The organism is Dietzia sp. WMMA184, from assembly GCF_002441635.1.
Classification (GTDB): domain Bacteria; phylum Actinomycetota; class Actinomycetes; order Mycobacteriales; family Mycobacteriaceae; genus Dietzia; species Dietzia kunjamensis.
On record NZ_NXEI01000001.1, the window covers coordinates 3,374,241 to 3,429,384 of the forward strand.

55 protein-coding genes, 2 pseudogenes and 1 riboswitch (2 of these 58 only partly in view) are annotated in these 55,144 nt (G+C 71.3%); of the genes and pseudogenes, 35 read left to right on the forward strand and 22 right to left on the reverse strand.

The features are described from left to right. On the reverse strand, positions 1 to 160 hold the beginning of the coding sequence (locus CK206_RS15560; RefSeq protein WP_096906959.1) for a hypothetical protein. It extends 296 nt beyond the left edge of the window; the window shows 160 of its 456 coding nt (coding positions 1–160); its start codon is at positions 158 to 160; its stop codon lies off the left edge, out of view. Between the two features lie 110 nt (positions 161 to 270). After that, positions 271 to 368: riboswitch (TPP riboswitch) on the forward strand. Positions 369 to 453: 85 nt separating this feature from the next. Between CK206_RS15560 and CK206_RS15565 the strand changes: the two genes are divergently transcribed. From CK206_RS15565 to CK206_RS15595, 7 genes are all read left to right on the forward strand, one after another. Next, positions 454 to 1,218 (forward strand): 3-oxoacyl-ACP reductase, encoded by a 765-nt coding sequence (locus tag CK206_RS15565; RefSeq protein ID WP_096906960.1) that lies wholly within the window; start codon positions 454 to 456, stop codon positions 1,216 to 1,218. A gap of 130 nt (positions 1,219 to 1,348) precedes the next feature. Then, entirely contained in the window at positions 1,349 to 1,708 is a 360-nt protein-coding gene (locus tag CK206_RS15570; RefSeq protein ID WP_096906961.1) for a hypothetical protein, read from the forward strand. Between the two features lie 64 nt (positions 1,709 to 1,772). Next, positions 1,773 to 2,270, forward strand: a complete 498-nt coding sequence (locus CK206_RS15575) for a hypothetical protein (protein ID WP_096906962.1) — start codon at positions 1,773 to 1,775, stop codon at positions 2,268 to 2,270. A gap of 126 nt (positions 2,271 to 2,396) precedes the next feature. Beyond that, positions 2,397 to 3,428 carry an ABC transporter ATP-binding protein gene (locus CK206_RS15580; RefSeq protein WP_096906963.1) on the forward strand — a complete coding sequence of 344 codons (1,032 nt, stop codon included), beginning with the start codon at positions 2,397 to 2,399 and terminating at the stop codon, positions 3,426 to 3,428. Next, complete coding sequence (locus CK206_RS15585; protein ID WP_067716973.1) at positions 3,425 to 4,171, forward strand: ABC transporter; 747 nt, start codon at positions 3,425 to 3,427, stop codon at positions 4,169 to 4,171. The genes CK206_RS15580 and CK206_RS15585 overlap by 4 nt, the downstream gene beginning before the upstream one ends. A gap of 23 nt (positions 4,172 to 4,194) precedes the next feature. Next, on the forward strand, positions 4,195 to 5,505 hold the full coding sequence (locus CK206_RS15590; protein ID WP_096906964.1) for a sensor histidine kinase: 1,311 nt from the start codon (positions 4,195 to 4,197) through the stop codon (positions 5,503 to 5,505). Next, entirely contained in the window at positions 5,502 to 6,146 is a 645-nt protein-coding gene (locus CK206_RS15595) for a response regulator transcription factor (protein ID WP_096907512.1), read from the forward strand. The genes CK206_RS15590 and CK206_RS15595 overlap by 4 nt, the downstream gene beginning before the upstream one ends. 105 nt (positions 6,147 to 6,251) lie before the next feature. Here the strand turns inward: CK206_RS15595 and CK206_RS15600 are convergent, their stop codons facing one another. Continuing rightward, positions 6,252 to 6,476 carry a hypothetical protein gene (locus CK206_RS15600; RefSeq protein WP_096906965.1) on the reverse strand — a complete coding sequence of 75 codons (225 nt, stop codon included), beginning with the start codon at positions 6,474 to 6,476 and terminating at the stop codon, positions 6,252 to 6,254. Between the two features lie 147 nt (positions 6,477 to 6,623). Beyond that, on the reverse strand, positions 6,624 to 8,231 hold the full coding sequence (locus CK206_RS15605; RefSeq protein WP_187701599.1) for an alpha/beta hydrolase: 1,608 nt from the start codon (positions 8,229 to 8,231) through the stop codon (positions 6,624 to 6,626). 108 nt (positions 8,232 to 8,339) lie between these two features. On the opposite strand from CK206_RS15605, the gene CK206_RS15610 reads away from it, so the two are divergent. Both CK206_RS15610 and CK206_RS15615 read left to right on the forward strand, forming a co-directional pair. Further along, positions 8,340 to 8,939, forward strand: coding sequence for a hypothetical protein (locus tag CK206_RS15610; protein WP_069389415.1), 600 nt, complete (start codon positions 8,340 to 8,342; stop codon positions 8,937 to 8,939). Then, complete coding sequence (locus CK206_RS15615) at positions 8,929 to 9,828, forward strand: SDR family oxidoreductase (protein ID WP_069389416.1); 900 nt, start codon at positions 8,929 to 8,931, stop codon at positions 9,826 to 9,828. Before CK206_RS15610 ends, CK206_RS15615 begins: the two co-directional genes overlap by 11 nt. Positions 9,829 to 10,203: 375 nt before the next feature. Here CK206_RS15615 and CK206_RS20485 read toward each other — a convergent pair. Then, positions 10,204 to 10,374: pseudogene (locus tag CK206_RS20485) on the reverse strand (alcohol dehydrogenase); the annotation flags it as partial. A gap of 53 nt (positions 10,375 to 10,427) precedes the next feature. On the opposite strand from CK206_RS20485, the gene CK206_RS15625 reads away from it, so the two are divergent. Next, the gene (locus tag CK206_RS15625; protein WP_069388925.1) at positions 10,428 to 11,783 is read left to right on the forward strand and encodes an IS256 family transposase; all 1,356 of its coding nucleotides are present in this window, start codon (positions 10,428 to 10,430) and stop codon (positions 11,781 to 11,783) included. A gap of 46 nt (positions 11,784 to 11,829) precedes the next feature. Here CK206_RS15625 and CK206_RS15630 read toward each other — a convergent pair. The 4 genes and pseudogenes from CK206_RS15630 to CK206_RS15645 form a co-directional block, all read right to left on the reverse strand. Further along, a pseudogene (locus CK206_RS15630) lies at positions 11,830 to 12,777 on the reverse strand (NDMA-dependent alcohol dehydrogenase); the annotation flags it as partial. 148 nt (positions 12,778 to 12,925) lie between these two features. After that, complete coding sequence (locus CK206_RS15635; RefSeq protein WP_253695621.1) at positions 12,926 to 14,467, reverse strand: aldehyde dehydrogenase family protein; 1,542 nt, start codon at positions 14,465 to 14,467, stop codon at positions 12,926 to 12,928. A gap of 121 nt (positions 14,468 to 14,588) precedes the next feature. Next, a complete protein-coding gene (locus tag CK206_RS15640; RefSeq protein WP_096906967.1) occupies positions 14,589 to 16,295 on the reverse strand; it encodes a helix-turn-helix domain-containing protein in 1,707 nt (568 codons plus the stop codon). A gap of 161 nt (positions 16,296 to 16,456) precedes the next feature. Continuing rightward, entirely contained in the window at positions 16,457 to 17,395 is a 939-nt protein-coding gene (locus CK206_RS15645) for an IclR family transcriptional regulator (protein ID WP_067716965.1), read from the reverse strand. 166 nt (positions 17,396 to 17,561) lie between these two features. Between CK206_RS15645 and cysD the strand changes: the two genes are divergently transcribed. From cysD to CK206_RS15665, 4 genes are read left to right on the forward strand one after another with little or no spacing between them, the layout of a single operon-like run. Continuing rightward, the gene (gene cysD, locus CK206_RS15650; protein ID WP_067716962.1) at positions 17,562 to 18,479 is read left to right on the forward strand and encodes a sulfate adenylyltransferase subunit CysD; all 918 of its coding nucleotides are present in this window, start codon (positions 17,562 to 17,564) and stop codon (positions 18,477 to 18,479) included. Further along, positions 18,479 to 20,419, forward strand: coding sequence for an adenylyl-sulfate kinase (gene cysC / locus CK206_RS15655; RefSeq protein WP_082923948.1), 1,941 nt, complete (start codon positions 18,479 to 18,481; stop codon positions 20,417 to 20,419). Before cysD ends, cysC begins: the two co-directional genes overlap by 1 nt. Positions 20,420 to 20,423: 4 nt before the next feature. Further along, positions 20,424 to 21,332 (forward strand): sulfite exporter TauE/SafE family protein, encoded by a 909-nt coding sequence (locus CK206_RS15660; RefSeq protein ID WP_096906968.1) that lies wholly within the window; start codon positions 20,424 to 20,426, stop codon positions 21,330 to 21,332. Positions 21,333 to 21,389: 57 nt separating this feature from the next. Then, positions 21,390 to 22,664, forward strand: a complete 1,275-nt coding sequence (locus CK206_RS15665) for a sodium:proton antiporter (RefSeq protein WP_096906969.1) — start codon at positions 21,390 to 21,392, stop codon at positions 22,662 to 22,664. Between the two features lie 40 nt (positions 22,665 to 22,704). Here CK206_RS15665 and CK206_RS15670 read toward each other — a convergent pair whose 3' ends face one another. Together CK206_RS15670 and CK206_RS15675 are read right to left on the reverse strand one after the other, a co-directional pair. Next, the gene (locus tag CK206_RS15670) at positions 22,705 to 23,187 is read right to left on the reverse strand and encodes an Rrf2 family transcriptional regulator (RefSeq protein WP_096907514.1); all 483 of its coding nucleotides are present in this window, start codon (positions 23,185 to 23,187) and stop codon (positions 22,705 to 22,707) included. Positions 23,188 to 23,233: 46 nt separating this feature from the next. Then, a complete protein-coding gene (locus CK206_RS15675; protein WP_096907515.1) occupies positions 23,234 to 24,175 on the reverse strand; it encodes a sulfite exporter TauE/SafE family protein in 942 nt (313 codons plus the stop codon). Between the two features lie 250 nt (positions 24,176 to 24,425). Between CK206_RS15675 and CK206_RS15680 the strand changes: the two genes are divergently transcribed. Both CK206_RS15680 and CK206_RS15685 read left to right on the forward strand, forming a co-directional pair. Further along, a complete protein-coding gene (locus CK206_RS15680) occupies positions 24,426 to 24,641 on the forward strand; it encodes a hypothetical protein (RefSeq protein ID WP_067716955.1) in 216 nt (71 codons plus the stop codon). 43 nt (positions 24,642 to 24,684) lie between these two features. After that, positions 24,685 to 25,512 carry a 3'(2'),5'-bisphosphate nucleotidase CysQ gene (locus CK206_RS15685; RefSeq protein ID WP_096906970.1) on the forward strand — a complete coding sequence of 276 codons (828 nt, stop codon included), beginning with the start codon at positions 24,685 to 24,687 and terminating at the stop codon, positions 25,510 to 25,512. A 52-nt stretch (positions 25,513 to 25,564) separates the two neighbouring features. Here the strand turns inward: CK206_RS15685 and CK206_RS15690 are convergent, their stop codons facing one another. Both CK206_RS15690 and CK206_RS15695 read right to left on the reverse strand, forming a co-directional pair. After that, positions 25,565 to 26,689, reverse strand: coding sequence for an NAD-dependent epimerase/dehydratase family protein (locus CK206_RS15690; protein ID WP_254050628.1), 1,125 nt, complete (start codon positions 26,687 to 26,689; stop codon positions 25,565 to 25,567). 211 nt (positions 26,690 to 26,900) lie between these two features. Further along, complete coding sequence (locus tag CK206_RS15695; protein WP_067716950.1) at positions 26,901 to 27,296, reverse strand: hypothetical protein; 396 nt, start codon at positions 27,294 to 27,296, stop codon at positions 26,901 to 26,903. A gap of 168 nt (positions 27,297 to 27,464) precedes the next feature. On the opposite strand from CK206_RS15695, the gene CK206_RS15700 reads away from it, so the two are divergent. The 7 genes from CK206_RS15700 to CK206_RS15730 all read left to right on the forward strand — a co-directional run bounded on the left by CK206_RS15700 (position 27,465) and on the right by CK206_RS15730 (position 34,126). Continuing rightward, a complete protein-coding gene (locus tag CK206_RS15700) occupies positions 27,465 to 28,538 on the forward strand; it encodes a YihY/virulence factor BrkB family protein (protein WP_067716947.1) in 1,074 nt (357 codons plus the stop codon). 78 nt (positions 28,539 to 28,616) lie between these two features. Then, entirely contained in the window at positions 28,617 to 29,690 is a 1,074-nt protein-coding gene (locus tag CK206_RS15705; protein WP_096906971.1) for a YihY/virulence factor BrkB family protein, read from the forward strand. A 28-nt stretch (positions 29,691 to 29,718) separates the two neighbouring features. Continuing rightward, positions 29,719 to 30,630 carry a hypothetical protein gene (locus CK206_RS15710; RefSeq protein WP_132063085.1) on the forward strand — a complete coding sequence of 304 codons (912 nt, stop codon included), beginning with the start codon at positions 29,719 to 29,721 and terminating at the stop codon, positions 30,628 to 30,630. Positions 30,631 to 30,652: 22 nt separating this feature from the next. Beyond that, positions 30,653 to 31,705: a dTDP-glucose 4,6-dehydratase gene (rfbB, locus tag CK206_RS15715; protein ID WP_067716939.1), complete on the forward strand. Its 1,053-nt coding sequence runs from the start codon at positions 30,653 to 30,655 to the stop codon at positions 31,703 to 31,705. Beyond that, a complete protein-coding gene (gene rfbA, locus CK206_RS15720) occupies positions 31,702 to 32,583 on the forward strand; it encodes a glucose-1-phosphate thymidylyltransferase RfbA (RefSeq protein ID WP_096906973.1) in 882 nt (293 codons plus the stop codon). Before rfbB ends, rfbA begins: the two co-directional genes overlap by 4 nt. Then, positions 32,580 to 33,566 carry a dTDP-4-dehydrorhamnose reductase gene (gene rfbD / locus CK206_RS15725; protein WP_096906974.1) on the forward strand — a complete coding sequence of 329 codons (987 nt, stop codon included), beginning with the start codon at positions 32,580 to 32,582 and terminating at the stop codon, positions 33,564 to 33,566. Before rfbA ends, rfbD begins: the two co-directional genes overlap by 4 nt. Then, entirely contained in the window at positions 33,563 to 34,126 is a 564-nt protein-coding gene (locus CK206_RS15730; RefSeq protein WP_067716934.1) for a YdcF family protein, read from the forward strand. The genes rfbD and CK206_RS15730 overlap by 4 nt, the downstream gene beginning before the upstream one ends. Positions 34,127 to 34,162: 36 nt before the next feature. On the opposite strand, the gene CK206_RS15735 is transcribed toward CK206_RS15730, so the two are convergent. Next, the gene (locus CK206_RS15735; protein ID WP_254050629.1) at positions 34,163 to 35,029 is read right to left on the reverse strand and encodes an oxygenase MpaB family protein; all 867 of its coding nucleotides are present in this window, start codon (positions 35,027 to 35,029) and stop codon (positions 34,163 to 34,165) included. A 210-nt stretch (positions 35,030 to 35,239) separates the two neighbouring features. Between CK206_RS15735 and CK206_RS15740 the strand changes: the two genes are divergently transcribed. The 6 genes from CK206_RS15740 (at position 35,240) to CK206_RS15760 (ending at position 39,035) form a co-directional block, all read left to right on the forward strand. Next, positions 35,240 to 36,046, forward strand: coding sequence for an SDR family oxidoreductase (locus tag CK206_RS15740; RefSeq protein ID WP_096906976.1), 807 nt, complete (start codon positions 35,240 to 35,242; stop codon positions 36,044 to 36,046). A gap of 20 nt (positions 36,047 to 36,066) precedes the next feature. Further along, positions 36,067 to 36,618: an LpqN/LpqT family lipoprotein gene (locus CK206_RS15745; RefSeq protein ID WP_067716929.1), complete on the forward strand. Its 552-nt coding sequence runs from the start codon at positions 36,067 to 36,069 to the stop codon at positions 36,616 to 36,618. A 64-nt stretch (positions 36,619 to 36,682) separates the two neighbouring features. Then, positions 36,683 to 37,342, forward strand: a complete 660-nt coding sequence (gene rfbC, locus CK206_RS15750) for a dTDP-4-dehydrorhamnose 3,5-epimerase (protein WP_096906977.1) — start codon at positions 36,683 to 36,685, stop codon at positions 37,340 to 37,342. A 55-nt stretch (positions 37,343 to 37,397) separates the two neighbouring features. Then, on the forward strand, positions 37,398 to 37,532 hold the full coding sequence (locus CK206_RS20620) for a hypothetical protein (RefSeq protein WP_256385633.1): 135 nt from the start codon (positions 37,398 to 37,400) through the stop codon (positions 37,530 to 37,532). A 174-nt stretch (positions 37,533 to 37,706) separates the two neighbouring features. Beyond that, complete coding sequence (locus CK206_RS15755; RefSeq protein ID WP_069390183.1) at positions 37,707 to 38,483, forward strand: enoyl-CoA hydratase; 777 nt, start codon at positions 37,707 to 37,709, stop codon at positions 38,481 to 38,483. Between the two features lie 27 nt (positions 38,484 to 38,510). Beyond that, positions 38,511 to 39,035, forward strand: a complete 525-nt coding sequence (locus tag CK206_RS15760) for a protein-tyrosine-phosphatase (RefSeq protein WP_069390182.1) — start codon at positions 38,511 to 38,513, stop codon at positions 39,033 to 39,035. A 72-nt stretch (positions 39,036 to 39,107) separates the two neighbouring features. On the opposite strand, the gene CK206_RS20060 is transcribed toward CK206_RS15760, so the two are convergent. Then, the gene (locus tag CK206_RS20060) at positions 39,108 to 39,269 is read right to left on the reverse strand and encodes a hypothetical protein (protein WP_167457827.1); all 162 of its coding nucleotides are present in this window, start codon (positions 39,267 to 39,269) and stop codon (positions 39,108 to 39,110) included. Positions 39,270 to 39,308: 39 nt separating this feature from the next. Between CK206_RS20060 and CK206_RS15765 the strand changes: the two genes are divergently transcribed. Beyond that, a complete protein-coding gene (locus tag CK206_RS15765) occupies positions 39,309 to 39,659 on the forward strand; it encodes a DUF4229 domain-containing protein (RefSeq protein ID WP_083249822.1) in 351 nt (116 codons plus the stop codon). Between the two features lie 74 nt (positions 39,660 to 39,733). Here CK206_RS15765 and CK206_RS15770 read toward each other — a convergent pair whose 3' ends face one another. The 3 genes from CK206_RS15770 to CK206_RS15780 form a co-directional block, all read right to left on the reverse strand. Beyond that, positions 39,734 to 40,597 (reverse strand): hypothetical protein, encoded by an 864-nt coding sequence (locus tag CK206_RS15770; protein ID WP_254050630.1) that lies wholly within the window; start codon positions 40,595 to 40,597, stop codon positions 39,734 to 39,736. A 93-nt stretch (positions 40,598 to 40,690) separates the two neighbouring features. Further along, positions 40,691 to 43,291: an ABC transporter permease gene (locus CK206_RS15775; protein WP_096906979.1), complete on the reverse strand. Its 2,601-nt coding sequence runs from the start codon at positions 43,289 to 43,291 to the stop codon at positions 40,691 to 40,693. Further along, entirely contained in the window at positions 43,288 to 44,043 is a 756-nt protein-coding gene (locus CK206_RS15780; protein WP_096906980.1) for an ABC transporter ATP-binding protein, read from the reverse strand. Before CK206_RS15780 ends, CK206_RS15775 begins: the two co-directional genes overlap by 4 nt. 174 nt (positions 44,044 to 44,217) lie before the next feature. On the opposite strand from CK206_RS15780, the gene CK206_RS19915 reads away from it, so the two are divergent. The 4 genes from CK206_RS19915 (at position 44,218) to CK206_RS20180 (ending at position 48,677) form a co-directional block, all read left to right on the forward strand. After that, a complete protein-coding gene (locus CK206_RS19915; RefSeq protein WP_159981180.1) occupies positions 44,218 to 45,279 on the forward strand; it encodes a hypothetical protein in 1,062 nt (353 codons plus the stop codon). Between the two features lie 135 nt (positions 45,280 to 45,414). Further along, a complete protein-coding gene (locus tag CK206_RS19920) occupies positions 45,415 to 46,257 on the forward strand; it encodes a hypothetical protein (protein ID WP_096906981.1) in 843 nt (280 codons plus the stop codon). Positions 46,258 to 46,544: 287 nt separating this feature from the next. After that, a complete protein-coding gene (locus CK206_RS15795) occupies positions 46,545 to 47,897 on the forward strand; it encodes a hypothetical protein (protein ID WP_173674806.1) in 1,353 nt (450 codons plus the stop codon). A 150-nt stretch (positions 47,898 to 48,047) separates the two neighbouring features. Continuing rightward, positions 48,048 to 48,677: a hypothetical protein gene (locus tag CK206_RS20180; RefSeq protein ID WP_096906983.1), complete on the forward strand. Its 630-nt coding sequence runs from the start codon at positions 48,048 to 48,050 to the stop codon at positions 48,675 to 48,677. Between the two features lie 175 nt (positions 48,678 to 48,852). On the opposite strand, the gene CK206_RS15805 is transcribed toward CK206_RS20180, so the two are convergent. Together CK206_RS15805 and CK206_RS15810 are read right to left on the reverse strand one after the other, a co-directional pair. After that, on the reverse strand, positions 48,853 to 49,812 hold the full coding sequence (locus tag CK206_RS15805) for a 1,4-dihydroxy-2-naphthoate polyprenyltransferase (RefSeq protein WP_253702082.1): 960 nt from the start codon (positions 49,810 to 49,812) through the stop codon (positions 48,853 to 48,855). After that, complete coding sequence (locus tag CK206_RS15810) at positions 49,809 to 51,077, reverse strand: AMP-binding protein (protein ID WP_067716896.1); 1,269 nt, start codon at positions 51,075 to 51,077, stop codon at positions 49,809 to 49,811. Before CK206_RS15810 ends, CK206_RS15805 begins: the two co-directional genes overlap by 4 nt. 452 nt (positions 51,078 to 51,529) lie before the next feature. On the opposite strand from CK206_RS15810, the gene CK206_RS15815 reads away from it, so the two are divergent. Further along, entirely contained in the window at positions 51,530 to 52,198 is a 669-nt protein-coding gene (locus tag CK206_RS15815) for a RadC family protein (protein WP_067716893.1), read from the forward strand. Here CK206_RS15815 and CK206_RS15820 read toward each other — a convergent pair. The 3 genes in view from CK206_RS15820 to CK206_RS15830 are tightly spaced (each overlapping or abutting the next) and all read right to left on the reverse strand, a layout consistent with a single transcriptional unit that may run on beyond the window. Next, complete coding sequence (locus tag CK206_RS15820; protein ID WP_082923941.1) at positions 52,182 to 53,336, reverse strand: restriction endonuclease subunit S; 1,155 nt, start codon at positions 53,334 to 53,336, stop codon at positions 52,182 to 52,184. The genes CK206_RS15815 and CK206_RS15820 overlap by 17 nt on opposite strands. Further along, positions 53,333 to 54,823 (reverse strand): N-6 DNA methylase, encoded by a 1,491-nt coding sequence (locus CK206_RS15825; RefSeq protein WP_067716891.1) that lies wholly within the window; start codon positions 54,821 to 54,823, stop codon positions 53,333 to 53,335. The genes CK206_RS15820 and CK206_RS15825 overlap by 4 nt, the downstream gene beginning before the upstream one ends. Beyond that, positions 54,820 to 55,144, reverse strand: partial view of a nucleotidyl transferase AbiEii/AbiGii toxin family protein gene (locus tag CK206_RS15830; protein WP_067716888.1) — the end only. 536 nt of this gene lie beyond the right edge of the window; the window shows 325 of its 861 coding nt (coding positions 537–861); its start codon lies off the right edge, out of view — the gene reads right to left on this strand; its stop codon occupies positions 54,820 to 54,822. The genes CK206_RS15825 and CK206_RS15830 overlap by 4 nt, the downstream gene beginning before the upstream one ends.

Below are 55,144 nucleotides of genomic sequence, written 5' to 3' on the forward strand. Positions count from 1 at the left end.
TCCCGCCGAGGGCGATCGCGCGCGGGGCCACCACCTTCAGCGGTGCCGGGCCGACGAACGTGACGAGGTAGTCGCCCGGGGCGGGCAGATCGGTCGGCGGCGTGGCCCGCGAGAACAGGGCGCGCAATCGGCCGAGCGACGTCGGAAGGGTGGCGGTCACGGGGCTCCGATCGTCGGGGGCGTTCGCCGATCCTAGGACGGTTGTCCAGCACGCGGGACAGATCAGGCAGTGTGGCTTCGTGTTCAGCCGGCCGCGGGTGGCCTAGGCTCGCACTCGACACGGGGTGCCGCCCATCCGGGCGGCTGAGAACACACCCGTCGAACCTGAACTGGGTAGTTCCAGCGGAGGAATGTCGTGCGCGTCGCCGGGCGTCGTCGCCTCTCGTGCGGTCATCGTGCGGCGGGCAGGTGGGCATCGCGCTCCCCGTGAGGAACCACCGGGAAGCGAGTGGAATGCGTATCAACGAGCAGGTCGTCCTGGTCACCGGCGGAGCCCGCGGACTCGGCGTGGAGATCATCCGCGCCTTCTCCCGCGAGGGCGCCCTCGTCGTCGTCAACTACCGGCGCAGCGAGGCCGCCGCCGCCGACCTCGTCCGTGAGCTCGGCGAGGACCGCGCCGTCGCACTACGCGCTGACGTGACCGACGACGACGAGGTACGCGCCCTCGTCGACGCGGCCCGCACCCACTTCGGTCGGCCGATCAGCACGGTGGTCAACAACGCCCTGGTCGACTTCCAGTTCAACGGCGACGCCAGGCCGCGGCCGGAGACCCTCACCTGGGAGGACTTCGACTCGCAACTGCGTGGCGCGGTCAAGGGCACCCTCGCCACCACCCAGGCCGCGCTCCCGGGGATGCGGGAAGCCGGTTTCGGGCGGATCGTCACCATCGGCACCAACCTGTTCCAGCACCCGGTGGTGCCGTACCACGACTACACCGCCGCCAAGGCCGCCGCGCTCTCGCTGACCCGCACCCTGGCCACCGACCTCGGGCCGGACGGCATCACGGTCAACATGGTCTCCGGTGGCCTGCTGCGCACCACCGACGCCAGCGCCGCTACACCTGAAGAGGTGTTCGACGTCATCGCCTCCGGGACGCCGCTACGGCGCGCGATCACCCCCGCCGAACTCGCCGACGCGGTGCTGTTCTTCGCCTCCCCGTGGGCACGGGCCGTGACCGGGCAGAACCTCATCCTCGACGGCGGCCTGGTCAAGGGCTGAGTCGGCCGGGCCCGCTCGCGGGGGTTCTGCGTGTCGTGGTGCTGGACTAGGTTCGACGTAGGGCCCGGGTTCGGGTCCCGACGACAGGACCGGGCGCGGCCCGGACGGTGACACGCAGGAGGGATTCCGTATGGGAACGGTGCCCACGGGCCTCGCGCGAACGGCCGAGGGGCGGCGCACAGCCCTCGCCGAGCAGTCCGTCGCCCGCTTCACCCGGCAGCTCTCCGAGTGGGACGCCCAGCGGGCCGCCCTCGTCGCCGACGACCTCGGGACGAACCCGCGGCGCCGTGTGCCCGGGACCTGGCCGGCGGTGGCCGTCGCCGACGCCACCGCGCTCGGGCAGCAGGCGGCGCCGCTGTCCGCCAACGCCCTCGCCGCGGAGTGCTCCACCCTGTGGTGGTCCGGTATCGGCAAGGTGATCGGCGGTGCAGTCTCGGCTGTGGTGCTGTTGTCGTTGCCGATCTCGCTCGTCCTGGCGGCGGTGGGATGAGAAGCAGGATGCCGGGTCTGCGGCCCGGGTGGGCCGGCGTTCGGACCGGAAAGGAGGTGACGTCGTGCCGCTGATCTTCGCCATCGTGGTGGTGGCGCTCATCGCCGGAGCGGTCGTGTGGATCGGCTCCACCGGATGGCTCATCCGCTCCGGGCTCGAGGATCTCGCACGCCGCCGGCGGCTCCTGCGCGGCACCGACCCGCTGCAACTGACCGCCCAGCAGGCGCTCGGCTCCGCCCGCCGGTCGTATGCACTGGCGTTCGAGGCGCTCGGCGCGACCGTCGACGCGTGGTACGACCTGCGGGAGACGCAGGGGATCGGCACCGCCCTCGAGGTGGTCTACCCGGAGATACAGAGCAAGGTCGACCCCGACCCGCGGTTCCGCGCCGTCCTCGAGCAGGCCAACGAGACCACAATGGCGGGACCCGCGCAGCAGCCGGACTCGGTGGCGGACCTGCTCGAGGAGGCCGCCCGCATCGACGCCATGACGCTCGAGATCCGCACCCGGATCCACCGTGCGCGGCCCCCGCGGCGTCGGGGCCCGGGCGCGCTCTTCCGCTGAACCGGCCCCGCCTCGTCCCGACCGCTCGTGAGGGGCCCCATGCGGCGGACCCGTGACAGTTGTCACCGGTGAGGTCGTGACAGGCGATCCTTCCGAACGTCATCGCAGGTAAGCGAGGGTGGAGGCATGGTTACCCACCGCTCTACCCGCCCCCGGGAAGCAGACCGCGTCGGCGCGGTGATCGACACCGACGCGCCCGCGCCCGCCCTCGAATTCCATGACCTGACGCAGACGTTCACGCCGCCGCGCGCCGAGACTGTCCACGCCCTCCGCGGCATCGACCTGCGCATCGAGGCCGGCGAGGTAGTGGCGCTGCTCGGCCCCAACGGTGCCGGAAAGACCACCGCCCTCGACATCGCACTCGGCCTCACCGAACCGACCGGCGGCCGGGCCCGCGCGTTCGGCGCCGCCCCCAGGCAGGCCGTCGCCGACGGGCGGGTCGCCGCCGTCCTCCAGACCGGCGGACTGCTCTCCGACCTCACGGTCGAGGAGACCGTCCGGGCCATCGCGGCCCTGTACCGGGACCCGGTCTCCGTGGGCGAGGTACTCGACCGGGCGGGGATCGCCACGATCGCCCGCCGCAAGGTCTCCCGCTGCTCGGGCGGCGAGCAGCAACGACTCCGCTTCGCCCTGGCGCTGCTGCCGGATCCCGACCTGCTCATCCTCGACGAGCCGACCGCCGCGATGGACGTGGGCACGCGCCGCGAGTTCTGGTCCACCATGCACGCCGAGGCCACGTCCGGGTCGACCGTCTTATTCGCCACCCACCACCTGGAGGAGGCCGAGGCGTTCGCCGACCGCATCGTGCTCATGGCCCGCGGCCGGATCGTGGCCGATGGCCCGGTCGAGGCGATCCGTGCGATGGCCACGGGCACCCGCGTCACCGCGGTCTGGACCCCCGGGCCCGGTGAACCCGCACCCCACGACCTGCCCGGGGTCACCGCGGTGGAACGCACACCCACCCTGGTCATCCTCACCAGCACCGACAGCGACGCCACCGCGGGCGCGCTGCTGCGCGGGACCGCCGCCCGTGACCTCACCATCAGCCCGCGGTCGCTGGACGACGCCTTCGTCGCCCTCACCGCCGCACCCGACACCACAGCCCCCGACACCACCGACCCCGACACGACCGACCCCGACCAGGAGGCCGCCCGATGAACGCCACCTACTGGGCCATCGACCTGCGCCGCACTCTGCGCGACATCACCAACATCTTCTTCATCGCCGGACTGCCGCTCATCATGTACCTGGTGTTCGGCAGCGCCCAGTCCTACCGGGACGAGCCCGTCGCACACGGCAACGTGGGCTCGGTCGTCATGATCTCCATGGCCGTCTACGGCGCCGTCACCGCCACCACCTCGATCAGCGGCGGGGCCGCTCTCGAACGCTTCCAGGGCTGGGGACGTCAACTCGGGTTGACCCCGTGGAGCAGCACCGGCTTCGTGATCACCAAGTCCGCCGTGGCCATGACGGTGGCGGCTGTGCCCGTCCTCTCCGTGGGGCTCGTCGGCGCGCTCACGGGGGCTGAAGCCACGCCGCTCGCGTGGGTGCTGGCCCTGGCCGCGGCGTGGATCGGGTCGGCGGTGTTCGCCGGGTACGGACTGACCGCCGGGATGGCGTTCCGCTCCGAATCCGCGTTGGGCGTGGCCGGTGGGAGCCTGGTCCTGTTCGCCCTGGCCGGCAACCTGTTCATCCCGCTGTCGGGGACCGCGCTGGAGCTCGCCCGGTTCACGCCGCTGTACGGGATCAACGCGCTGGCCCGCTTCCCGCTCACCGGCGGGGTGGTGACCGAGTCCGTGACCGACCCGTTGTGGCTTCCGCTGCTCAATGTGACCGCGTGGGCCCTCATACTGGGGACGACGGCAACAGTTCTGGTGCGTCGCCGTCGGGGCCGGGACTAGAGACGGCAGGGGAGGTCGGGTCGATGACGACGGGCAGCAGAACCACCTGGCGCCGGGTCCGGGACGCCCTCACCAGCCCGAATGTCCTGTTCTCCCTGATCTGGCAGGTCTTTCTGATCTACCCGGTCCTCGCCGTCGTCTATTCCGGCGCGCCCACCGCACCCACGGTGCTGGGCCTGGCCTCCGTCGCCGTCTTTTCCGCCGTCTACCTCGCCGGCTTCGCCTCGCCCGCCGTCACCCGCGACTACCCGCTACACCTGCGCAGGACGGCGCGCCCCACCCGAGATGCGTCGACGCTCGCGGCCCGTGGTGAGTCGCCGCTCGCGGCGGATGAGAACTGGCTCGACCCCCCGGCGGAGCCTCCGGCGCCGCTCGGCCTCGGCTACCTGGCCGGGCTCGTGGTGTGCGCGTTCGGCACCCTGCCCGCCGCGGGGATCAACGGCCCGACCAACTTCCTGCCGTTCATCGCCTGCTTCATCGCCGCCGCCTGGCCGCTCCGACGCAGCGTGCCCGCCGCGGTGGCGCTGATCCTCATCGGGTGTGGCGCGGCGCTGTTCGAGAGCAACGTCGCCATGCTCATCCCGTGTTTCCTGGTGATCCCGGTGGTCCTGTCGATGATCGGCACCCGCATCTCCGTGGGCATCAGCGACCGCGAAGGCCACTACCGGCGCGCGCTGGGGGTGGTGGAGGAGCGCGAGCGGATGGCCCGGGACCTCCACGACGTGCTCGGCCATACCCTCACCGCCCTGACCATCCGCGCACAGCTCGCCCGCGCCCGACTCGACTCCGACCCGGACATCACCCGCGCCGAGTTGGAGAACATCGAGATGCTCACCCGCACCGCTCTGGCGGAGATGCGGCAGACCGTGTCCGGGATGCGCGTCGCCGATCCCGCGCGCGAGCTCGCGGACCTCACCGCATCCCTCCGCGCCGCCGGGATGGACGTGCGCGTGGACGGCACCCCGGATCTCGTTCCCGCGGAGTACGCGGTGCTCGTCGCGTGGACGCTACGGGAAGCGGGCACCAACATCGCCCGACACTCCGGGGCCCGCCGCGTCACCGTCGAGTTCACCGCCGGCGGCGTGCGCGTCACCGACGACGGCCGGGGGATCGGCGCCCGCCGGGAGGCCGGCTCCGGCACTGCGGGCTCCGACACGGCGGGACGGGGGCTCGAGGGGCTCGCGGCGCGGGCCGCCGACGCCGGCGCGCGGTTCGAGGTGTGTGACCGCAGCACCGCCGTGGCCGGGGTCGGGTCGGCTGGACCCGGGGCGGGCGGGCCCGGGTCCGACACACGCGAGACCGGGACCATCGTGGCAGTGGGGTGGGCGCGATGAGCGAGACCGTGTCCGGCTCCGCCCCCGCGGCGGCGCCGATCCGACTCGTCCTGGCCGACGACCAGGCGCTCGTCCGAGGTGGTCTCGCGGCGCTGCTCGCCCTGGAACGGGACATCGACGTGGTCGCCGAGGTGGGCCGCGGGGACGAACTCCTGGCGGCGGTCGAGCGCCTGCGGCCCGACGTCTGCGTGGTGGACATCGAGATGCCCGGCGGGGACGGCATCACCACCACCCGCCGGATCCGCGACGAGCACCCGGGCGTTCGCGTCCTGATCGTCACCACCTTCGGCCGCCCCGGCTACGTCAGCCGCGCGCTCGAGTCGGGGGCCGGCGGCTTCGTGGTCAAGGACACGCCCGCCGGCGAGCTGGCGGACGCGGTGCGGAGGGTGAACGCGGGTGAGACCGTCGTGGACCCGGTGCTCGCCCGCGACTCGATGGTCGCCGGCCCCGACCCCCTCACGCCCAGGGAGAAGGACGTCCTGCGTCACGCGTTGTCCGGGGCCCGCGTCGCCGACATCGCCGCCGAGCTGGTCCTGTCGCAGGGCACCGTGCGCAACCATCTGTCCTCGGCGATCGCCAAGACCCATACGTCCACGCGGGGCGAGGCGGCGCGGGAGGCCCAGGCGCGCGGCTGGCTCTGACGGCCCGGCCCCGGAGGCGCGGGCCCCGGCCCCGGACACGCGAGAGCCGACCGACCCGCGGTGGAGCGGGGTGCGGCCGGCCGCGTCAGATCGTGTCGTGAACGATCAGGGGGTACCGGTGCCCTCGTCGGCGGCGGGGGAGGTGTTGGTGCCGCCGTCGTTGATCTCGAACCGGGTCCACTTGCCGTCCATGTTGACCTCCATGGCGTACCCGAGCGCGTCGTCGGGCACCTCGACCGTCTTGAACCAGTCGTAAGCCTTGGTGTCGTCAGCGAACTCCTTCTCCTCGATCACGTTCTGGTCGGGGTCCACTACGCGGTAACGGGGCATGCGTGCTCCTTCGAATCGATGGAATCCGGTCGTCTCCGCAGTCTGGGTGATCCGGCGCCGTCTCGCATCCGGTCGAGGCCTGTCGACCGCGCGGCCCGGCCGCCTCGCAACGGTCGCCCCGCCACCGCGGGCGGGCACGGCGGGCTGTCACCGCGCGACGGGTGCCGGCGGCGCGGGCGCCGAGGTGGTCTCGGTGTGCCCGGTGCGCAGGTACTCGACCACGGCGTCGTCGACGACGTCGTTGCCCTTGGCGACCTGCCCGTGATCGCCGCCGTCGACGGTGATCATGTGTGCGCCCATCCGGTCCCCCAGCGCGCGGGCGCCGTGCAGCGGGGTCTGGGGGTCCGCCACCGAGTTGATCAGCAGCGGCGGCACCTCGAGCGCGTCACCGCTCACCTCGACGGGCGTGGTGACGGCGGGAGCTCCCGCGCACGCCGCGCCCGAGCTGAACATCAGGCCGGTGGCGTCGAAGATGTCGCCGGTGACGAACTGGGTCCACAGGAAGGCCGGGTAGTCCAGTGGTCGCGGGGCCACGCGGTTCTCGTTGCAGAGGATCGCCGACTGCATGTTCACCGCGATCAGCGCCTCCGCGGGGACGGCCGGCATCTCCGGATCGACCATGCCCAAGGGCGTGCCGTCGCGCAGGGCCGCCGCCAGTATCGGCCAGCCCTGCGACTGTGGCGCGAGGCTCCGGGTCGCGGCGAGCGTGATCGACTGCGACTGCATCGCGCCGGGGTTGAGCAGCTGCCGCGCGAGGCCCTCCAGCTGCGCCCGCGCCGGGCCGGTTAGCGTCGTACCGTCGATCCACGCCTGCGCCAGGGCCTGCCACTCCGCCGGCACATCGCCCACGCGCGCGGGCGGTGGAGCCAGTGTCGGGGTGGTGCCGGCCTCGGCGAGCACCCGCTCCGTCCAGCGCTGATACACCTTGAGCGGGGTGTCGCCCAGGCCGTACGTGGCGTCGTTGGCCGCGATCCAGTCGAACATGTCGTGAACCCGCCGCTTGTGCGGTTCGTTCTGCTCGAGCAGGACCTGGTTCCACATCCAGTCCGGGTGAGCGCCCGAGTCCAGCACGACCTTGTCCGTGTGCTGGGGGAACAGCGTCGCATAGGTGGATCCGAGCAGGGTGCCGTAGGACAGGCCGTGGATCGAGATCCGCTCCTCGCCGAGCGCCAGTCGCACCTGCTCCCAGTCGCGGGCGGTGTTCTCGGTGGTCAGGTGTCGCCAGTCGTCGCCGCTGACCGATTCGCACGCCGCCCGGTGCGCTCCGCCGACGTTGGTCGCCAACATCAGGACGTCCGCCGGGTTCAGCGGAGCGCACTGCAGGGGCCCGGCGTGGGCGAGTCCCCGGGGCTGCACGCCGATCAGATCCCACTCATCGCGCAGGGCATCGGGCCAGGTGAAGAGTTCGTTGTCGTCGAAGTAGGTCAGGGAGTCCCCGCCCGGTCCTCCCGCGTTGCCGAACAGCACCCCGCGCCGGGCGCCCGGGTCGCGGGCCGGGAGCTTGGACACCGTGACGTCGATGGTCTCGCCATCCGGCCGCGAGTAGTCCTGCGGGACGGTCACCGTCGTGCAGACCGCGCCGGGAGTGGACACGGTGTCGGGGCACGCGCCCCAGGTGGGCGCGGCGTGCGCGGCCGGTGCGGTGGTGGCGGCGCCCTGGACGACGACGAGTCCCGCCGCCACGAGCACCGACGCCACTGCCGAGGCGACGTGACGAGCGGCGGACGGGAGGAGTGCTGAACGGCGGCTGTGCATGTCGCCCAGTCTTTCAGGATGGCGCCCCCGTTGCTGCCGACCGTCCGACATTGCCATTGCCTGTCAGGGGACGATAGCGATGTCGTAGCGCCAAGTTAGCGTCGCCGCATGACGAGCATTCCCGAGTCTCTTCTTGTGGCGATTCCCGCTCTGGTGGGGGCCTTAATCACAGCCTCCGTGGGTCGAGAGCGGTTCTCCCAGAAGATCGACAGGCTGTCGGCCGCGCTCGAGCGGGTCAGCGGACGCGCTCATCTGGAAGCGGAGTTGGAATCGCTCAGCGCGGAGGCGGTTGCCCGGTATCGCGCGGCTCAGGCTGTACGATTTCTCACCATACTCGGGACCTTCTCGGCGTTCTACACGATGTTGCTGTCGACCGTTTACATCGTGAGCCCTCTTGTTGGTCGGGAGACGGGCCCTGCGGTTCTGGTGCTCACGAATGTGTTCTTCGTGGGCGCAATTGTGATGTTCTTCGTGTCCTGGATTCTCAAGCAGGAGATCATGAAGGTGTACATCTCGCGAAAGCCGGGCATCAAGTCGCGGGCGCCGGGCGGGATAGCGCGCTTTCTCATGCGGACCTCGATAATCGAAGAGGAGTTGGCGTGGCTGGACAGGGCGCACGCGCGGAGAAGTGTCGGTTCAGCTTCCGCCGGGGTGGGCGAGCGTACGGTCGAGATTCCGACTTCCGAGGAGGCCTCCCGTGACCACTGACCCGAACGCCCAGCCGCTCATCGACCCCACCACCAAGTACGAGGTCGACATCCCGATGCAGTCGCAGCCGGTGCCGGGGCTCGCCTCCGAGCTGGAGCCGCCCGCCGATCACGGTGAGACGTCCTACGTCGGACACGGCAGGCTCACGGGTCGCCGCGCGCTCATCACCGGTGGCGACTCGGGCATCGGTCGCGCGGTGGCGATCGCGTACGCCCGCGAGGGGGCCGACGTGGCGATCGGCTACCTGCCCTCCGAGCAGTCCGACGCCGAGGATGTCGCCCGGCTGGTCCGCGAGGCCGGCCGCACCTGCGTCCTGCTGCCCGGAGACGTCGGCGACGAAGAGGTCGCGCGGGGGATCGTCCGCGACGCCGTGGCCGGGCTCGGAGGGATCGACGTGCTGGTGCTCAACGCCGCCCGGCAGACCTACGTCGAGAGCCTCGAGGACCTGACCTCCGAGCAGTGGGCGGAGACCATGAACGTCAACATCTCGGCGCCGTTTTGGATGATGCAGGAGGCACTCGGGCATCTGCAGCCGGGTGCGAGCGTCATCTTCACCTCGTCGGTGCAGGCCTACACGCCGTCGCCGGGCCTGGTGGACTACGCGACCTCGCGGGCCGCGGTCAACACGATGTCCAAGGCGCTGGCGCAGCAGCTCGCGCCGCGGGGGATCCGCGTGAACGCCGTCGCGCCGGGCCCGTTCTGGACCGCGCTGCAGGTGACGGGCGGGCAGAAGCCGGAGAAGCTGCCGTACTTCGGGCAGAAGAACCCGCTCGGTCGGCCGGGGCAGCCGGTCGAGATGGCCGGCGCGTACGTATATCTGGCCTCCGAGGAGTCGTCGTACACGACCGGCAACACGCTCTCGGTGACCGGCGGCGCGCCCACACCCTGACGCAGCCGCACGCCGGGATGGCGTCTCGCGCGCACCGAAGGGTGGGCGAGGCGCCATGGTGAGGGGCGGCTGCGGGCTGGGCGGGCAGCGGCGGGAGCAAGACGCCATCCGCGGGAGCGGCTGCCGGGCAGCGGCGGGAGCGGGACGCCATGGCGAGGAGCGGCTGCGGGCTGGGCGGGCAGCGGCGGGAGCAAGACGCCATCCGCGGGAGCGGCTGCCGGCTGACGCACCGACGCGCGCAGCCCAGGGGGGAGGGCGGCGCGCGCCGGGGGGGGGGGGGGGGGGGGGGGGGGGGAGGAGTCGGTCGGATGGGGAGGGCGGGTGCGCCGTCCCGCCCGGCCCGACCGACTCCGGTCTATGGGTCCTACCGCCGGATCAGGTGTCGTGGATGATCACGCCGCGCATGATCTTCCCGTCCTGCAGATCCCGGTAGCCGTCGTTGACCTGGTCGAGCGTGTACGTGGTGGTGATGAGCTCGTCGAGCTTGAGCTTGCCCTCGTCGTACAGCCGCAGGAGCTTGACGATGTCGTACTGCGGGTTGGCGGAGGGCGTGTCAGATGGTCTGTGTGAGTTGATCCGGAGGAGGAATCATGAACGCTATGGCTGTTGACGACCACGACGCTACGGATGTATCAGATGCTGCTGGGCTTCGCCGGGAGGTGTTCTCGGATGCGCTGATTGATCACGTACTCGCCGAGACCCGTTCGCGAGGGTTGGAGTTGACTGGCAAGGACGGCTTTTTGAACGAGATGCTCAAGGCCGTCCTTGAGCGGGGCATGGGCGCCGAGCTGACCGAGCATCTGGGCCGCGATGCCCACGCCCGTGGCGGGGACGGAAACCACCGCAACGGCACTTCGCGCAAGACCGTGGCCACCGAGGTCGGCCCGGTGGAGCTGGATCAGCCCCGCGATCGGCAGGGCTCGTTCGCCTCCCAGCTCGTCCCGAAGGGCGCCCGCCGGCTCGGCGGGCTGGAGGACCAGATCATCTCGCTGTACGCCGGCGGGATGACCGTCCGGGAGATCGAGCACCACCTCGCGCGGACGCTGGGGGTGGAGCTGTCGCACGAGTCCATCGCCAACGTCACCGACGCGGTCCTGGACGAAGTCGCCGCCTGGCAGCACCGCCCGTTGGAGGCGTTCTACCCGGTGGTGTTCCTGGACGCGATCCACATCAAGATCCGCGATGGAGCCCACGTGAAGACCCGCGCTGCCCACATCGCGGTCGGGGTCGATCTTGAGGGCGTCAAGCACGTGCTCGGCATCTGGGTGCAGGCCAAGGAAGGCGCGGCGTTCTGGGCCAGCGTGTGCGCCGAACTGGCCAATCGCGGCGTCAAAGACGTCCTGATCGTGGCCTGCGACGGGCTGACCGGACTGTCCGAGGCGATTGCCGCGACCTGGCCTTTCGCCGAGGTGCAGACCTGCGTGGTGCACCTGATCCGGGCCTCGATGCGGTTCGTGTCCTACAGCGACCGCAAGAACGTGGCCAAGGCACTCAAGCCGATCTACACCGCCGCCAACGCCGAGGCCGCCAGAGCCGCACTGGAGGCCTTCGCCGAATCGCCGCTGGGCGCCAAGTACCCCACCGCCGTCAGGTCGTGGGAGGCCGCCTGGGAGCGGTTCATCCCGTTCCTGGCCTTCGGCCCAGCCACACGCAAGCTGATCTACACCACGAACTCGATCGAGTCGCTGAACTACCAGCTGCGCAAGATCACCAAGAACCGCGGGCACTTCCCCAGCGATGCCGCCGCGATCAAGCTGCTATGGCTAGCCATACGCAACATCGAGGACCGACGAGACCGAGAACGCGCCAAGGACGCTCAACGCCGAGCAGACGGCCACGCAGGCCCCCGGAAATCGATCCCCAGACTCGTCGAAGGCGCCACCATCCACGGTTGGCGAGCCGCACTGGCCGAACTCGCACTGGCCTACCCGGAACGCTTCGACCCCCACATGTGACAGACATCACTAACCAAAACTCACACAATTATCTTGACAAGCTCTTGGCGGAGCCGAAGAGCGTGCCGGTGATGGTCTTGCCGAACAGGGCCATCATGGTGCCGCTGACCTGCACGGTCTTGTCCGTCATGTTGCCCAGGCCGGTGATGACCACCCGGCCGCCCTTGCCGATCACGTCGAACGCGTCGGAGACGACCTGCTCCTCGACGGTGCCCACGAGAATCAGCGCCTGGTCGGCCATCTGACCCCAGGTGAGCTTCTCGACCTCGGCGTGGGCCTCGGCCGCGCTCGCGAACGCGTGGGTGGCGCCGAACTTCAGCGCCTCGTCCCGCTTGAACTGCACGGGGTCCACCACCACGACGTGGCGGGCGCCGGAGTGAACGGCGCCCTGCACGGCGTTGATGCCCAGGCCGCCGATGCCGTAGATCACCACGGTGTCGCCTTGACGGACTCCGCCGGCATAGACCGAGGTGCCCCAGCCCGAGGGCACCCCGCATCCCACGAGCACGGCCTTGTCCAGCGGCAGCCAGTCGTCGACCTTGACCACCGAGTGCTGTGAGATGACCGAGCGTTCCGAGAAGGTGCCGAGCATGCACATGGCGCCGAAGTCCTGCCCGCCGGAGTGGAAGCGGAAGGTGCCGTCGGGCATGTGGCCGTCGAGGATCGTGGCGCCCATGTCGCACAGACTCTGCCGGCCGGTCGAGCAGTAGCGGCAGACGCCGCAGTTGGGGATGAACGAGCACACCACGTGGTCGCCGGGCTTGACCTTGGTGACGCCCTCGCCGACGGCTTCGATGATCCCGGCGCCCTCGTGACCGCCGACGATCGGGAAGCGGGGCGGCAGTGAGCCATCGGACAGGTGTAGATCCGAGTGGCACAGGCCCGCGGCCGTGTACTTGATGAGCACCTCGCCGGGGCCCGGGTCGTCCAGGTCGAGCTCGATGATCTCGAACGGCTTGTGGGTGTCGAACAGTACGGCGGCCTTGGTCTTCACGGTGGTGGTCCTTTCGGGGGCGTGCGGGAAGGGGACGGTGTGGGAAGGGCGACGGTGTGGGAAGGGGGGGACTCCGGCGTCCCCGGAGTGGTCACGGGGACGCCGGGTCCCGGTCTGGGGGCGGTCCGGTCTGGGCGGGCCGGTCGTGTCAGAGCTGGATGTTGACCGACCGGGTCTGGGTGTAGAGGTCGAGCGCGCCGGCGCCGAGCTCGCGACCCCACCCGGACTGCTTGAACCCGCCGAACGGCATGGCCGTGTCGAAGCCGTTGTACTGGTTGACCCACACGGATCCGGCCTGGAGGCGGCTGGCGACATGGTGGGCCTTGGACAGGTCCTTGGTCCAGACGCCGGCGGCGAGGCCGTACATCGAGTCGTTGGCCTGGCGGACGGCGTCGTCGACGTCGGAGAACCGCAGGGCGGCCACGACGGGGCCGAAGATCTCCTCCTTCACGACCCGGTCCTCGGGCTTGACGTCCACGAACACCGTCGGCTGGATGAAGAAGCCGGTGTCGCCATGGCGGGCCCCGCCGGTCAGGGCGCGGCCGCCGTCCTCGATGCCGGCGCGCAGGTAGTAGGAGACCTTGTCGAACTGGTCCTGGTCCACGACGGGTCCGAGCACCGTGTCGGGGTCGAGTCCGTGGCCGATGGTGGCCTGGGACGCGGCGTCGGCCACCGCCTGGGTGAACTCGTCGTAGATCGAGTCCTCCACGTAGAGGCGGGTGCCGGCGGTGCACGCCTGGCCGTGGTTGAACATCCACGCGGCGACGGAGCCGGCCACGGCGGCGTCCCAGTCGCAGTCGGCGAAGACGATGTTGGCGCTCTTGCCGCCCAGCTCGAGGGAGACCTTCTTGAGGTTGCCCTTGGCGGCGTCCACGATGAGCTTGCCGACCTCGGTGGAGCCGGTGAAGGCCACCTTGTCCACGTCGTCGTGGCCGGAGATGGCGGCGCCGGCGTCGCCGAAGCCGGTGATGATGTTGACCACGCCGTCGGGCACGCCTGCCTCCTGGCAGACCTCGCCGAGCAGGAGGGCGGTGAGCGGGGTCTGCTCGGCCGGCTTGAGAACGAGGGTGTTGCCGGTGGCCAGGGCGGGGCCGAGCTTCCACGCGGCCATGAGCAGCGGGAAGTTCCACGGGATGATCTGCCCGCACACGCCCACGGGCACGCGCTGGGTGTAGGCGTGGAACTGCTTGTCACCGGCGAACGGCATGGACACCGGGACGGTGGAGCCCTCGATCTTGGTGGCCCAGCCGGCGTAGTAGCGGAACACGTCCGCGGCCCAGGCCACGTCGACGGCGGTGGCGATCGCGACGGACTTGCCGTTGTCGAGCGCCTCGATCTGACCGAACAGTTCGGCCTTGGCGTCGAGCAGGTCGCCGATGCGCCACAGGATCTGCTCGCGCTCGCGCGGCTTCATGGTGGCCCAGGCGCCGTCGTCGAATGCGCGGCGTGCGGCGGCCACGGCCCGGTTGACGTCCTCGGGCCCGCCGTGGGCGACCCGGGTGATCTCGGCACCGGTCGCAGGGTCGTGGGTGGCGAAGGTGCGGCCGTCGGCGGCGTCGACCCACTGTCCGCCGATGAGCAGGCGATGCGGACGGGCCAGGAAGTCGCGGGCCTCGGCGCCCAGGCGCTCGTCGACGTGCGCGCCGGAGTCGGTGCCCGAGCCGGTGTCGCGGGAGAGTGTGCCGGTCATAATTTCCTCCGAAGATCCGACCGCCTCGGTTGTGAGGCTGATCACAACTCATCCTGGGGGCGAGTCGGCCCTCCGGAGTGTTCAGTTTCTGGACACGGTGACGGCGGGCGCCGTGTGCGCGTCAGGACAGCCCGAACTCCCGCATCCGGGCGTACAGGGTGGTCCTGCTGATGCCCAGCCGTTTGGCGGCGCGTGACCGGACGCCGTCGCATTCGGCCAGGGCGGCGACGATCGCGTCGTACTCGCCTCTCGCCAGCACCCCGGCCCGGGGCGGGCGTCCGGTGCGGGCGCGGGACGGCAGTGAGTCCACGTCGAGGGTCGTCGATCCCCTGTGCCCGGATTCGGTGAGGCATTCGCTCAGGATCGACCGCAGGGAGATCAGTCCGTTGGGCAGGTCCAGGGCGCAGACGGCGTCCGTGAAGCGCGCTGTGGGCACGGTCGGGCCGAGCCCCTTCTCGGCGGTCAGTTCCGTCACCATCCGGGCGACGATCTCGGCGCTCTCGGCCCCCCGTTCGTGCAGCGGCCGCAGAACGGTCCTCGTCCCGCACGCGTCCAGTGCCTCCGTCACCGCCGCGCGGGGGTCCTCGCGACTGGTGACGACGACGAGGGCGGCCTCCGCCGACCGTAGGCGTGCTGCCAGGCGGCGCAGGTCGGCGTCGTCGAGGAGGTCGATGTCGTCCAGGACCAGCGGCCTGCCCTGATCGCCCTGGTCACGTAGGGCGGGCACCACGAGCCCGATCCACGCGGCGTCCGCGCTGTCGGCTTCCGCGAGACGGACGTGCAGGGCGCCCGGGCCGGCGATGTCCCGCGCCGTCGTCGATCGTCCGGACCCGGAGGGGCCGACCACGGCGTGGGCCCGCCCGGTGGCCCCGCTGGAGGAGCCGGGCGTGGACGCGGCGGGCATCGCCGACCTCCCCGGGGTGGACGCGGCCATGGCGGCAGTGGAGGCAGGCCGGGTGCTGCCCAGGACGGGCACGGCCGGGTGCTGTTGGTCCGGGAACACCAGGTCGAGCAGGTGCCCACGGCGGCCGACACGGCTCGAGAGCACCCCGACCGTACCCACCGACAGCTCCACGGAGTCGCCCAGCTCGTCCCGGTCGACCAGGCGCCGGAGCCTGCCGAGGTCGCGGGAGTCCAGCCGTTCCAGGCTCGAGTGCGAGGCCAGTACGACCTCGTCGCCGAACGCGCAGGTCGCGGTGTCGGAGGTGCGGGTGCGTTCGACGAAGCGGTGCCACAGTTCGCGGTCGTCGGCACGGGCGGTGTCGACGTAGCGGGCCTCGATGTCCGCGACGATCTTCCGTACGAACGGCGCGAACATGCGGGAGGCGTCGGCGCTCATACCCGTCAGATCCACCGCGCCGACCAGGCGTCGCGTGAGCGGGTCGATGATCGGGTGCCCGTAACAGGCGAAGTCGCGCAGGACCTCGGCGAAGTGTTGCTCGCCGTGGATGAACACCCCGGCGCGGGTCTCGAGGGCCGTGCCGATTCCGTTGTTGCCCACCGCGTCCTCGGTCAGGGTCGCCCCGTCGTCGACCCCTCGCCGCAGCAGCATGCGGGAGATCCGGGCGTTGTCGCGCACCGAGCGGATGACCCGACCCTCACGGTCGGCGAGCAGGAGCATCGCCCCGGTGTCCTTGAGGACCTCGTCCAGGTCGTCCATGACCGGACGGGCGGCCTCCGCGAGCCGGTGGGAGCGGGAGGCGCGTGGGTCGGGAGCCCCGGGCCGGGCGCTCTTCGGGGTGAGTCCGCACGATGCGGATCTGCGCCAGGACAGATCGATGTGGTCCTCACCGGGGGCAGGGGAGGAGGGGCGGACGGTCTGGGTCACAGGGCGCCTCCGGCCGGTCGGGGGGTGTGTGATCTACACCATACGGCCGCGGCGGCGTGCGTGATGCCCCCGGTAGTGGGCGGTTGGTCGGGAGGTCGTCGCGCCCGCGAGGGTCGGGCGGGGTCGGGCGGGTGTGGGGGCGGCGGCAGGCGGGTCCGGGCTCAGGGGTGGCGCGCCGCGTGCGCCGGGTGGACGAGGTGCGGGGGCAGGCCGACGGCGGGGGCGCGGCCCGGGCGCGAGGCCAGCCGGGCGGAGACCGAGTCGGCGCACGCGCTGACCGCCCGGGTGGCACGGGCGACGGCCCGACCGGTCATGCGTCGGCCCGGGGCGACGGCCACCGATCCGATCGCGCGGCCGTCCGCACGCAGGACCGGTGCCGCGATCGAGGCCACCGCCAGGTCCGCGGCGGCGTCGAGCTCCGCGTTGGTCACGTCGAGTTCCGACAGCTCCACGAACAGTTCGGACACGCGGTCACGGACCAGGGCACCGATCCCGGACGCCTCGAGGGAGTCGGCCATCCGGAGTAGTTCGCGTCGTGCGGGGGTCAGTCGCTCGATCGACCACCCGCGTCGCGCGATCTGCGGCAGGACAGTCTCGAGTCGATCCCGTGCGGCGGGGGTGAGCCCCGCGGAGTCGGCGAGCCAGCGGCGCTGCTCGACCACGGGGAGGCGGGCCGCCAGTTCGCGGGCGAAGGGCGCACGCACCGGGACCACATGACCGACGGGCATGACCTCCCGGGAGGCGGTGCGCATGCCGGCACCGACCGAGTCCACGACCTCGGCCATCCCGTCGCGGAGCTCAAAGACCACGGCGGCGATGCCGGTGGCGTCGGCCAGGGCCTCGAGGGGCTCGCGGGCCGCCCGGACGAGATCGACCTCGGCGCCCAGCGCCGTGCCCACCTCGCGCAGTCTCGGCCCGGCACGCCACCCGCCGCCGACCTTCTCCGCCCAGGCCTGGGACTCCATCTCGGAGAGCACCGCGTGGAGGGTCGACCGGCTGGCGCCGGCGACGCGCGCGAGCTCGGCCAGGGGCAGGGGAGGGCCGTCGTTCGCGAGGGCCTCGATCACCGAGAGCGCCCGATGGGTCGGTTCGTGTCGCATAGTCGACAGGGTATGCCTGTTATTCGACAGGGGCATGCCAGATGCCCTCGCCGAGGTGCATATCGCGGCTCGGCGGGCGCACGATGGTGCGGATGCCCGATGGCAGACAGATCTGTCTGCCGTCAGCCGCCCGGTACCCCGGACGGTCCACGACACTGGAGGTCGCATGACGACGAGGTCGGCGGTGACGCTCTCGCATCTCGACGCGCTCGAGGCGGAGTCCGTCCACATCTTCCGCGAGGTAGCCGCGCAGTTCGAACGCCCGGGGATGCTCTTCTCCGGCGGCAAGGACTCGGTGGTGATGTTCCACCTCGCCCGCAAGGCCTTCTGGCCCGCGCCGATGCCGTTCCCGCTCATGCACGTGGACACGGGACACAACTTCGACGAGGTGATCGAGTACCGCGACCGGGTCGTGGCGGAGACCGGCGTCCAGCTGCTCGTCTCCCACGTCCAGGACGACATCGACGCCGGCCGCGTGGTCGAGGAGACCGGTCCGGGCACCAGCCGCAACCGGCTGCAGACCACCGCCCTCCTGCGCGGCATCCAGGAGAACCGCTTCGACGCGGTCTTCGGCGGTGCCCGCCGCGACGAGGAGAAGGCCCGCGCCAAGGAGCGCGTCTTCTCGTTCCGTGACGCGTTCGGCGCCTGGGACCCCCGCGCGCAGCGCCCGGAGCTGTGGAAGCTCTACAACGGCAACCACCGCAAGGGCGAGCACATCCGGGTCTTCCCGCTGTCCAACTGGACGGAGCTGGACATCTGGCAGTACATCGAGCGCGAGGACATCGACCTGCCGCCGATCTACTACGCCCACGAGCGTGAGGTCATCGAGCGCGACGGCATGCTCCTGGCCAACACCCGGTTCCTCGAGACGCTGCCCGGCGAGGAGGCCCGCACCGAACTGGTCCGCTTCCGCACCGTCGGCGACGCCACCTGCACCGGCTGCGTCGAGTCCGACGCCGCCGACAACGCCGCCGTCGTCGCCGAGGTCGCGGGCACCCGCGTCACCGAGCGCGGCGCGACCCGCGCCGACGACCGGATCTCCGAGGCCGGCATGGAAGACCGCAAGAAGGAGGGCTACTTCTGATGAGCACCCCGACCACCGCCGGTTCGGCCCCCACCACCGCGGTCCCGAACCCCGAGGCCGCCACCGTGGAGACCGGCCACACCATGTCCGACCAGGCCCAGTTGCTGCGCATCGCCACCGCCGGCTCCGTCGACGACGGCAAGTCGACCCTCATCGGTCGGCTGCTGTTCGACTCCAAGGGCATCTTCGAGGACCAGCTCGCCTCCATCGAGGCCACCTCCGCCAAGCGGGGCGACGAGTACACCGACCTCGCGCTGCTCACCGACGGGCTGCGGTCCGAGCGGGAGCAGGGCATCACGATCGACGTGGCGTACCGCTACTTCTCGACCCCGCGGCGCAAGTTCATCATCGCGGACACCCCGGGCCACGTGCAGTACACGCGCAACATGGTCACCGGCGCCTCGACGGCCGACGTGGCGATCATCCTCGTCGACGCCCGCAAGGGTGTCCTCGAGCAGACGCGCCGCCACGCCTTCCTCTCCGCACTGCTGGGCATACCGCGCCTGGTCGTGGCCGTGAACAAGATGGACCTGGTGGACTACGACGAGGCCACCTTCGAGGCCATCCGCACCGAGTTCACCGACTTCGCCGCCAAGCTCGAGGTCCACGACGTCACGTTCGTGCCGCTGTCCGCGCTCAAGGGCGACAATGTGGTCAACGGGGCCGTCGATTCGACTGATTCCATGCCCTGGTACACCGGGCCGGCGCTGCTGGACCACCTCGAGAACGTGCACATCGCCTCGGACCGCAACCTCACCGACGTCCGGTTCCCGGTCCAGTACGTGATCCGTCCCCAGCGCGCCGACGGCCTGGATCACCGCTCGTTCGCCGGCACCGTCGCGGGCGGCATCATCAAGGTCGACGACGACGTGGTGGTCATGCCGTCCGGTCGGCAGTCCACGGTCAAGGCGATCTGGGGCCCGGGCGGGGCGGAGCTGGACGAGGCCGCCGCGCCCGCCGCCGTGACGATCGCACTGAACGACGAGATCGACATCGTCCGCGGCGAGATGATCGCCCGTCCGGGCAACCGTCCGCACCAGGGCACCGAACTCGAGGCGATGGTCTGCTGGTTCGACGACGCCACCACGCTGCAGCAGAACAAGCGCTACGTCATCAAGCACACCACCCGAGACACCAAGGCGATCGTCACGGGGATGGAGTACCGGCTCGACGTCAACACCCTGCACCGCGACCCGGATTCCACAGAGCTCGACCTCAACGAGATCGGCCGCATCGGACTGCGCACGCAGACCCCGCTGATGTACGACCCGTACCGGCGCAACCGCGACACCGGTGCGTTCATCATGGTCGACGAGATCACCGGCAACACCGTGGGCGCGGGCATGATCATCGGGCCCGCCACCACGGGGTCCAACGTGGTCTGGCACGCCGGGGCCGTCCAGCGCGGGGACCGGGGACAGGGCCGCACACTGTGGCTCACCGGCCTGTCGGGCTCGGGCAAGTCCACGATCGCGTCCGAGGTGGAGCGACTGCTCATCGAGTCCGGGCACCCCGCCTACATCCTCGACGGCGACAACCTGCGGCACGGCCTCAACGCCGACCTCGGGTTCTCGGCCGCCGATCGCGCCGAGAACATCCGCCGCACCGCGGAGGTCGCGGCGCTGTTCGCGGACGCCGGCGTCGTCGTCGTCTGTTCCCTCATCTCGCCCATGCGCGCCGACCGCGACGCGGCGCGCGACGTCCACGCCAAGGCCGACCTGCCGTTCACCGAGGTCTTCGTGGACACCCCGCTGGCCGAGTGCGAGGCCCGTGACCCCAAGGGCTTGTACGCCAAGGCCCGGTCCGGCGAGATCCCGGAGTTCACCGGGGTGTCGGCTCCGTACGAGCCGCCGCTGACCCCCGACCTGCACATCCGCCCCGAGGACGGGACCGCGGAAGAGGTCGCGCAGCGGATCCTCAGCTCCATCCTGGGAATCTGAGCCGGTGCCCGAGGCCCTCTGGACCTACGATTCGCTGGGGCTGCTGGTCGTCAGCGCCGTCATCGGCGTGGTGATCGGTCTGACGGGGATGGGCGGCGGCGCCCTGATGACGCCGGCGCTCATCCTCGTGGGCATCCCGCCGACGGCGGCGGTCGCCAACGACCTGGTGGTCAACGCGGTCAACAAGGTCATCGGCGCGGGCGTGCACTGGCGGCACGGCAAACCCAACCTCAAGATCGCGTTCTGGCTCATCCTGGGTTCCGTGCCGACGGCCTACCTGGGGGCGTGGCTCGTCCACGCCATCGGCGCCGACGACGTACAGGGGCTGCTGAAGAAGGCCATCGGTGCGACGCTGATCGTGGCGTCCACCGCCTACTTCCTGCGGGCGTTCTTCGAGATGTCCGGGCGCATCCGCACCGGCGATGACCCCGACCCGCCGGTCAAGCCGCTGATCACCCTGCTGGTCGGCGTGATCGGCGGCCTGATGGTCGGCATCACGTCGGTCGGCTCGGGCACCGTCATCATGATGTGCATCATGCTGCTCTACCCGACCCTGGCGGCGTTGCGGCTGGTGGGCACCGACCTGGTGCAGGCGGTCCCACTGGTGATCGCGGCGGCGATCGGGCACGTCCTGGTCACCGGCGTCGACTGGAACCTGCTGGTCCCGTTGTTGATCGGTGGGGCGGTCGGCACGTTCTTCGGCTCGAAGTTCGCCAGCTGCGTCCCGCAGGGGCTCATCCGCCGGGGCATCACGATCGTGCTGGCCGTGACCGCCTCGGCGATGCTGGGCGCCCCGCCGGCGCTGATCGGCGTGATCACGCTGGTGCTCGTTGTGGGCGGGCCGCTGGTGTGGCGGGTGCTGGTGAGCAGGTATTCCGCGCGCGCCGACCAACCGGCCGTCTCCCGCGCCTGACGGGTTCCCGACCGGTTCGGTGGCGCCGCCGCACCAGGAGCGCCCACACTTTCGTTCGTGACGAACACCGACCTCATCTACGCGGTCGTCGGCGCGGCGCTGCTCCTCGGCTCGCTCCTTCCGCGACTGCTCCGGGAGCGCACCCTGTCCGCCCCGATCATCGTGGTGGGTGTCGGCATGCTCATCGGCTGGCTCATGCCCAACGAGTCCCAGCTCGTGGACGTGATCGAACACGCGGAACTCGCCGAACGGATGGCCGAGATCACGGTGATCGTGGCGCTCTTCGGCGTCGGACTGGCCCTCGACCGCCCCCTGTCCTTCCGTGGCTGGACCACCACGTGGCGGCTGCTCGCCATCGGGATGCCGCTGTCCATCGCCGGCGTCGCGCTCCTGGGGTGGTGGGTACTGGGGGTGACCCCCGCTGTCGCTGTCCTGCTCGGCGCCGTGCTCGCCCCCACCGACCCGGTCCTCGCCTCCGATGTGCAGGTGGCGGGCCCCGGGACGGGCGAGGCCGCCGACGACGAGAACGATGAGGCGCGTTTCGCCCTCACCTCCGAGGCCGGCCTGAACGACGCGTTCGCGTTCCCCTTCGTCTACCTCGCCATCTACCTGGCCACCAAGGGCGGGCCGGGGGGCTGGCTGTGGGGTTGGCTGGTCTGGGATCTCGTGGGCAAGACGGTCATCGGCGCCGTGGCGGGGTGGGTGATCGGCCGGCTGATCGCCACTGTGCTCTACCGACACCGCGTCGGGGGATACCAGCTCATCGGCTACGCCGAACCCGCGGCCGCGGTGGCCACGCTGCTGTTCGCCTACGGGGTCGGCGAACTCGTGGGTGGCTGGGGCTTCCTCGCCGTGTTCTTCGCCGCCCTCGGTGCGCGGTCGGCTGAGCGCGAGGACGAGCGGCACGCCCACTTCCACGAGTTCATCGAGTACACCGAACACCTGCTCACCCTGCTGGTCCTGCTCGTGATCGGGGCGTCATTCATCTCCGACGCGGTCTTCCGGCTCGAGTGGTCGCACGCCGTCGTCGCGGCCGGGGTGCTGTTCGTAATCAGGCCCCTCACCGCCTGGATCGCGCTGATCGGCGACGGCAGACTGCGATCCCCGGAGCGCCTGTTCGTCTCGGCGTTCGGGGTGCGTGGCGTGGGGTCGTTGTTCTACCTCTGCTACGCCATGGGGTACTTCTCCAAGGAGGACGGCTGGTCGCTGTGGCCCGCGGTGTCGCTGGTCATCGTCGCGTCCAACGTCCTGCACGGCGCGGCGTCGTCCCCGGCCGTGTCCTGGCTCGACCGCCACCGCGGGCGAGGGCGCGGGCGGACTCCGGCGCCCTGATGCCGCCGGGAGCGGACCGGGCGGCGGAACCGGCGTCCGACTAGCGGGGCTCCCACGCGTCGGTGTCGAGGGTCAGCTCGTGGACCTCGCCCGGCAGGTGCCCGGCGGCCAGGTCGGCGATCGTCACGGCGTCCATCACCCGGCGCAGGGCCGCGCGCGAGGCGATCCACACGTGCTGCAGGATCGCGGCACGGTCGTTGTAGACCACCGACTCCGGGCGGACGTCGTAGACGCTCACCAAGGGGCCGTCAACCGCCCGCAGGACATCGGCGACCGAGATGTCCCGCGCCTCCCGGCCGAGGAACCATCCGCCCGTCTTGCCCCGGCGACTGGTCACGATCCCGGCCCGCCGCAGGTCCGACAGGATCGCCTGGAGGAACCCGTGCGGGATGTCCTGCCGCCGCCCCAGTTCTTCGGCGCTCAGCGGATTGTCGCGGGGATCGTCGTCGGGGCTGGCGAGCTGTGCCGCCGCGAGTTCGACGAGTGCGCGCAACGCATAGTCGGACTTGGCGGTGACCCTCATGCCGACAGTGTCCCAGAGGGTCCACCCCACCGGGCGTCCGCCCGGATCAGTCCTGCGCCGGGGCGGATGCGGCGGCCGCGGCAGGGGCGGGACCGACCGGGTCGATGCCGGCCTCGTCGTCGTCGCCGCCGGAGGCCCTCCGCTCGGCGAGCGCGGCCCACGTGACCAGGCCGATCCACACGGTGACCAGGGACAGCAGGATCGGGGTGGTCGCCGACGCGGGAACCTCGGCCCACACCAGCAGGGTGCGGGAGTTGGTGACGATGATCAGGCCGCCGGCCGCCGTGCCGAGCACCCGGGCGGGCAGGTGCTTGACGAGCCACGCCGCGAGCGGTGCGACGAGCACACCTCCCACCAGCAGCGCCAGCGCGTAACCCCAGTTGATGCCGGCGGCGCCCAGGCCCACGAGGAAGCCGAGCGATCCGCCGACGGCCACGACGAACTCGGAGGTGTCGATGGAGCCCACGACCTTGCGCGGCTCGACCCGGCCCGAGGACAGCAGCGAGGTGGTGCCGACCGGGCCCCAGCCACCGCCGCCGAGGGAGTCGAGGGTGCCGCCGACCAGTCCGAGCGGGACGAGGAACCCGGTGCGGACCCGCCCGCGGAACTCGGGGCGACGGCCGCCGAGTGCGAGGAACCGGTACAGGACGTACAGGCCCAGGCTGAGCAGGATCGCCCCCACGACGGGCTTGGCGACGTCGGCGGGGAGGCTGGACAGCAGGGTGGCACCGGCGAACGCCCCGATCGCGCCCGGCACCGCGAGGATGCGCACGATCCGCCAGTCGACGTTGCCGAGTCGGTGGTGGGAGACGCCGGAGGCGAGGGTGGTGCCGATCTCCGCGAAGTGCACGGACGCCGATGCGGCGGCGGGCGCGATACCGGCCGCGACCAGCAGCGTCGTGGACGTGACGCCGTAGGCCATGCCCAGAGACCCGTCGATGAGTTGGGCGATGGCGCCGACGACGCCGAGCACGATGAGTGTCTTCACGAGCATCCCTAGAATAGTGAATCGATTAAGTCGATCAGTACAGTAGACATAAGGAAGGGGCACTGTCTAGACCGACCTGTCCAGTGAGGGCCGGGTGCGATTCGATCGCCCGTCCAGGACGGGATCGGGCATCGCTGAGGTGGGGCGCCGGGCGCAGTGATGTTTTCGTTGTCCAGTAGTAAAAATTTATGACACAATAGCGATCTATGTGCCGGCGGGAGGTTGGCGCAGTTTCTCCCGGGGGGGAACGATGAACGAGGTCGGACAGCGGCAGTGCTACGTCGAGGAGACGGCCGACGGCGCGGTCTGGGGCTGTCACCGCTGCGACGCCCGCAGCGGTGTCCTGCCGTCCCGGGGCGCGGCCCGGGTCGCGGCCGACGCGCACCGGTGTCCGGACGAGCCCGCCCGCGTCGTCCGCCAGTACGGGAGTGGCCGGCGCCGGGGGCTGCGGTCGCGCCGTCGGTAGGCGTCCCGCGCCGCGCCCGGAGTGCGCCTCCTAGGCTGGGGGCATGACCGCCGCCACACGTACCCCGGACCAGCAACTCGCCGTCGACCTCGCCATCGAGGCCGGGAGACTGCTGGTGGACCTGCGCTCCTCCGGCCCCACCGGACGGGAGCTCGGCGACATCGGCGACCGCCGCGCCAACACGCTGCTCCTCGAACGGCTCGCCGCCGCGCGCCCGGACGACGCGGTCCTGTCGGAGGAGTCCGCCGACGATCTCGCCCGGGTGGACGCCGACCGCGTGTGGATCATCGACCCCGTCGACGGCACCCGCGAGTACGGCCTCGGCGACCGGCCGGACTGGGCCGTCCACGTCGCCCTGTGGGAGCGCGCGGGGGACCCGGCGTTGTCGCGACTCACCGCCGCGGCGGTCGGGCTCCCGGCGCTCGGAGTGGTGTCGGGGGTCGACGACGACGAGGTCTACGCCGCACCCGTGGGCAACGGCGGGGTCGACGGGGGTGGCCTTCTTCCCCCGCGAACGGGCTCCCGACCGCGGATCGTCCTCTCGGCCTCCCGTCCGCCTCGATTCGCGGATGCGGTCGCCGAGGCGGTGGGCGGGGATCTCGTGCCGCTGGGGTCGGCCGGGGCCAAGACGGCGGCCGTCGTCCGCGGTGAGGCGGACGCCTACATCCACGCCGGCGGGCAGTACCAGTGGGACTCCGCGGCGCCGGCCGGGGTGGCGTTGGCCCGCGGGTTCGTCGCGGTGCGGATCGACGGCACCCCGCTGGAGTACAACGTGTCCGACACCTACCTGCCGGACCTCGTCGTGTGCCGCGCCGACCTGGCGGACGCGATCCTCGGTGCCATCGCGGACGAGGGCGCGACGAAGCGCTAGTTACGACGCGGCGGGCCCGCGCGGACGGTCGTCAACGACGGTCCCGCGTCTGTCAGGGCAGGCGCCTGACGTCGACGGGGCCGCCGCGGCGCAGTGAGGCCAGCGCGTCCCGCAGGGTTCGCGGGCGCAGGGGCGGGGACGTCCCGGCCCGTCCGGCGGCGATGGCGTCGACGATCTCGCGCAGGGCCTCGTCGGCCGCGACCGTGGGGTGCCAGCCGAGCTCGGCGCGGGCCCGGGTGGTGTGCATGAGTGGGACGCCGAACGCGAGGTCCACCCAGCCGATGCTGAGCGGCTGGAGGTGGAGCAGCCAGCTGACGTGTACCAGCCTCCGCAGGATCCCGAACGGGAGCCCGACCGGAACGGCGCCGAGCTCGCGGGCGAGCATGTCGCGCGTGACGGGCGGTTCGGCCGCGATGTTGAACGCGCCCTGCGCGCCGGTCGTGGCCGCGGCGGCGAGCGCCGAGGCCATGTCGTCGCCGTGGACCAGAGGGACGGTGAGGCGACGGTCCACGGGCAGGACCGGTAGGGCCCGGATCAGCCGCAGGGGCGCGAGAGCGGGGCTGAAGTACCGGGCGAGTCCCGATGCCGCCTCGGCGTGGACGATGAACGCGGCCCGCATGCGGGCGATCGTCGGGGTTCCCGGATGTTCGCGCTCATGCTGGTCGAGGAGGTGCTCGGCGGCGGTCTTGTGGTGGTTGTAGGCGGCGGTCGGCACGCCACCCAGCTCGGCGCCCTCGCTGACGCGGGTGTCCACGGACACCCCGGGGCCGCCGTCGGACACCGGGGCGTAGGCGCCCACGGAGGACTGGTGCACGAGATGCGGCACTCCCGCCAGTCGGCAGGCGGTGACGACCGCGGCGGTTCCCCCGACGCCCAGTCGGCGGTGGTGGGCGACGTCGCGGGTCGGTTGGAAGCCCCAGGCCAGGTGGATCACCGCGTCCGCGCCGCGGAAGACCTCCACCAGGTCCTCCGCGCGGGCGTACGACAGGTCCACCCGATGCCACCGCGCGCCGTCGTAGGGCGGCGTGGCCGGGGGGATCCGGCGGCACAGTCCCACCACGTCATGACCGTCGGAGAGCAGACGCCGCACGAGCGGGGTGCCGACGTTGCCGCTGGCACCGGTGACGACTACCCGCATCCGGCGGGCCGGGGTATCGGATTCCGGGTTCTGCGTCATCGCACCATGGTCGGCGACCCGCGTGGGCCGCGCATCCGGTCCGGGGTGTGTGGCAGGTGTCCGCGCGTGTGCCGGGAACGCGCGTGTGTCGGGAACGCGAGCGGCCCGGCCCCGCGTGCTGCGGGACCGGGCCGTCGCGCCGGCAGGGCCGGGTGCCGTAGCGCCGGCAGGGCCGGGCGCCGTGGGGGCTCGTGCCCGCCGGCGGGGGAGGCTACCGGTCGGTGACCAGTGCGCCGGCGATGGCGGCCATGAACGCGTCCTTGGCCAGGGACATGCCCTCCTGGCTGGGGCGGATGCCGTCGGCCTCGGTCATGGTGGGGTTGCGGAAGTACATCGCGAGCAGGCCGGCGGAGAAGACGCCGAGGGCGGCGCCGGCGATCTGGCGGGGCACGACCGGGGTGAGGAGGGCGGCGCCGATGCCGATCTCGGAGTAGGCGACGAACTTGCCGAAGGAATCGGGATCCAGGTTGTTCACGGCGGGCACTCCCGTCGCGGCGAAGCCCTGTAGACCCTGGGCGGCCTCGGTCGGCATGCCGCGCTTGCTCAGGCCGGAGTTGAGGACGAAGGCCCCGGTGACTCCACGGAGGATGGCGTTGGACAGACTCACTGTGTTTCTCCCTCTGGTGCGGTGACGGTCGACGAAATCGAAGTTGTTGATACGACACTTTGGTGACGTGACATCAAAGAGGGTAACGCACAGAGCGGCGTCCGTAATCCCGCGGGGGGACGGCCGGGCCGGATGCGGGGGAGGCCCGGTGGTGGAAAGGTGCTTGGTATGAGTACGAGCAGCCGCGACATCACCGACAAGCCCCACACGGATGCCGACCCCGACACCGGCAAGCCCGAGTCGCCCACCAAGCTCACCGGCGGAGCCTGGAAAGTCGGCCTCAAACGCGCCGCAGGGGAGTTCTCCAAGGACAACTGCACCGACCTCGCGGCGTCGCTCACCTACTTCGCCGTTCTCTCGTTGTTCCCGGCGCTTCTCGCCGTGGTCTCGCTGCTCGGTGTGTTCGGCCAGGGGCAGGCCACGGTCGACGCGGTGATGGGCCTCGTCGAGGGTTCGGTACCGGAGCAGACCCTCAACGAACTCCGCGGGCCGATCGAGGGACTGGTCAACACTCCGGCCGCCGGGATCGCCCTGATCACCGGTATTCTCGGCGCGCTCTGGACGGCCTCCGGATACGTGGGCGCCTTCGGTCGCGCCATGAACCGCATCTACGAGGTCGAGGAGGGGCGCCCCTTCTGGAAGCTCAAGCCGCTGATGATCCTTCTCACCGCCGTGCTGCTGATCCTGGTCGCCCTGGCCGGCGTGATGTTGGTCGTCAGCGGGCCGATCGCCGAGTGGGTGGGGGATCTCATCGGTCTCGGCTCGACGGCGGTCACCGTCTGGGGCATCGCCAAGTGGCCGGCGCTGGTCCTCGTCGTCGTCGTCATCCTGGCGGTCCTCTACGGGTTCGCCCCCAACGTGAAGCAGCCCAAGTTCCGCTGGATCTCGCTCGGCGCGGTGGTCGCGCTGGTGGTGTGGGGCCTCGCGACCGTCGGCTTCTTCTTTTACGTGACCAACTTCGGCAGCTACAACGCGACCTACGGTTCGCTGGCCGGCGTCATCGTCTTTCTGCTCTGGCTGTGGATCACCAACAACGCCTTCCTGTTCGGTGCCGAGGTGGACGCCGAGATGGAGCGCGCCCGTGAGCTCCAGGCGGGCATGCACGCCGAGGAGACCATCCAGCTCCCGCCGCGCGACACCACCGCCAGCGACAAGGCGGCCGAGAAGCAGCAGAAGGCCATCGACGAGGCTGCAGACGTCCGACGCGAGGCCCAGGTCGACCAGGCCCGCCACCGCGACTGACCCCCGCCCGGCCCCGACGGATCAGCCAGTGGGCGCGGCGTCCGCCCCATGCCCCGCCCGGGAGGTCACAATCAGTGCATGAGCACTTCTGGCGGGCCCGTCGCGACCATCCGCAGACGGTTGCGAACGGTGCGGATGGTGTTCACGAGGTCGGTGTCGGAGTTCCTGCGTGATCGGGGCCCGGACCTCGCGGGGTCGCTGACCTTCTACGGGGTGCTCTCGCTGTTCCCCGCGGTCCTGGTCGTGGTGTCGCTGCTGGGCGTGTTCGGCCAGGGCGACCGGACGGTCGACGCGGTCATGGACATGCTCTCGGACGTCGCCCCGCCGGAGATCCTGGACCCGGTGCGCGGGCCGATCGAAACGCTGGTGACCACGCCCGCCGCCGGGACCGCGCTCATCGTCGGAACGGTGGTCGCCCTGGCGTCGGCCTCGCGGTACGTCTGGGCGCTCGGTCGGGCGATCAACGCGGTCTTCGGAGTGGAGGAGGGGCGCCCGCTGTGGCGGCTGCTGCCCTCCGCGGTGATCCTCACGGCTCTGCTCATTCTTCTCGTGGCGGTCGGTGGCCTCGCGCTGGTGTTCACCGGGCCGGTGGCGGAGACGGTCGGCGGGTGGATAGGGCTGGGGGACACGGCCCTGGCGACGTGGGAGATCGCCAAGTGGCCGGCCGGGCTGGTCTCGGCGATCCTCGCACTGGCATTCCTCTACCGGTTCGCACCGAACGTCACGGAGCGCAAGCTCGGCTGGGTCTCGCTCGGGGCGGTGGCGGCCCTGGCGATCATCGGCGTGGCTACGGCGGGTTTCGACTTGTTCGTCTCCCGGTTCGGCAACTTCAACGAGGTCTACGGTTCGCTCGCCGGCGTGATCGTGTTCCTGCTGTGGTTGTGGCTGGTCAACATGGCGGTGGTGTACGGCGCCCGCCTGGACGCGGAGGTACTGCGGGTGCGGCAGTTGCGCGCCGGGATCCCCGCGGAGGAGGCGGTCCGGGTGACCCCGCGCGACAACTCGGCCTTTGAGGCGCACAACCGACGCCGCGCCAAGATGCTCGCCGCGTACCGCGAGCTGCGGCGTGAGGACACCGACTCCCGAACCGTAGACGCCGAGCCCGCCGACACCGAGCCCGCCGACACCGAGCCCGCCGACGCGCAGAAGTAGCGCGCGGGAGGGAGGTAGGGTGCCGACAGTGTCTGATCGAGACCGAGACCCCGGACCGAAACCCGCAGAGGGCGTGCCGGAGGGCCCCGCCTCCGGCACGCGACCGGAGATCTGGCGGCTGGACCACCCGCAGTACGGCAGGCTCGAGTTCGCTGTCGGCCGATCCGACGAGGTGCACGCGGTCGACCCCGGTTACCCCCTCCGGCGCAAACCCGAGGGGGAGACGGCAGGGTCCTCGCCACTGCAGAGCCCTGCCTGCGCGCTCCTGAGGGACGGGGTGACGGTGGCCAGGGCGCGGCAGATCAGTGACACGAAGCTCTCGCTCGACGCGGACCCGCCCGAGCCGGGCGAGCACAGCACCGCGGCCGCGTCCGTCTCCGGCCCGCGAGTGCAGGTACGGACCAGCATCACGGACACCGCTGTGCGGCAGGTGGTCTTCCGCGAGGGCAGGGACGTCGTCCACTTCGATCCACCGCCGGGCTCTGCGGCGGAGGCGAGGCAGGACGCGATCGCGGCCTCGCCGTGGAAGCGCGTGGCCTATCCCGTCGCGGCCGGTCTGGGCCGGTCCGGGTGGGCCATCGCCGTGCTCGTCCTACTGCCGCTGATCGGCCGGGTCCTCGAACCGGTCGTCGAGTGGATCCTCGAGCGGCTCCCGGACATCGACCTCCCGTGGCCGGACATCTCCCTGCCGACCATCCCGCGGCCCGACATCACCCTGCCGTCGATCTCGTTGCCCGAGGTCACGGTGCCGGGGTGGCTCGAGTTCATGCTTGAGTACAGCAAGGTGTGGGTGCCGCTCGTGGCGGGCGTCGTGATCGCGGTGCTGGCGGTGAGGCACTCGCGGCGGTCGAGGGCGATCAAGCGACGGTGGGAGGCGGGCAGGCACGAGGACCCGGCAGGCGACGACCCGGCAAGCTACGAGCCCTCGGGCGACGACTGAGCCGGGCGGTAGGGTTGAACCCATGCGCCTCGTCGTCACCGGGGGAGCCGGGTTCATCGGCGCCAACTTCGTCCACACCGCGGTCCGCGAGTACCCGGACGCCCACGTCACGGTGCTGGATTCCATGACGTACGCCGCCAACCGCGCCAACCTGAAGGGGTTGCCCGACGAGCGGGTGGAGCTGGTCGAGGCGGACTGCGCGGACCCGGCGGTCACCGACCGGCTGGTCGCCGAGCTGACGGGGCCGGACGACGCCGTCCTGCACTTCGCCGCGGAGAGCCACAACGACAATTCGCTGGCCACCCCCTGGCCCTTCCTGCACTCCAACATCGTCGGCACCTACGCCGTACTCGAGGCGTGCCGGCGGCACGACGCGCGCCTGCATCACGTGTCGACGGACGAGGTGTACGGTGACCTGCAGCTCGATGATCCGGCCAAGTTCACCCCGGACACGGCGTACAACCCGTCGAGCCCGTACTCGGCCACCAAGGCCGGGGCCGACATGCTCGTGCGCGCGTGGGTCCGCAGTTTCGGGGTGCGGGCCACCATCAGCAACTGCTCGAACAACTACGGGCCGTTCCAACACGTCGAGAAATTCATCCCGCGTCAGATCACCAACATCCTGGACGGTCGCCGGCCCCGCCTCTACGGCAGTGGGGCCAATGTGAGGGATTGGATCCATGTCGACGACCACAACGCGGCGGTCCTGCGCATCCTGGCCGCGGGCGAGCCGGGCCGGACGTACCTCATCGGCGCGGACGGCGAACATTCGAACCTGCAGGTGATGCAGATGATCTGCGACCTCATGGGGGTCGCCGGCAGCGACGGGGGAAACGGGGCCGGCACCGGGGGGGATCCCGGTTTCGATCACGTCACCGACCGGCCGGGCCACGACCTGCGGTATGCCATCGACGCCACCGCCACCCGCGAGGAACTGGGCTGGGAGCCGCGGCACACCGACCTGCGCGAGGGCCTGCAGCAGACGATCGAGTGGTACGCCGCCCACCGCGACTGGTGGGAGCCGGTCAAGGAGCGCGTCGAGGCGAAGTACGCGCGGACGGAGACGGTGCTGTGAAGGGCATCGTCCTGGCCGGCGGCAGCGGCACCCGGTTGAGCCCGCTCACCCTGGCGACGAGCAAGCAGTTGATGCCAGTCTACGACAAGCCGATGATCTACTACCCGCTGTCCACGCTCATGCTGGCGGGGATCCGGGAGATCCTCATCATCACGACCCCCCAGGACGCTCCGCAGTTCCGCCGGCTGCTGGGCGACGGCAGCCAGTTCGGCATCGCCCTGAGCTATGTGGAGCAGGCGGCGCCGGAGGGGCTGGCGCAGGCGTTCGTGCTGGGTGCCGAGCACATCGGCGACGAGTCGGTGGCGTTGATCCTGGGCGACAACATCTTCTACGGACCGGGCATGGGCACGCAGCTGCGGCGCTTCGTCGAGCCCGAGGGTGGCGCCGTGTTCGCCTACCGCGTCTCCAATCCGAGCGAGTACGGGGTGATCGACTTCGACGCCGACGGCCGCGCGATCAGCCTGGAGGAGAAGCCAGAGGACCCGTCCTCCGATTTCGCCGTCCCCGGCCTCTACTTCTATAGCGCCGACGTGGTGGACGTGGCGCGCGGGCTCGGCAGGTCCGCGCGCGGCGAGTACGAAATCACCGACATCAACCGGCACTACCTGCGCGAGGGCCGACTGCAGGTGGAGGTGCTGCCACGGGGCACGGCGTGGCTGGACACGGGTACGCACGCCTCCTTACTCGACGCGGGCAATTACGTCCGCACGATCGAGGACCGGCAGGGCCTGAAGATCGGCTGCCCGGAGGAGGTGGCATGGCGGATGGGATATATCGACGACGACGAGCTCACCGTCCGCGCCCACAACCTGCGCAAATCGGGGTACGGCCTGTACCTTCTGGACATTCTGCGCCGCGAGAAGGGGCGCAACCTGTGACCGCCGGCCGGTGGCCGCGGATCCTCGCGACGGGCGGTCGCGGACAGCTCGGGCACTACCTGGACAGGCAATCGAGGCGTCAGCTCGGCGGTGGCGCGGTCGCGGTGGGCCGCGACGAGCTCGACCTCACCGACCCGGCCTCGATCGCCTCCGCCCTGGACCGTCACGCACCGGAGGTCGTGATCAACGCGGCCGCGTACACCGACGTCGATGGCGCGGAGGCCGACGAGGTCACTGCGCACGCGGTCAACGCCGACGGCGTGGAATCGCTGGCCGTGGCGTGCCGCGACCGCGGGATCCGGCTGGTCCACATCAGCACCGACTACGTCTTCTCGGGCGAGGTCCCCGGCGGGGGAGACCCGGCCACCGCTCCGGCGCTCGAGCCGCACGACCCGACCGCGCCGGTGACCGCGTACGGGCGCACCAAACTCGCGGGGGAACGGGCGGCGCTGGCGGTGTACCCCGAGACGACGATCGTCCGCACCGCGTGGGTGTACACCGGCCCCGTGCGCCACGGGCAGGGGCTGCGCGGCTCGGACTTCGTCGACACCATGGTCCGCCTCGAGCGCGAGCGGGACACCCTCTCGGTGGTGGACGACCAGTGGGGTTCGCCCACCTACACGGCGCCGCTGGCCGATCAACTGCTCGGCCTCGTCGGCGGGGAGGCCTGGGGCGAGTTCGACGCGCGGGGCCTGACCCTGCACCTGGCAGGGGTAGGCCGCGCGACGTGGTTCGACCTCGCCCGGGCGGTATTCACGTGGTTCGGCGCGGATCCCGAGCGGGTGCGACCCTGCACCACCGAGGGGTACCCACGCCCCGCCCCGAGGCCGGCCTTCTCCGTGCTCTCCGATGCCTCGTGGCGTGCCGTCGGGCTGGAGCCGATGGACGACTGGACGCAGGATCTCGTCCGCGCGATCGCCCACGAGGGCTGGATCGCCCAGCGACAGCGGGAGCGGGGCAGCCTCCCCGGGCCCGGGTCGTGAACCGGACCCGCCGCACAGTGCTCGCGGCCGGGAGCGCCGCGGTGGCGGCCGCCGCCGTCGCCGCGCTTGCCCTCACCGCGTGGGGCGCGTTCCTGCTGCAGCCGCGCGCCGACGAGCCCGTCCGCGCCGACGCCGTGGTGATGCTCGCCGGCGCCGACGACGGTCGCCACCTGTACGCCCGGGACCTCGTGGAGGCCGGGTACGCCGACACGCTGCTCGTGAGCAACCCCGGCGGCAACTCCGAGACGGTGGCCCGGCGACTGTGCACCGGAATCGCGCGACCCTCGGGCGCAGAAGTTGTGTGCTTCTCGCCCGACCCGCGCACCACCTGGGGCGAGGCGCAGGCGGTCGCCTCGATCGCGCGGGCGCGCGGGTGGGACCGGATCCTGGTGGTGACCAACCGGCCCCACACCCTCCGGGCGGGGACATGGATGCGCAGCGCCACCGGGCTGGACGTGCGGATGGTGCCCGTCGAGCGGCTCGACCGCGGGATGCTGCCGGTTCATCTGGTGTGGGAGGCCGCCGGATGGATCAAGGGCCGCGTCAACGGCCACTGGTGACCCCGGGCGGCCGGGGTGTTCCGCGCGAGGCGGGGCTCAGGCGGGCCGGGCCCGCATCGCCGACGGGGCCGCGATGGGCGCCCGGGTCGTGAGCCGCGGCGAGGACAGGCCCTGGTGCGCTCTGGTGATCCTCCCGAACACGGCCGCGCGGTCCATCGGACGGTGCGGGAGATCCAGCGCGCGGCGCACCTCCGACGGCACCAGGCTCGCCGCGGCGTCCACGACCGTCGTGCACGACCGGTGCGCGATCACCGAGTTCTCCGTGACCCCGGGGCAGGCGCGGGCGTCCTCCCGGAGCTTCCTCGCGGCGCGGCGACCGGCATCGGTGGGCCGGGCGCGGCCGCGGGACCTGCGCAGGAGCTGCTCGAGTTCGCGGACGGTCGAGGGGAAACTGCGGGCACCGTGGAGCCGCGCGAGGCCCGCCCACTGGTAGACGTACCGGTCGGATTCGGCGGGGGACAGGGGACGCCCCGAGAAGCGCTGGAAGGCGACGAGCAGGGCCCACGTCATGGCGGCCTGCGACCACTCGATCAGCCCGGGGTCGGAGCCGTAGAAGTAGTCGCCGTACTCGGTGGTGCCGGAGAACGAATTGTGGTCACGGCGGGCGTGCTCGATGGTCACCATGGCGTCGTCGACCGTGCCGAACGTCGAGATCTCCACGAGGTCGTGCAGGTAGTCGTCCATCGTCCACGGCTCGGCGTCCGCACCGCACGCGATCATCCCGGCGGAGTAGGCGGGGTCGGCGGCGAGCATGAGCAGACCGGTCGTGATGCCGATCGGGGTGGACACGTCGCCGTGGACCCGCCAGATGGGATCGCTCGCCGTGAACCACCGCGGGCCCGGGATATCGAGGATCGAGCACACGGGTGAGTCCGCGCCAGCGCGTGGAATTAGTGGTGACATGCACACACCCCGGGGTAGTGGAGCCGCCCGAGGGGGCGGCCGGATGGGACCTGTCACGAACTCTAGCGCCCGGCGGCGCCGTAGTGAAGGAAAGCCGGAGGGTCCGCTGAGGAGATGCCGTGAGGCCCCGGCGCGGCCTGGCACACCGACATGGCCTCTAGGCTGGGCGACGCACGCCAGACGCATTCCGACCCTCGCAAGGAGACGGCTGTGACCGCTACCCCCCTGCCCGCCCCCCGGACCGGCCCCGTCGTCCCGGACCGCTTCGCCGGCCGCACCGCGCTCGTCACCGGCGCGAGCCGCGGGATCGGCCTGGGCATCGCCCGTCGCCTGCTCGCGGAAGGCGCGTCGGTGGTCATCACGGCGCGCGGCCAGGAGGGGCTCGACGACGCCGTCGCCGATCTCGGCACACCGGAGCGGGTGCTGGCGGTGGCGGGCAAGAGCGACGACGAGGACCACCAGCGTGAGGTCGTGGCCCGGGCCGAAGAGTCGTTCGGGCCCATCGACCTGCTGGTCAACAACACCGGGATCAACCCGGCATTCGGCCGCACGGTGGACATCGACCTGGCCGCGGCCCGCAAGATCACTGAGGTCAACGCCCTCGGCACCCTGTCCTGGACGCAGAAGGTCTACCACTCGGGCCTCGGCGAGCGCGGCGGCGCCGTCGTCAACATCGCCTCCATCGCCGGCCTGGCACCGTCGCCGGGGATCGGCTGGTACGGCGCCACCAAGGCGTTGGTCATGCGGCTGACCCAGGAGCTCGCCGTAGAGGTCGGACCCGCCGTGCGCGTCAACGCCGTCGCCCCGGGCGTGGTCAAGACCAGGTTCGCCGAGGCGCTGTATTCCGGCCGCGAGGAGGCCATGTCCGCGGCGCTGCCGGCCGGGCGACTGGGGGTGCCCGAGGACATCGCCGGTCCCGTGGCTTTCCTGCTGTCCGATGACGCGCACTGGATGACCGGGCAGACCCTCGTCGTCGACGGTGGCGCGCACATCGTCGGCGCGGGACTACAGGGCTGACGGGGCGCGGGGACCCGGACATGACCTCTATCCAGGAGTACTGCGCGTCGACCGGTCGCATTCTCGAGGCGAGCCCACCGATGGCCGTGGCCGCACAGCCGCTGACCTGGGTGGACAGCCCGCCGTGGCAGCGCATCGAATCGCCCGAGCCGTCCGCGGTGATCTACGTGGACCCGGGTGCGCACCGTGACGGGTTCTCACCCAACGCGGTGGCCACCTGCGCCCGTGTCGCGCCCGCGATGGACACCGAGCAGGCGGTCGAGATGATCGTCGCCACCGCCGACGCACTGCCCGACTGGACTCTGCTCGAGCAGGTCGCCGGTGAAGGGGACGAGTCCGCCGGCGCCGTCCGCAGCGTCTACCGCTACCTGCGGGGCATGTACACGGCCGAGCCGGGCCGGATGGCGACCTCGAGTCTGATCGTGGGATGGAGCGACGACGAGGCCACCTACATCTTCCAGTTCGTCGTCACCGGCTGGGACGAGGACGCCTCCGTCCACGACGACGCCATGGGCTGCCTGCTGATCGGCGAGTGGACGGCAGCGCAGATCGTGGACGCCATGCGCGGCTAGGGTGGTCGTCACCCGGGCGCCGGGGGCGACCGGGATCGATAGACAACGGGAAGGCGGGACCGGAGTGCAGCTACGCGAGCTCAGCGTGTCGGGGGCGTGGGAGATCACCCCCCGGCAGATCTCTGACGACCGCGGGGTGTTCCACGAGGCGTTCACCGACGAGACCTTCCGTCGGATGACCGGCCACCGTTTCGATCTCGCGCAGGTCAACGTGTCGGTCTCGGGGGAGGGGGTCCTGCGCGGCCTGCACTTCGCCGAGGTCCCGCCCGGTCAGGCCAAGTACGTGCTGTGCCCGTCCGGCACGGTGTTCGACGTGGTCGTGGACGTCCGCGTGGGCTCGCCGACCTTCGGTGAGTGGGCCGGGGTCATCCTGGACTCCGTGGAGCAGCGGGCGATCTACATCCCCGAGGGCGTGGCGCACGGTTTCCTGGCCCTCGAGCCGCAATCCACGGTGATGTACTTCTGTTCGGAGGGCTGGCGGCCCGGGGCCGAGCACGTCATCGACGCCTTCGATCCCAAGATCGCGATCGACTGGCCCGGATCGGCCCTCGACGGCACCTCGATCGAGCACGTCATGAGCGAGCGCGACCGCGACGCCCCGAGCCTGCTCGACGTCGCCGCTGCGGGCCGGCTCCCGCAGTGGGAGGAGTGCCGGGCCCACGTCGAACGACTGCGTGAGGCCACACCCAGGGTCGACGCCGAGTGGCGGCCGGACGAGAACTGACATACCCTTACGGGCATACCCCCTAGGGTATGATGTCGGATCTGAGGAGATTCTTATGTGTTACCCCGTCACCTGCCCCGTCTGCGGCAAGACCACGTGGGACGGCTGCGGTCAGCATGTCGACCAGGTCAAGGACACCGTCCCCGCCGAGCAGTGGTGCGACGGCACGCACGAGGCCGCCGCGAACTGACCCGGTCCGGTCCGGTCCGAGCCGGGCCCGGCCCGGGGCCCGGGGTGACCAGAGGGGAGCGCCACGCCCCTCGCCACGCCCCGGTGGGGGCGCCCCGGCCCCGTCCCGGCCCGTCGACGGGCGCCGCGGGGTAGAACCAGCGGAGGCTAGCCCCTCATCCCCTCCGGAGGCCCCATGAGCACCCCCTTCGTCCTCGTCGAGCGCAGCGGCCCGATCGCCCGCGTCACACTCGATCGGCCCGAGCGTCGCAACCCGCTCTCCCTGCAGATGATGCGGGAGGCGACGGCGGCGATCCGCGACCTCGGTGACGACCCGGACTGTGGGGTCGTCGTGCTCACCGGGTCCGGCCCCGCACTGTCCGCCGGGCACGAGATCGGTGAAATGGTCGACCGCACCCTCACGCAGGAGCGCGAGGTCTTCACCACGTGCGTGCAGCTCATGGAGACCATCCAGGCGATCCGGCAGCCGGTCATCGCCGAGGTGCAGGGCCACGCGATCGCCGCCGGCTGTCAGCTCGTCGCCACCTGCGATCTGGCCGTGGCGGTCGACACCGCGCGTTTCGGCACCCCGGGCGTGAAGATCGGCCTGTTCTGCTCGACCCCCATGGTGGCGGTCTCCCGCTCCATCGGCCGTAAGCGGGCCATGCAGATGCTGTTGACCGGTGAGACGATCGACGCCGCCACCGCGGTGGACTGGGGGCTGGTCAACGAGGCGGTGCCCGAGGGCCACCTGCGTTTTCGGGTCGATGAGCTGGCGCTGCAGATCGCCGACTCCAGCCCGCTGACGTTGGAGATCGGCAAGCAGGCCTTCTACAGGCAGATCGATCTGCCCCAGGACGAGGCGTACCGCGAGATGGCCGAGACCATGGCCACCAACGCCGTCACCTGCGACGCCCAGGAGGGCATGTCCGCGTTCCTCGAGAAGCGCGCCCCGCAGTGGCGCGGGGAGTGACGCGCAGCGCGCACTAGGATCGTCGCCATGGCGATCTCGGTGATGACGGTGTGTACGGGCAACATGTGTCGGTCGCCGCTGGCCGAGCGTCTGTTGGCCGCGCGAACCGCGGCAGCCGGACTCGATGTGTCGGTCGACTCCGCGGGGACGCGGGCGGCCAATGGCGTCGAGATCCACCGCGAGACCCTGCGGGTGCTGCAGGGGTACGGGGGAGACGGCGGGGGCTTCGCGTCGCGACTGCTCACAGCCCGGCTGCTGACAGGACGCGACCTCGTCCTCACCGCGACCCGGGCGCACCGCGATGCCGTGCAGGAACTGGCGCCGTTGCTGTGGAAGAAGACCTACACGATCCTGGAGGCCGCCCGGCTCGCCGACTCCGACGAGTCCGTCACGCTCGCGGGTCTGTCGCGGGCGAGGTTGGGTATCGACACCGACGATCCCGCGCTCGACGTGGAGGATCCGATCGGCCGGGAGCCGGAGGTGTTCGACCGCACGGGGGCGCAGATCAGCGACGCCGTGGACTCCATCGTCCGCCTGCTGTCACGCAACTGACCCGGCCGACGAGACCTGTCCGGGCAGGGCTGCATCGGGCAGGGCTGCGCCGGGACCCGTGCGCTGCCGACGTCAGGGGTCCAGCGGTTTGCGACGGTCCAGATCCCGTAGGAAATCAGGGTCGTCGTCCGGGGCGATCACCCGTGGGGGAGCCGGCCGTGACCCGGGCCCGAAGGCCCGCCACAGCAGGATCGCCACGGTCACCACTCCGATGAGTGCGAACAGCCAGATCACTCGAACCTCCTTCCCACCACGATACGTATCCTGGGGACCATGAGCGAGCGAGACGAGACAACACACCCCGCGGAGGGGACGGCCAGCCCGGCGGCCAGACCGGAGGGGTCCGCGCCCGGCGCGCGACTGGCCCGCAACATGGTCGTCTACACCGTCGTCCGACTTCTGCTGGTGGTGGCGTTGACGCTGCTCATCATCGGGATCGGCAGCCTGGCGGGTGTGCAGGTCCCCGTGCTCGTCGCCGCGATCATCTCTGTGTTGATCGCGTTGCCCCTGTCGATGGTGCTGTTCAGCCGGATGCGCGCGCAGATCAACTCCGATATCGCGGCGGTCGACGCCGGACGACGGGAGAAGCGCGAGGACCTGCGCCGTCGGATGAACGAGGCCTGACGCTCGTCGCACCAGACCGGCGTGCGGTGTCCGGCCGGAGTTCACACCCGGTCGGAGGGCATGCCCTCGGAAGGTCAGCCCTGCGGGCCGCCCGGCCAGAACGACCCGGGCCAGCGGAATGCGGGGAGCCCCACTGACGTCCCCGACTCGGTGGGGGTCTGCGACCCGGTGGGGCCGACCGACCCCGACGGGGCGGCGGACATCACGGATGTCAGCGGGCCCGGCTGCGGTTCCTGCGGCGCCTCGGTCACGGTGGGCACCGTCGTCGGCTGCTCGGACGAGCCGGTCCCCGTGGGGGTGGTGTCGCCGGGTTCGGTGGTGCCGGGAGTGCTGGTCCCGGGAGTGGTCGGATCCGTCACGACGGGCTCGGTACCGCCCGGCTCGGTCGTGGGCGGCGTCGTGGGCGAGGTGGGCGACGTCCCGTCGGTCGGGCTCGTCGGGGTATCCGGATCGTCCGTGTCGGGATCCTCGGTGCCCGGCTCATCCGGATTCTCGGTCGTCTCCCCGTCGCCGAGGAGCTCCTGATCATCCTCGAACCCGATATCGGTTCGCGGCTGGGCGGGCGTCCACTGTTCGCCCGTCGTCTCGACGGGTGCGGTCTCGCTGGGAGGCGCGTAGGTACCGGCCTCCTCGTCGGGTACGTACAGTGCCCCGGGAGCGGGCTGGACCCCGATGTAGTACCTGCTCAGGCAGTGATCGGTGACGTTCTGCGATCCGTCGGTGAAGATGGTGAGGCCGGGCGTCCCGCCGTCGGCCTCGGTCGCACATCGCGCGATGAACTTCCCGGGCTGCTCGTCACGCTCGGTGGTGGTCGGCGACGTGATCTCCGTCGCGGACGCAGAGCGCGGAGCCTCGGAGAGCACCTGTGGCTCCGGCTGCGCGCAGGACGCGGCCACCAGCGCTGTTGCGCCGGCGGCGAGGAGCACCCGAGTTCTCATAACGATAGTGTCTCAGTTCTGTCAAAGGATGGCTACCGGACGGACGGGGTGGAATCTTTTTCACCCCGGAGGACGGTCGGGAAGCGCGAGCATCTAGTCCGACGCGACCCGGGATCGGACCGCCCCGACGGAGGCGACGGCGGCGGCGAGGACAGCCGCGAGGACGCCCCCGAACCCCACCTTCACCAGATCGGCCACGGGTACACCATCGTTACCGACCCCACCGAGGTCACTGAAGATGCCTCCCGCGCCGGAACCGGTCCCCGTGAGCGCGGCCGCCCCGGCCGTGCCGAAGGCCGCCCCCAGCAGCACGCCCAGGGCTGCGGCGCAGGCGGCCACCAACGCGGTCTCGAGGACAAGCATGAGCCACACGCCGAAGCGGGTGACCCCGACGCCTCTGAGCAGGGTGATCTCCCGGGTCCGTTCCCGGACCGCCAGCGTGAGCGTGTTGGCGACCCCCACCAGGGCCAGTGCGACCGCCACCGCCAGCAACAACGAGCTGGAGGTGAGGACGGTCCGGACAGAGGTGGCGATCTGCTCGCGGGAGGCGAAGCTCTCGGTCACGGCCGCATCGGGCGCGGCGTCCACGACGGCGGAACGCACGCCCTGCAGTGCCGACTCGAGTTGCTGACCGGCCAGGGAGTCATCCATGCGCAGCCAGACCTCGGTGCGTGGGACGAACTGGGTGGGCACCTCCACGCCCTCCGGCCACGGGGACCCGTCGGGCAACTGCGCCACGGGCCAGGCGGGCACGCTCCCGGGCGCGGCCAGGGCCCACTGATCGCTCGTCCGACGCACGACCAGGTCGCGACCGTCGTCGTCGGAGAAGAAGGTGAACCGGACGGTCTCGCCGTCGCGGGCACCGGCGGCCACGGGGGAGGACTCCGGGAGCACGATCTCCCCGGGCCCGGGCAATACGACGTCGCGGCGCATCACGTCGCCGACCCGCTCCGGGTCGGCGACCCTGAGGACCGTGCGCTTTCCCCCGGGGCCCTCCGCGTACATGTCGGTCACGACCAGGGACTCGTCCACGCCCGGGAGCTCCGCCAGCGTCCCCGGCAGTCCCTCGGGCAGGGTGCCGCCGCTCGATGCGGTCACGGCGATGTCCAGCGGGACGCGGTCGACGAGCCGTGCCTGGATGGCCGGTCCGAGCAGGGCGATGCCGGTCACCATCGTCGCGGTGAGAGTCACGCCCACCAGTACGGCCGCCGAGGTGGCGGCGGTGCGGCGCGGACTGCGGGCGATGTTCCGAGCGCCGAGCAGACCCACCGGGCCGAGCAGCACTCCCACCACGCTGCCGAGCGCCCCGAGCAGGGTGGGCAGGGCACCGGCGACCACGGCCAGGATCCCCAGGAACGCGAGAACGCCCCACGCGCCGGCCTGGACGACGGCCCCCGCCTCGACGGCCGCCGACATCGAGTGCCAGCCGAAGGCGCCCACCACGGCACCCACCGCGACCATAGCCAGCCGCCGCCACCACGGGTCGGGCCGTACATCGGCCGGGCGCAGCGCCTCCAGTGGGCTGCCGGAGGTGGCGCGCCACAGGGGCGGGAGAGCGGTGACGAGGGTGACGCCCACGCCCACCGCGGCGGCGAGCAGATAGGCGGATCCGGGGACGCTGACCTCCTGCAGGGGAATCGTCACGCCGAGCCGGGGGGCCTCCCGGGCCGCGAGTGAGACCGCGAACCGACCCAACGCCAACCCCGCGGCGGTCGCCACGGCGCCGACAACCAGGGCTTCGGCCATCCCGGACAGTCGCAACTGCAGCCGCGAGGCGCCCAGGCAGCGCAACAGTGCCGTCTCCCGGACGCGCGCGGCGAACACCACCGCGAAGGTCGTGCCGATGACCAGGGCGGCCACCGCGACGGCCAGCAGGGTGAAGGCCAGCAGGGCCCGGGTGTAGACGTCGCGGCTGCCGATGAAGGACTCCGCGAGAGCGTCCGCCTCGGCCGCGCCGGTGGACACCTCGACGGCGGACGTGCCCGGGATCCGGTCCAGGCGCTGCTCGATCTCCGCCGCCAGCGCCTCGTCCGACACCGTGCCGTCGCCGGCCACACGGATATCGCCCCCGGCCCCGTTCGGCGCCCACTGCTGTACCTGCTCGTCGACGGTGTAGAGGGGGAACGCCGAGTTCATGTCCGGTTGCCCTGCAAGGTCGAACAGCCCCACCACCGTGACGGGGACGGGATCACCGGCGCCGCTCGGCAGCACCTCGAACGTGGCGCCCAGCGGGAGGTCCGCGTCACTGCGGATCGCCACCTCACCGGGAGCGGCGGGGAGCCGCCCGTCGGCCAGCGGTTGCCAGCGCAGACCGTCGTCGGTGGCGAGCGCCGTCGTCGTCGTCACCTGTTGGGCGCGTCCCTCGGCGCGGACCCGCACGTAGGTCTGGGCGTCCACGGTGACGGCCCGCACCCCGGGGGTGGCGGCGATGGCCCCCAGGCCGAGCCGCTGGGCCTCGGCCGCTTCCTCGCGCGCGGCGTCGGTGCCGGCGGAGGTGCGGTCGCCGAGGTTCTGCACGAGCACGGCGGTGCCCGAGTACCGCATCCCGAAGGTCGCGTCGGCGCTGGCGGTCATCGTGCGGAGTACGCCCACCGAGGCCAGGACGAAGCCGACGGCCACGGCGATCGCCAGGATGGTGCCGAGGTAGCGGCCCGCGTGTGCGCGCAGCTGACCCAGGACCAGGTGGGGGCTCACGTGGTGGCCGGCCGGCGGCCGGTGAGCGAGCGCATGGCCGTGTGGACGGCCTCGGGGGTGGGGGAGGGGACCTCGTCGGCGATCCGTCCGTCCGCCAGTACCACCACGGTGTCGGTGTGGGCGGCGGCGTGCGCGTCGTGGGTGACCATGACGACGGTCTGGCCGGCCTCGCGGACACACGCGCCGAGCAGTCCCAGCACCGACTCGCCGGACTCGGAGTCGAGGTTGCCGGTCGGCTCGTCGGCGAACACCACGTCCGGGCGCGGCAGGAGGGCGCGGGCGATGGCCACCCGCTGCTGCTGGCCGCCGGACAGTTCGTGCGGGCGCCGCTTCAGCAGGTCGCCGATCCCGAGCTCGCCGACCAGCGAGTCGAGGCGCGACCGGTCCGGGCGACGCAGCGCCATCCGCACGGGGAGCGCGATGTTCTCGCGTACCGAGAGCGCCGGCACGAGGTTGAAGGACTGGAACACGAAGCCCACCCGGGTGCGTCGCAGCCGGGTACGTCCCGCGTCACCCAGGCGGGTGATCTCGGTCGATCCGATCGATACCGTGCCGTGGTCGGGCGTGTCCAGGCCGGCCAGGCAGTGCATGAGGGTGGATTTGCCGCTGCCTGACGGGCCCATGACCGCGGTCCAGCGCCCCTTGTCGATCGCCACGTCCACGCCGTCCAGTGCGCGTACCTTCACCCGCCCGTGGGAATAGGTCTTGCGCAGGCCGTGGGCCCGGATCGCGATCTCGGGGGGTGGGGTCACGTGGGTCCTTCCGTCGCGGCGTGGCGTCCGGAGGTGAGTGTAGGGACCCCGGTTGTGGAGACCCGGTCCGACACGACACCGCACCTGTGGCCCATGTGACTGATGTGACGTATGGTACCTGTGTGACTGGGCCGGACCCGGTCGTGCCCAGCTCCCGGACGACAAGGTGACCTCATGTTCCAGCGACGCTCGCACCGCACCGCCCCCCGTGCCCGTTCCCTCGCCCTCGGCGGCGCCCTGGCCGCGCTCGCCGTGGTCGGTGGTGGCACCGTCGCCGCGGTGGGTGCGCCCGCCGCCGTCGACGCCGGCGACATCCAGCTGACCCAGAACGCGACCGGCCAGGCCGGTGCGCAGGAGCTCCCGCTCGGCACGGCCGTCAACCTCGACCTCGAGCCCGTCGTCGCCCAGGCCGCCGGCGGCACCATCCCGCCCGGGACGACGGTGCAGGTCACCGGCCTGCCCGACGGTCTGACCCAGAACGGCTGGGTCATCTCCGGCACGCCCACCAGCGCGGGCGAGTACGAGGTGCTCGTCACCGTCTCCAACTCGGGGATCTCGCAGTCGGAGAAGGTCGCCATCACCGTCACCGACGGCGCGGGTGCCCCGTCGGAGGACGAGGAGGCGACGACGAGCCCGGCCATCACGAGCCCGGCCACCACCAGCCCGGCCACCACCAGCCCGGCCACCACGGCCGAGACCACGACGACCGCCACGCAGTCCGACCCCACGCTCTCGGCGGTCCCCGGTGATCCGACCGCCGAGGACGACACCCTCGCCGGCGATGAGGGTGACGGAACGGGCGCCGGCGACGGTGAGACGACCGGGGACGACGACGAGGTCGGCGCCACCCCGGATCTGTGCGCGGTCATCGGGGACGGGCAGATGGACGGTGCCTCGCTGGTCCAGCTGCTGCCGCTGGTGACCGGTGGCGACGATGCCGAATCGGCCGGACTCGTGATGGTTCTGCTCAACACGGTCGTCAACCTGCTCCCGTCCGTGCTCGGCGAGGGCGGCTCGGTCGAGAGCCTCGGCTCGGTGGGTCAGATCCTCTGCACGATCTCCCCGTCGCTGCTCGGCGGCCTGACCGGTGGAGAGACCGCCACGGGCGGGGCGACGACCACTGAGGGCGGCGATGCCACCACGGGCGGGGCGACGACCGGTGCGGCTGTTCCGGGCGACGGCCCCGCCGCGCTGCTGGGTCTGCTCACGACCGGCGCGGGCAGCCTCGGGCAGTGACCTTCCCCGCGCCCCCGGGCAATGTCCCCACGGGGCGCGGGTCGGGGCGATAGAGTCCCCCTGTCGACCTCAGGCGGCCCGGTGGGGCGCAGTGGCTCGATTACCTCCGTCGCCGTCGAAGAGGGTCCATCACACATGTTCACCCGCAAGGTCGTCACCGCCGCCGCCGCTGCACTCGCGCTGGTCACCCTGTCCGTCCCCGTCGTCAACGCGCAGGACGACGGTGCCCTCCCCGGTGAGACCACGTCCGGCAGCATCTCGCTCGGCAGTCTCGAGGGGGGCGACCCCGACGCGTCCAGCCTCGCCGGAGGGTCCGAGGGCGCCTCGAACGACGCCTCCGGCGAGGACGGAGTCGACGGTGAGGGCGGAGCTGACGGTGAGGGTGCCGATTCGGGTTCGCTCGGTGGCGGTTCGCCGGGAAGTCTCGAGTCGGACAGTCTCGATTCCGGCAGTGGGGACGACACCAGCGTCGGTGACCTCGCGCCCGAGACCGATGAGGTCTGCGAGCTGCCCGCCCTAGGCGGCTCGGTCGCCAAGTTCTACCCGCTGTTCGGGATCGACGGTGTGCCCACCGGCGTCATCGATCTGATCACCTCGGCGTTGGATTCCTTCCCGAATCTGCTCGACATGGTCGCGGGGGAGGGGCGCGGGTCGGCGCTCGTCGGCGAGGCCGGCTCGCTCAGCGAGGGGCTGTGCTCGCTGGTCTTCGGCGGCGAGATGGTCCCGCCGCCGGTCACGGTGATCGTCGACGGTGACGGCAATCCTGTCAGCACGGTCACCGGCACGGCCACCGCCAGCTCCACCACGTCCGCCCCGGCCACCACCACGACCTCCGCCGACGAGGCCGGAACCGGAACTTCGATCGCCGCCTCCGACGATGCGAGCACCGACGGTGCGAACCGGGACGGTGGCGACCCGGACGACGCGGATGCCGGTGAGGCGGCGCTCGCGACCTCGGTCCCGGTCCCCGGCGCCTGACCCCGCCTCTCGGTCTCCTGCGGCCCGGCCCCGACACGGGGGCCGGGCCGCCGTGATTTTCCCGCGGCCGTCTCCCTGCGGCGCTGCGCATGCCGAAGCGGTGAGCGCGGATCCGCGCGCGCGAATATACCCAGGGGGTGTGTTACTGGTGTGACTTATGAGAACCGAGTGAATTATGTGACAGAAGTAGACAGTCGGTGTGCATGTGGTTAGAGTGGCACTCGTAATGGTCTGCCCTCCCGTTCCGCGGAGTGAGCGATCTGAACCCCTCCGGAAGGAACCAGCCGATGCGTGCTCGCCTCGCCCGTCCTCGTCGTATCGTCCGGGGTCGCCTTGCCGCCCCCGTCGCAGCCGCAGCAGCGGTCGCGCTCGTGGGCGGAATGGTCATCGCCGCTCCCGATGCGCCCACCGTCCGTAGCGACATCCAGACGGTCGCCGTGGCTGCCCCATCGTTCAACGCTGGCGCGGAGTTCTCCTTCGACGCCGGGACGCTGGTCCAGGCCACCCAGTCGGCCGGGTTCGTCATTGAGGACGTCACCGGACTTCCGGAAGGGCTGGAGTATGACGGCAACGGCCGCATCTCGGGCGCGGTGACCACTCCGGGCGTGTACACCATTCAGGTGACCGGTCGGGGCATGGGCGGACTAGTCACGATTCCCGTCACCCTGACGATCAACAACGCCAATGGTTCCGCGCCGGCCGGCGCCTCGGGCGAGGGGACGGCCGCAGTCGAGGGCAGCCTGGGCGGCGAGGCGCAGGCCGGTGGCCAGATCACCACGGGCTCCGACGGCACGGACGCGATCCTCGGCGCCGTGGCGGGCATCGTCTCCTCCCTCGGCGGCGACGCCGGTTCGGTCGCCGACCTCGCCGCCGGTTCGACGGGACAGGGTGGGGTCACCCCCGAGAGCCCGGACGCCACGGATGCGCCGACCGGCCCGCTCGGCAGCGCGGCCAACGGTGAGTTCGGCCTCGGCAGCCTGTCGAACGGCGCGCCGGAGACCCCGGACGCGCCGGACGCCGACGGTCCCGGAACCGACGCCCCGGCCAACGGCTCGCTCGGCATGCCGGGTTCCACCGCCGAGGGCGAGGTGAGCGGTGACGCCACCGGTGGCCTGGACACCCAGAGCCTGGGACCGCTGGCCCCGCTCGGCTCCCTGATCGACTCGGACGCCCAGACCGGCTCGACCGCCGACGGCGACACCGAGACCACCGGCTCCACGATCCCCGGCTCCACCACCACCGGCGGAACCCAGACCGGTACCGAGATCGTCACCGGCGGGGACCTGACCGGCGGCGGCGAGATCACCGTCCCGGGATCGTCCTTCCCCGCGGACACCGGTTCCCTCGGGGCCCTGGCCCCGGGGCTGGCGCTGACGGGCGCAGCGCTCCTCGGCATCGCCGGGCTGAGCCTGGCGCTGGGCGGCGGCTCCTCGATCCCGGGCTCGACCGCGATCCTGCCGGCCCTGCCCGGGTCGACCACCACGGGTGGCACCACCACCGGCGGATCGAGCGACACCGGAAACGGTGGCTCCTCCGGGTCGGTCGCCCCGACCGTGGCCGCCGGTGCGCCGACCGTGGCCGCCGGCGCCCCGAACAGGGTCCAGGCCCCTGGCCCGACGGTCGCCAACGGTCGCGGCTGACCGACAGACTCCCGGCGGCCGGGTAGGTCGCCGGTGACCACCTCCACCCCGGGGTCGTCTCACTTCGTGAGATGGCCCCGGGGTGTGGTGCTCTCGTGGGTTACCTTGGGACGGTCGCGATCTCGCGGTGTCACCCACTGGAAGGCCTGTATGCGTATCTCCCGTCCTGTCGTCGCCTCCTCCCTCGCACTCGCCGCCATGGCCGCGGTCGGGGTCGCGTCCGGCCAGGCGGAGGCGCCCGACCATGCGCCCCTGGTCGTCGAGGCCACCGACGTGGCGCCCGCGGCGCTGCCGTCCCTGTCGATGCGGGTCGGACAGTACTTCGAGCGGCGGGTCAGCGATTACGTGACACCGCCCCCCGGCGCCTCGATCCAGTTCCGGGGCCTGCCGCCCGGGTTGACCTACGATCCGGCCACCACCGCGATCAGGGGCACCCCCACCGTCGCGGGCGTGTACGAGCCCGTGGCGACCGCCTTCATCTTCGGGGTCCCGGTACGCACCGAGACGACCACGGTCACCGTCACCGGCGGTGCGGGCGGGACCACCGGCGGTACCGGTGGCGGCGGCGCCCCGGCACCGCGTCCCGCCCCGGCCCCGGCTCCGGCGCCCGTGGCCGCGCCGGTGGCCCCTCCGGCCCCCGGCACGGTCACCATCGCCGATATCGACACGCTGCCGGTGCCCGAGCAGGTCAAGGACGCCCTCCGCGGTGCCGCCCTGGCCCTCAACAACGGGATCCAGTCCGCCTGGAACGCCGTGCCCGAGGGCTCACTCGGCAAGTAGCCACCCGGCGCTCAGCACATTCGGCACTCAGTACATCCGGCAGGTAGTCCGCACGTACATCGACGGCGGCCGGTCCCCGAGGTGGGGGCCGGCCGCCGTCGTCTGTACCGCGCCGGGCGCGGGGGGCTCGTCGCCGGGCCTCCGCGGACCGCCGGGGTGAACGCGCACCGCCGTGTCACAGCGAGGCGATCACGAACCCGGCGCTGACCAGCACGCTCCACGCGAGCATTGCCATCCCGGCCATCGTCAGCGCGGGGATGAGTCCGGCACCCGTCGCCCGTGCGCGCACCGGCGCGTTGGCCTTCCACGCCACCGGCAACGACAGCAGCCCCAGCAGCGCCCAGGGCGTCGCCGGGATCAGTGCGAGCGTCGCCAACAGCGGCACCAGCAGTTCCAGGACCGCGTGCAGGCCGCGGGTCCGCGAGTCGCCCAGGCGCACGGCCAGCGTGATCTTGCCGGACTCGGTGTCCGAGGGGATGTCCCGCAGGTTGTTGGTGAGGTTCACCGCGCAGGAGAAGCTCCCCACCGCCACGGCCGCCACCACCGCGTACCAGGTGACCGACCCGAGCTGCGTGAACTGCGTACCGATCACGGCGACCAGGCCGAAGAACACGAACACCGCGACCTCGCCGAAACCGCGGTAGCCGTACGGGGACCTGCCGCCCGTGTAGAACCAGGCCGCCAGGATGCAGGCCACCCCGACCAGGATCAGCCACGGTGCCGACGTCGCACTGAGCACCAGCCCGGCGAGTCCGCCCAGTCCGAGGAACCCGAACGCGGCGCGCTTGACCGTCGTCGGCCGGGCCAGTCCCGAGCCCACCAGTCGCAGCGGGCCCACGCGGTCGTCGTCGGTGCCGCGGATGCCGTCCGAGTAGTCGTTGGCGTAGTTGACGCCCACGATGAACGACCACGCCACCACGAGCGCCAGGATCGCCTGCCACCACACCAACCCGCCCGCGAGCGCCGCGGCCGCCGAGCCGACGAGCACTGGGGCGAACGCGTTGGGCCAGGTGCGGGGGCGGGCGCCCTCGAGCCAGTGGGAGAACGTGGCGCCCCCGGGCTCGGTGGTGGCGGCGTCGGCGTCGCTGGCGGGAGGGGTCTCGCGGTGGATGACGGGATCGGTCTCGCGGCTCATGCCCCGATTGTCCCATCGAGGAAGCCCGCGGCGACGCCGCGTCGGTCCACCTTGCCGCCCGGCAGCATGGGCAACGCGTCCAGCACGGCGACGATCGCAGGGGCCGAGTGCGCCCCCAGAGACGCGGCCACGTGTGCGCGCAGGTCGTCCGGCGACGCGGAGGAGCGGAGCGTGACCGCCGCGACGGGCCTGGTCCCGAGCCGTTCGTCCGGGATCCCGACGACGACGACGTCGACCACCGCAGGATGCGTGCGGAGTGCATCCTCCACGGTCTGCGGGAGGAGCGTGAGCCCACCGACGCTCAACGCCTCGTCGACCCTGCCGAGGATCCGGAGCCCGCCCCCGGGGTCGAGCGTCCCGGCATCGTCGGTGCGAAACCATCCCGCCCGGGCGAACGCGGGGTGATCCGGTGCGTTCCTGTACCCCGACGCGAGCTGCGGGCCGGCCAGCCAGACGCGGCCCTCGTCGTCGTCGACCTCCACCGTCACCCCCGGGAGCGGGGCGCCGTCGTAGACACATCCGCCCGCGGTCTCGCTCATGCCGTAGGTCCGGACTACCCGGATGCCGGCGTCCGCGGCGCGGGCGAGCAGCTCCGGTGCGGCCGCGGCCCCGCCGAGCAGGACCGCGTCGAGCTCGGCGAGCGCGGCCACGGCGTCGGGCGGGCCGTCGTCGAGGACCTTGGCCAGCTGACCCGGGACGAGCGAGGTGTACGCGCGCGGGCTGCCGCCCCCGGTCGCGGGCCCTCCGGTCCCGCCCCCGGTCGCGGGCCCTCCGGTCCCGGTCCCGGCCCCCGCCCGGCACGCGGCCACAGCGTCGGGCAGGGACGCGGGGTCGAACCCGCGGGTCACGTCCATCACGACCGGCTCGTGCCCGGCGCGCAGCGACCGCAGGATCACCTGCAACCCGGCGATGTGGTGCGCGGGCAGCGCGAGCAGCCACCGGCCGGGCCCGCCGAGCACGGTGTCGGTCGATTCGGCGGAGGCGGCGAGCGCGGCGGCGGAGAGCATCGCGCCCTTGGGTGTTCCGGTCGACCCGGAGGTGCTCACCACCAGGGCGGTGCGGTCGTCGATCGGGTCGCCGGGGCGCTGGCTGTCGACGAGGATCCGGGAGCGCACCGGGTCGTCGGCCGGCACCGGCAGCAGCGCCGGCCCGCGGTCGGCGAGCATCCGCGCGAGTGCCGGGAACACCTCGGCGACCGCCGGGCCGCCGGGGACGGGCAGGGTGCGCAGTTCGCGGCAGGCGCGCGTGTCGCGGGGTTTGGCCATGGTCTGCAGACCCTATCCGCAGCTGTGCCCCTCCGAGCCACTCCGTCGCGAGCCGCGCCACTACGCCGTTGCGCCGCGTAGCCCGGACTGACTGTCGAGCGCCCGCAGATGCCCATCGCGATGTCCACGCCTGAGCCGATGCTGTGGCATTTGGGCCCTACATAGGGTGCTCGCGAGCCGGGACTCGCGTCTGGCCCCGCCGCCGTCCGCTGCGCCGATGACCCCGGTCGCGGCCAGCCCCCGCGGTCCGGTGGGAAGGGCGCCGTATGGCCGCCGCGCTCGGCGACAACCCCAGACTTGCGCTCCGGATGCGCGACGACCCGCCGGGCGTCTTAGTGCCCGCACAGTCGGGTCGGAGTCATAGTCATAGTCCTGTGGATGGTTGTCGACCTTTTCCACAGAGCGCTTCAAGGGGTGGACGCTTCGGTGGCCGGCTACCTACGGTCGGTGCCATGGCCACCCCGTTCAGGGATCTCCCCGCCCACGACCTCCCTCGTGAGCGGCTTGTGCGATTCGGCCCGTCGGCTCTCAGCGACACCGAACTGATCGCCATCCATGTCGGCTCTGGTGTAGCGGGGCAGAACGCCGTCGCCCTGGCCACGCGGCTCGTGGCAGAGTTCGGCTCGCTCGCCGGACTGGCCCGGGCCACCGCGGCGGACCTCGGCCGGTTGCCCGGGATTGGCCCGGCCAAGGCATGCAGGATCGTGGCCGCGTTCGCACTCGCCGGCCGCGTCCAGGGCCCGGCCGAGGGGCGAATCCTCGGCTCGTCGGCTGATATTGCTACCGTCGCCATCCCCTTGATCGGCTCTGCCACGCGCGAGGAGGTCCTGGTGGTGGTGGCCGACGGCCGCAACCGGGTGACGCGTGTGGAGTCCGTGGCGCGGGGAGGGTCGACGACGACGAGCCTGCCGATCCGTGAAGTGTTGGCCGTCGCGTTGCGTCACGATGGGGCCGCCTTGGCGCTCGCGCACAATCACCCGGCGGGGGATCCCACTCCGAGTGCCGCCGACCGCGCCGCCACCGACCGGATCCGGTCCGCCGCGGAGGAGGTGGGACTTCGGTTCCTTGACCACGTGGTGGTGGCCGGCGAGGCGTGGCGGAGCGTCAGTGCATCGCGGTGAAGATCTCGTTCCGGGCGGCGGGCAGGACGGCGACGGCGAGCTCGTTGCGCTTGCCGTGGAGACTTGCCGACGTGAGGCGAAGCTCCTGGATGGTGCGAATCCGTTCGATTGCGCCCGCGAGCTCATCGTCGCCCGGCAGAGGAAAGGCAACAGTCTTCACAAAATCGGCGGGAACGCGCTGTTGTCCGGCGGTACCAGTGAAGGCCCTTCTTGCCTGCGATGTAAACCACTCAGTTCTGAGGACGCGCCACACCCACTCTGCAAATTCCGGTGAAGAAGCGCGGAGGACAAAGAACTCGGAAGACCCGTATCCGGTGCGACCCAGCTCGTCTACGTATATCGCACAGTTGCCGTTCTGCATGCACGGTGTGATCCGGGCGAATATCACATCACCAGGAATGAACTGCCTGTAGCCGGTTCCGACTTCGCCGCGAGACTTCACCTCAACATTGGTGATAGTTCCTGTAATAGGGTCGACTGCTGCCATAGGTACGAACTGCACTTCATCGGCACTGTCGACCTTTCTTGGCTTTGGAGCGAACTCAATCAGCTCGCCAAGTGGTGCCGCAGGAAGCTGGCCCAACCACGCGGACAAGGTCGAGTCGAGTGCGACTCTCGAGGGATCTTGGCGAGTGGTGCTCTTGTGTTCGCGTCCGATTTGTCTCAGGTGCTCGGCGATTCGGGTCTGTTCGGCGAGCGAGGGGAGGGGAACTCTCAGGCGCTCGAGGTTCTTGATCGACAGTGTCTTATTGCGTCCGGCGGAGCCCGGAGATGCCTTCCTAAGTTCCGCGAGCCCGCGATCGGAGAGGAAATAGTCACGGAGAAACTCTGCGCTCGCCCTCTCTGGGGTGCATTCCCACGTCATGAAACGGTGCGAGCCAACTAGATCCTCGTGTCGCTCGTCGGAAACTGCGACCGCGCCCTCCCATGCGAAGACATTGCTGAATAACAGATCGCCGGACTTGATCTGAAAAATCTTCTTGTCGCCGATCTCGGTGCCGGATACCGGCTCCTTGATGAAGCAACCCTTGCCGAAGGACCGAATCCCGATCTCGCGATAGGAAGCTGTCGGGTCGACGTCGACAGGAGATCGGCGGAGGGAGGCAACCTCCCCAAGCGGCACCCAATCGACCTTCACAGCTCGAACTCCGCGATGGCCGCCTGCATTTCCTCATAGACCGCCAGGAGTTCCTTCTCCGTTTGGATCAAATCGGCAATCAGCTCGGCGGGAGGCCGCTGGTCCAGCGCGTCGGGGCGGTGGGGGTTGTGTAGGTCGAGGTTGAATCCGCCGGCCTCGATATCTGCGTAATCGACCTTCCACGCCTGTTCGTTCTCGACTCTGCCCTCGCGGCTCGCGCCGCCCCACCACCGCTGGCAGGTCTCGAACTCCTCGTAGCGCATGGGCTTGGTCTTGGTGTAGTTCTTGCGCCCCTCCGGCGGCGGCACCTCGTAGAACCACACGGGGCCCTGCCCGCCCTTCTCGAAGAACAGGATGTTCGAGGGGATGAGGGTATACGGAGCAAAGACGCCGTTGGGGAGGCGGACCACGGTGTGCAGGTTGAACCGCGTCATAAGGTCCTTCTTGATTCGCCCACCCACGCCGGTGTCGAAGAGCACCGAGTTGGGCACGACGATCCCGCATCGCCCGCGCGGGCTCTTCTCGATGCGAGCCATGACGGACTGCAAGAAGAGCCACACCGTCTCGGCCGTGCGGAAGGTGGTGGGGAAGTTCTCGAGAATCAGCCGCTCCTCCTCGCCACCGAACGGTGGGTTGGTCACCACCACGTCCACGCCGTCCCGCTTGACCTCAGAAAGCGGGTGGATGAGAGCGTTGCCCTCGGTGACGTTGGGCCGATCCACGCCGTGGAGCAGGAGGTTCATCTGGCACAGCAGGTAGGGCAAGCCTTTCTTCTCGATCCCGCGCAACCCGGCGGAGACCTTCTCGTGATCGGCGGCCGAGACGTCCCCGGCGGTCATGTGCCGGTAGGCCTCGGAGAGAAACCCGCCCGTCCCGCACGCTGGGTCGAGGACCTTCTCGCCGGGCCTCGGGTCGACCTGGTCCACCACGAACCTGATCACCGGACGCGGGGTGTAGAACTCGCCGGAGTCACCGGCGGCGTCCCGCATCTCCTTGAGCATGGTCTCGTAGAACATGGCCATGGTGTGCACCTCGTCACGGGAGGTGAAGCTGATCTTGTCCACCTGGTCGACCAGCTGCCGGAGAAGGTGCCCGGACTGCATCCGGTTCCGAACGTCGGCGAAGACGTGCCCCAGCGTGTCGTGGGGGTCCCCTGGCCGACCCGATCCGTGGACGGTGCGCAGGTGTGGAATCAACCGCTCGTTTATGAAGGCGATCAGGGGGTCGCCGGTGACGGACTTCTCGTGCGCCCAGGTGGACCAGCGGAGCGCCTGGGGGAGTGCGGGCTCGTAGGCCTCGTTGACCAGCGCGCGCTCCTCTTCGAGGTCGTCGAAGGCTTTGAGGAACAACAGCCACGCCAGCTGGGGCAGGCGGTCCAACTCGCCGTTCAGCCCCGCGTCTTTGCGCATGATCTGCCGGGAGGTCTTGATGACCGACTGGAGCCGGGCCTGGGTGGTGGGTTCCTTCGCGGTGACGCGGGCGCTCATGGGAGGTCTTTCTCGGTCGGGGGCATGCGGGACAGTGCGGTCAGGTACGTCTCGCGGACGGCGCGGAACGCGGAGGCGTGGTCGGGGTGGGTGAGCCCGAGATCAGCCGCCATCGCGGCGAACGGCTCGGCCCACGACCCGGGCGGTGGTTCGAGGTCGGCCGGCGGCGCTTCGCCGTCACGATCGGTGAAGACCGCGGTGAGTCGCACACCCAACCGCGTCGGATCGACGAGGCCACGGTCTAGGAGCAATGCGAGGTCGACGAGGTCTTTGACTCGGGACGACGGGCGGTTGTGCGCGTAGATCCGCGAGTAGGCATGC

What these genes read in the sequence shown, in the direction of transcription:
- CK206_RS15565 (WP_096906960.1), top strand. Translation starts at nt 454, where the DNA reads ATGCGTATCAACGAGCAGGTCGTCCTGGTCACCGGCGGAGCCCGCGGA.
- CK206_RS15570 (WP_096906961.1), top strand. Translation starts at nt 1,349, where the DNA reads ATGGGAACGGTGCCCACGGGCCTCGCGCGAACGGCCGAGGGGCGGCGC.
- CK206_RS15580 (WP_096906963.1), top strand. Translation starts at nt 2,397, where the DNA reads ATGGTTACCCACCGCTCTACCCGCCCCCGGGAAGCAGACCGCGTCGGC.
- CK206_RS15585 (WP_067716973.1), top strand. Translation starts at nt 3,425, where the DNA reads ATGAACGCCACCTACTGGGCCATCGACCTGCGCCGCACTCTGCGCGAC.
- CK206_RS15590 (WP_096906964.1), top strand. Translation starts at nt 4,195, where the DNA reads ATGACGACGGGCAGCAGAACCACCTGGCGCCGGGTCCGGGACGCCCTC.
- CK206_RS15595 (WP_096907512.1), top strand. Translation starts at nt 5,502, where the DNA reads ATGAGCGAGACCGTGTCCGGCTCCGCCCCCGCGGCGGCGCCGATCCGA.
- CK206_RS15600 (WP_096906965.1), bottom strand. Translation starts at nt 6,476, where the DNA reads ATGCCCCGTTACCGCGTAGTGGACCCCGACCAGAACGTGATCGAGGAG.
- CK206_RS15605 (WP_187701599.1), bottom strand. Translation starts at nt 8,231, where the DNA reads ATGCACAGCCGCCGTTCAGCACTCCTCCCGTCCGCCGCTCGTCACGTC.
- CK206_RS15610 (WP_069389415.1), top strand. Translation starts at nt 8,340, where the DNA reads ATGACGAGCATTCCCGAGTCTCTTCTTGTGGCGATTCCCGCTCTGGTG.
- CK206_RS15625 (WP_069388925.1), top strand. Translation starts at nt 10,428, where the DNA reads ATGGCTGTTGACGACCACGACGCTACGGATGTATCAGATGCTGCTGGG.
- CK206_RS15635 (WP_253695621.1), bottom strand. Translation starts at nt 14,467, where the DNA reads ATGACCGGCACACTCTCCCGCGACACCGGCTCGGGCACCGACTCCGGC.
- CK206_RS15645 (WP_067716965.1), bottom strand. Translation starts at nt 17,395, where the DNA reads ATGCGACACGAACCGACCCATCGGGCGCTCTCGGTGATCGAGGCCCTC.
- cysD (WP_067716962.1), top strand. Translation starts at nt 17,562, where the DNA reads ATGACGACGAGGTCGGCGGTGACGCTCTCGCATCTCGACGCGCTCGAG.
- cysC (WP_082923948.1), top strand. Translation starts at nt 18,479, where the DNA reads ATGAGCACCCCGACCACCGCCGGTTCGGCCCCCACCACCGCGGTCCCG.
- CK206_RS15670 (WP_096907514.1), bottom strand. Translation starts at nt 23,187, where the DNA reads ATGAGGGTCACCGCCAAGTCCGACTATGCGTTGCGCGCACTCGTCGAA.
- CK206_RS15680 (WP_067716955.1), top strand. Translation starts at nt 24,426, where the DNA reads ATGAACGAGGTCGGACAGCGGCAGTGCTACGTCGAGGAGACGGCCGAC.
- CK206_RS15685 (WP_096906970.1), top strand. Translation starts at nt 24,685, where the DNA reads ATGACCGCCGCCACACGTACCCCGGACCAGCAACTCGCCGTCGACCTC.
- CK206_RS15690 (WP_254050628.1), bottom strand. Translation starts at nt 26,689, where the DNA reads ATGACGCAGAACCCGGAATCCGATACCCCGGCCCGCCGGATGCGGGTA.
- CK206_RS15700 (WP_067716947.1), top strand. Translation starts at nt 27,465, where the DNA reads ATGAGTACGAGCAGCCGCGACATCACCGACAAGCCCCACACGGATGCC.
- CK206_RS15705 (WP_096906971.1), top strand. Translation starts at nt 28,617, where the DNA reads ATGAGCACTTCTGGCGGGCCCGTCGCGACCATCCGCAGACGGTTGCGA.
- rfbB (WP_067716939.1), top strand. Translation starts at nt 30,653, where the DNA reads ATGCGCCTCGTCGTCACCGGGGGAGCCGGGTTCATCGGCGCCAACTTC.
- CK206_RS15735 (WP_254050629.1), bottom strand. Translation starts at nt 35,029, where the DNA reads ATGTCACCACTAATTCCACGCGCTGGCGCGGACTCACCCGTGTGCTCG.
- CK206_RS15745 (WP_067716929.1), top strand. Translation starts at nt 36,067, where the DNA reads ATGACCTCTATCCAGGAGTACTGCGCGTCGACCGGTCGCATTCTCGAG.
- CK206_RS20620 (WP_256385633.1), top strand. Translation starts at nt 37,398, where the DNA reads ATGTGTTACCCCGTCACCTGCCCCGTCTGCGGCAAGACCACGTGGGAC.
- CK206_RS15755 (WP_069390183.1), top strand. Translation starts at nt 37,707, where the DNA reads ATGAGCACCCCCTTCGTCCTCGTCGAGCGCAGCGGCCCGATCGCCCGC.
- CK206_RS15760 (WP_069390182.1), top strand. Translation starts at nt 38,511, where the DNA reads ATGGCGATCTCGGTGATGACGGTGTGTACGGGCAACATGTGTCGGTCG.
- CK206_RS15765 (WP_083249822.1), top strand. Translation starts at nt 39,309, where the DNA reads ATGAGCGAGCGAGACGAGACAACACACCCCGCGGAGGGGACGGCCAGC.
- CK206_RS15770 (WP_254050630.1), bottom strand. Translation starts at nt 40,597, where the DNA reads ATGAGAACTCGGGTGCTCCTCGCCGCCGGCGCAACAGCGCTGGTGGCC.
- CK206_RS19915 (WP_159981180.1), top strand. Translation starts at nt 44,218, where the DNA reads ATGTTCCAGCGACGCTCGCACCGCACCGCCCCCCGTGCCCGTTCCCTC.
- CK206_RS19920 (WP_096906981.1), top strand. Translation starts at nt 45,415, where the DNA reads ATGTTCACCCGCAAGGTCGTCACCGCCGCCGCCGCTGCACTCGCGCTG.
- CK206_RS15795 (WP_173674806.1), top strand. Translation starts at nt 46,545, where the DNA reads ATGCGTGCTCGCCTCGCCCGTCCTCGTCGTATCGTCCGGGGTCGCCTT.
- CK206_RS20180 (WP_096906983.1), top strand. Translation starts at nt 48,048, where the DNA reads ATGCGTATCTCCCGTCCTGTCGTCGCCTCCTCCCTCGCACTCGCCGCC.
- CK206_RS15805 (WP_253702082.1), bottom strand. Translation starts at nt 49,812, where the DNA reads ATGAGCCGCGAGACCGATCCCGTCATCCACCGCGAGACCCCTCCCGCC.
- CK206_RS15810 (WP_067716896.1), bottom strand. Translation starts at nt 51,077, where the DNA reads ATGGCCAAACCCCGCGACACGCGCGCCTGCCGCGAACTGCGCACCCTG.
- CK206_RS15815 (WP_067716893.1), top strand. Translation starts at nt 51,530, where the DNA reads ATGGCCACCCCGTTCAGGGATCTCCCCGCCCACGACCTCCCTCGTGAG.
- CK206_RS15825 (WP_067716891.1), bottom strand. Translation starts at nt 54,823, where the DNA reads ATGAGCGCCCGCGTCACCGCGAAGGAACCCACCACCCAGGCCCGGCTC.